The 56,874-nt window shown below is 46.6% G+C and carries 61 protein-coding genes (2 of these 61 cut by a window edge); 37 read left to right on the top strand and 24 right to left on the bottom strand.

From position 1 onward, the window contains the following. Together WOA13_RS09930 and WOA13_RS09925 are read left to right on the top strand one after the other, a co-directional pair. Positions 1-6, top strand: the 3' end of a protein-coding gene (locus tag WOA13_RS09930) for a hypothetical protein (RefSeq protein ID WP_342127734.1). 369 nt of this gene lie to the left of the window's left edge; 6 of the gene's 375 nt are visible here — the last part of the coding sequence; the start codon falls outside the window, past its left edge; it ends in the stop codon at positions 4-6. A 137-nt stretch (positions 7-143) separates the two neighbouring features. Further along, the gene (locus WOA13_RS09925; RefSeq protein ID WP_342127733.1) at positions 144-1,571 is read left to right on the top strand and encodes a dihydrolipoyl dehydrogenase; all 1,428 of its coding nucleotides are present in this window, start codon (positions 144-146) and stop codon (positions 1,569-1,571) included. A 22-nt stretch (positions 1,572-1,593) separates the two neighbouring features. Here WOA13_RS09925 and WOA13_RS09920 read toward each other — a convergent pair whose 3' ends face one another. From WOA13_RS09920 to WOA13_RS09900, 5 genes are all read right to left on the bottom strand, one after another. After that, positions 1,594-2,970, bottom strand: a complete 1,377-nt coding sequence (locus tag WOA13_RS09920) for a sodium-dependent transporter (protein WP_342127732.1) — start codon at positions 2,968-2,970, stop codon at positions 1,594-1,596. 125 nt (positions 2,971-3,095) lie between these two features. Beyond that, positions 3,096-3,446, bottom strand: coding sequence for a nascent polypeptide-associated complex protein (locus WOA13_RS09915; protein WP_342127731.1), 351 nt, complete (start codon positions 3,444-3,446; stop codon positions 3,096-3,098). Positions 3,447-3,505: 59 nt separating this feature from the next. Next, the gene (locus tag WOA13_RS09910; RefSeq protein ID WP_342127730.1) at positions 3,506-3,829 is read right to left on the bottom strand and encodes a HesB/IscA family protein; all 324 of its coding nucleotides are present in this window, start codon (positions 3,827-3,829) and stop codon (positions 3,506-3,508) included. Between the two features lie 105 nt (positions 3,830-3,934). Continuing rightward, the gene (locus tag WOA13_RS09905) at positions 3,935-5,146 is read right to left on the bottom strand and encodes a hypothetical protein (RefSeq protein ID WP_342127729.1); all 1,212 of its coding nucleotides are present in this window, start codon (positions 5,144-5,146) and stop codon (positions 3,935-3,937) included. A 54-nt stretch (positions 5,147-5,200) separates the two neighbouring features. After that, positions 5,201-5,965, bottom strand: a complete 765-nt coding sequence (locus tag WOA13_RS09900; protein ID WP_342127728.1) for an RAD55 family ATPase — start codon at positions 5,963-5,965, stop codon at positions 5,201-5,203. A gap of 124 nt (positions 5,966-6,089) precedes the next feature. Here WOA13_RS09900 and hisI point away from each other — a divergent pair, with 124 nt between their 5' ends. Together hisI and WOA13_RS09890 are read left to right on the top strand one after the other, a co-directional pair. Continuing rightward, positions 6,090-6,455 (top strand): phosphoribosyl-AMP cyclohydrolase, encoded by a 366-nt coding sequence (hisI, locus tag WOA13_RS09895; RefSeq protein ID WP_048204348.1) that lies wholly within the window; start codon positions 6,090-6,092, stop codon positions 6,453-6,455. A gap of 139 nt (positions 6,456-6,594) precedes the next feature. Next, on the top strand, positions 6,595-8,463 hold the full coding sequence (locus WOA13_RS09890; RefSeq protein WP_342127727.1) for a PINc/VapC family ATPase: 1,869 nt from the start codon (positions 6,595-6,597) through the stop codon (positions 8,461-8,463). A gap of 62 nt (positions 8,464-8,525) precedes the next feature. On the opposite strand, the gene WOA13_RS09885 is transcribed toward WOA13_RS09890, so the two are convergent. Together WOA13_RS09885 and cbiM are read right to left on the bottom strand one after the other, a co-directional pair. After that, positions 8,526-8,834, bottom strand: coding sequence for a PDGLE domain-containing protein (locus tag WOA13_RS09885; RefSeq protein ID WP_342127726.1), 309 nt, complete (start codon positions 8,832-8,834; stop codon positions 8,526-8,528). Continuing rightward, positions 8,831-9,487: a cobalt transporter CbiM gene (gene cbiM / locus WOA13_RS09880; protein ID WP_342127725.1), complete on the bottom strand. Its 657-nt coding sequence runs from the start codon at positions 9,485-9,487 to the stop codon at positions 8,831-8,833. Before cbiM ends, WOA13_RS09885 begins: the two co-directional genes overlap by 4 nt. Positions 9,488-9,772: 285 nt before the next feature. Between cbiM and WOA13_RS09875 the strand changes: the two genes are divergently transcribed. From WOA13_RS09875 to WOA13_RS09860, 4 genes are all read left to right on the top strand, one after another. After that, positions 9,773-10,639 carry an energy-coupling factor ABC transporter ATP-binding protein gene (locus WOA13_RS09875; protein WP_342127724.1) on the top strand — a complete coding sequence of 289 codons (867 nt, stop codon included), beginning with the start codon at positions 9,773-9,775 and terminating at the stop codon, positions 10,637-10,639. A gap of 5 nt (positions 10,640-10,644) precedes the next feature. Then, on the top strand, positions 10,645-11,457 hold the full coding sequence (gene cbiQ / locus WOA13_RS09870) for a cobalt ECF transporter T component CbiQ (RefSeq protein WP_342127723.1): 813 nt from the start codon (positions 10,645-10,647) through the stop codon (positions 11,455-11,457). A gap of 89 nt (positions 11,458-11,546) precedes the next feature. Beyond that, on the top strand, positions 11,547-12,842 hold the full coding sequence (locus WOA13_RS09865) for a UDP-glucose/GDP-mannose dehydrogenase family protein (protein WP_342127722.1): 1,296 nt from the start codon (positions 11,547-11,549) through the stop codon (positions 12,840-12,842). A gap of 5 nt (positions 12,843-12,847) precedes the next feature. Beyond that, entirely contained in the window at positions 12,848-13,390 is a 543-nt protein-coding gene (locus WOA13_RS09860) for a hypothetical protein (protein WP_342127721.1), read from the top strand. A gap of 30 nt (positions 13,391-13,420) precedes the next feature. Here the strand turns inward: WOA13_RS09860 and WOA13_RS09855 are convergent, their stop codons facing one another. Next, positions 13,421-13,810 (bottom strand): peptidase associated/transthyretin-like domain-containing protein, encoded by a 390-nt coding sequence (locus WOA13_RS09855; protein ID WP_342127720.1) that lies wholly within the window; start codon positions 13,808-13,810, stop codon positions 13,421-13,423. A gap of 77 nt (positions 13,811-13,887) precedes the next feature. Continuing rightward, on the bottom strand, positions 13,888-14,370 hold the full coding sequence (locus WOA13_RS09850) for a carboxypeptidase regulatory-like domain-containing protein (protein WP_342127719.1): 483 nt from the start codon (positions 14,368-14,370) through the stop codon (positions 13,888-13,890). Positions 14,371-14,524: 154 nt separating this feature from the next. Here WOA13_RS09850 and hisH point away from each other — a divergent pair, with 154 nt between their 5' ends. Then, positions 14,525-15,133: an imidazole glycerol phosphate synthase subunit HisH gene (gene hisH / locus WOA13_RS09845; protein WP_342127718.1), complete on the top strand. Its 609-nt coding sequence runs from the start codon at positions 14,525-14,527 to the stop codon at positions 15,131-15,133. 18 nt (positions 15,134-15,151) lie between these two features. After that, complete coding sequence (locus WOA13_RS09840; protein ID WP_342127717.1) at positions 15,152-16,474, top strand: AIR synthase-related protein; 1,323 nt, start codon at positions 15,152-15,154, stop codon at positions 16,472-16,474. 39 nt (positions 16,475-16,513) lie between these two features. Here WOA13_RS09840 and WOA13_RS09835 read toward each other — a convergent pair whose 3' ends face one another. Further along, positions 16,514-17,833: an NfeD family protein gene (locus WOA13_RS09835; RefSeq protein WP_419095418.1), complete on the bottom strand. Its 1,320-nt coding sequence runs from the start codon at positions 17,831-17,833 to the stop codon at positions 16,514-16,516. Between the two features lie 20 nt (positions 17,834-17,853). Continuing rightward, complete coding sequence (locus tag WOA13_RS09830) at positions 17,854-18,612, bottom strand: slipin family protein (RefSeq protein ID WP_342127715.1); 759 nt, start codon at positions 18,610-18,612, stop codon at positions 17,854-17,856. 111 nt (positions 18,613-18,723) lie between these two features. On the opposite strand from WOA13_RS09830, the gene WOA13_RS09825 reads away from it, so the two are divergent. Then, positions 18,724-20,847 carry a DHH family phosphoesterase gene (locus WOA13_RS09825; RefSeq protein ID WP_342127714.1) on the top strand — a complete coding sequence of 708 codons (2,124 nt, stop codon included), beginning with the start codon at positions 18,724-18,726 and terminating at the stop codon, positions 20,845-20,847. 78 nt (positions 20,848-20,925) lie between these two features. Here WOA13_RS09825 and WOA13_RS09820 read toward each other — a convergent pair whose 3' ends face one another. The 3 genes from WOA13_RS09820 to WOA13_RS09810 form a co-directional block, all read right to left on the bottom strand. Then, the gene (locus WOA13_RS09820) at positions 20,926-21,537 is read right to left on the bottom strand and encodes an orotate phosphoribosyltransferase-like protein (protein WP_342127713.1); all 612 of its coding nucleotides are present in this window, start codon (positions 21,535-21,537) and stop codon (positions 20,926-20,928) included. A gap of 74 nt (positions 21,538-21,611) precedes the next feature. Further along, on the bottom strand, positions 21,612-22,091 hold the full coding sequence (locus tag WOA13_RS09815) for an NOB1 family endonuclease (protein ID WP_342127712.1): 480 nt from the start codon (positions 22,089-22,091) through the stop codon (positions 21,612-21,614). A 71-nt stretch (positions 22,092-22,162) separates the two neighbouring features. Further along, positions 22,163-23,527 carry an ATPase domain-containing protein gene (locus WOA13_RS09810; RefSeq protein ID WP_342127711.1) on the bottom strand — a complete coding sequence of 455 codons (1,365 nt, stop codon included), beginning with the start codon at positions 23,525-23,527 and terminating at the stop codon, positions 22,163-22,165. Between the two features lie 147 nt (positions 23,528-23,674). Here WOA13_RS09810 and WOA13_RS09805 point away from each other — a divergent pair, with 147 nt between their 5' ends. Then, the gene (locus WOA13_RS09805) at positions 23,675-24,457 is read left to right on the top strand and encodes an NAD+ synthase (protein ID WP_342127710.1); all 783 of its coding nucleotides are present in this window, start codon (positions 23,675-23,677) and stop codon (positions 24,455-24,457) included. 27 nt (positions 24,458-24,484) lie between these two features. Here the strand turns inward: WOA13_RS09805 and WOA13_RS09800 are convergent, their stop codons facing one another. After that, the gene (locus WOA13_RS09800) at positions 24,485-25,786 is read right to left on the bottom strand and encodes a tRNA(Ile)(2)-agmatinylcytidine synthase (RefSeq protein ID WP_342127709.1); all 1,302 of its coding nucleotides are present in this window, start codon (positions 25,784-25,786) and stop codon (positions 24,485-24,487) included. Between the two features lie 73 nt (positions 25,787-25,859). On the opposite strand from WOA13_RS09800, the gene WOA13_RS09795 reads away from it, so the two are divergent. The 8 genes from WOA13_RS09795 to WOA13_RS09760 all read left to right on the top strand — a co-directional run bounded on the left by WOA13_RS09795 (position 25,860) and on the right by WOA13_RS09760 (position 33,382). Beyond that, positions 25,860-26,831, top strand: coding sequence for a transcriptional regulator (locus WOA13_RS09795; RefSeq protein WP_342127708.1), 972 nt, complete (start codon positions 25,860-25,862; stop codon positions 26,829-26,831). Between the two features lie 124 nt (positions 26,832-26,955). Continuing rightward, entirely contained in the window at positions 26,956-27,564 is a 609-nt protein-coding gene (purN, locus tag WOA13_RS09790; RefSeq protein ID WP_342127707.1) for a phosphoribosylglycinamide formyltransferase, read from the top strand. 45 nt (positions 27,565-27,609) lie between these two features. After that, positions 27,610-28,854 carry a serine hydroxymethyltransferase gene (glyA, locus tag WOA13_RS09785; RefSeq protein WP_342127706.1) on the top strand — a complete coding sequence of 415 codons (1,245 nt, stop codon included), beginning with the start codon at positions 27,610-27,612 and terminating at the stop codon, positions 28,852-28,854. Positions 28,855-28,877: 23 nt separating this feature from the next. Beyond that, positions 28,878-29,738, top strand: a complete 861-nt coding sequence (locus tag WOA13_RS09780) for a bifunctional methylenetetrahydrofolate dehydrogenase/methenyltetrahydrofolate cyclohydrolase (RefSeq protein WP_342127705.1) — start codon at positions 28,878-28,880, stop codon at positions 29,736-29,738. Between the two features lie 73 nt (positions 29,739-29,811). After that, positions 29,812-31,044, top strand: coding sequence for a dihydropteroate synthase (gene folP / locus WOA13_RS09775; RefSeq protein ID WP_342127704.1), 1,233 nt, complete (start codon positions 29,812-29,814; stop codon positions 31,042-31,044). Between the two features lie 7 nt (positions 31,045-31,051). Next, positions 31,052-31,666, top strand: coding sequence for a methylenetetrahydrofolate reductase C-terminal domain-containing protein (locus WOA13_RS09770; protein ID WP_342127703.1), 615 nt, complete (start codon positions 31,052-31,054; stop codon positions 31,664-31,666). 329 nt (positions 31,667-31,995) lie between these two features. Further along, on the top strand, positions 31,996-32,892 hold the full coding sequence (locus WOA13_RS09765; protein ID WP_342127702.1) for a glycine zipper 2TM domain-containing protein: 897 nt from the start codon (positions 31,996-31,998) through the stop codon (positions 32,890-32,892). Positions 32,893-32,917: 25 nt separating this feature from the next. Then, complete coding sequence (locus WOA13_RS09760) at positions 32,918-33,382, top strand: hypothetical protein (protein ID WP_342127701.1); 465 nt, start codon at positions 32,918-32,920, stop codon at positions 33,380-33,382. Between the two features lie 142 nt (positions 33,383-33,524). Here WOA13_RS09760 and WOA13_RS09755 read toward each other — a convergent pair whose 3' ends face one another. Both WOA13_RS09755 and WOA13_RS09750 read right to left on the bottom strand, forming a co-directional pair. Then, positions 33,525-34,259: a winged helix-turn-helix transcriptional regulator gene (locus WOA13_RS09755; protein WP_342127700.1), complete on the bottom strand. Its 735-nt coding sequence runs from the start codon at positions 34,257-34,259 to the stop codon at positions 33,525-33,527. Between the two features lie 17 nt (positions 34,260-34,276). Continuing rightward, complete coding sequence (locus WOA13_RS09750; protein ID WP_342127699.1) at positions 34,277-34,666, bottom strand: peptidase domain-containing protein; 390 nt, start codon at positions 34,664-34,666, stop codon at positions 34,277-34,279. A 382-nt stretch (positions 34,667-35,048) separates the two neighbouring features. Between WOA13_RS09750 and WOA13_RS09745 the strand changes: the two genes are divergently transcribed. From WOA13_RS09745 to WOA13_RS09690, 12 genes are all read left to right on the top strand, one after another. Continuing rightward, entirely contained in the window at positions 35,049-35,606 is a 558-nt protein-coding gene (locus WOA13_RS09745; RefSeq protein WP_342127698.1) for a hypothetical protein, read from the top strand. Between the two features lie 268 nt (positions 35,607-35,874). After that, on the top strand, positions 35,875-36,714 hold the full coding sequence (locus WOA13_RS09740; RefSeq protein ID WP_342127697.1) for a hypothetical protein: 840 nt from the start codon (positions 35,875-35,877) through the stop codon (positions 36,712-36,714). A gap of 331 nt (positions 36,715-37,045) precedes the next feature. Further along, positions 37,046-37,888, top strand: a complete 843-nt coding sequence (locus WOA13_RS09735; RefSeq protein ID WP_342127696.1) for a hypothetical protein — start codon at positions 37,046-37,048, stop codon at positions 37,886-37,888. Further along, positions 37,885-38,082 (top strand): hypothetical protein, encoded by a 198-nt coding sequence (locus tag WOA13_RS09730; protein ID WP_342127695.1) that lies wholly within the window; start codon positions 37,885-37,887, stop codon positions 38,080-38,082. Before WOA13_RS09735 ends, WOA13_RS09730 begins: the two co-directional genes overlap by 4 nt. Positions 38,083-38,159: 77 nt before the next feature. After that, a complete protein-coding gene (locus WOA13_RS09725; RefSeq protein WP_342127694.1) occupies positions 38,160-38,342 on the top strand; it encodes a hypothetical protein in 183 nt (60 codons plus the stop codon). A gap of 61 nt (positions 38,343-38,403) precedes the next feature. Further along, entirely contained in the window at positions 38,404-39,285 is an 882-nt protein-coding gene (locus tag WOA13_RS09720) for a methylenetetrahydrofolate reductase (RefSeq protein ID WP_342127693.1), read from the top strand. Positions 39,286-39,339: 54 nt separating this feature from the next. Next, positions 39,340-40,587 (top strand): phosphomethylpyrimidine synthase ThiC, encoded by a 1,248-nt coding sequence (gene thiC, locus WOA13_RS09715; protein WP_342127692.1) that lies wholly within the window; start codon positions 39,340-39,342, stop codon positions 40,585-40,587. Then, positions 40,583-41,365, top strand: coding sequence for a coenzyme F420-0:L-glutamate ligase (gene cofE / locus WOA13_RS09710; protein ID WP_342127755.1), 783 nt, complete (start codon positions 40,583-40,585; stop codon positions 41,363-41,365). The genes thiC and cofE overlap by 5 nt, the downstream gene beginning before the upstream one ends. A 151-nt stretch (positions 41,366-41,516) precedes the next feature. Then, positions 41,517-41,786, top strand: a complete 270-nt coding sequence (locus tag WOA13_RS09705; RefSeq protein ID WP_342127691.1) for a thioredoxin family protein — start codon at positions 41,517-41,519, stop codon at positions 41,784-41,786. A 127-nt stretch (positions 41,787-41,913) separates the two neighbouring features. Continuing rightward, positions 41,914-42,927 carry an MBL fold metallo-hydrolase gene (locus WOA13_RS09700; protein WP_342127690.1) on the top strand — a complete coding sequence of 338 codons (1,014 nt, stop codon included), beginning with the start codon at positions 41,914-41,916 and terminating at the stop codon, positions 42,925-42,927. 90 nt (positions 42,928-43,017) lie between these two features. Then, a complete protein-coding gene (locus WOA13_RS09695; RefSeq protein ID WP_048204388.1) occupies positions 43,018-43,407 on the top strand; it encodes an EMC6-like membrane protein in 390 nt (129 codons plus the stop codon). Positions 43,408-43,510: 103 nt separating this feature from the next. After that, positions 43,511-45,277: a ribosome biogenesis/translation initiation ATPase RLI gene (locus WOA13_RS09690; RefSeq protein ID WP_342127689.1), complete on the top strand. Its 1,767-nt coding sequence runs from the start codon at positions 43,511-43,513 to the stop codon at positions 45,275-45,277. Positions 45,278-45,362: 85 nt separating this feature from the next. On the opposite strand, the gene WOA13_RS09685 is transcribed toward WOA13_RS09690, so the two are convergent. Beyond that, positions 45,363-45,647 carry a hypothetical protein gene (locus tag WOA13_RS09685; protein ID WP_342127688.1) on the bottom strand — a complete coding sequence of 95 codons (285 nt, stop codon included), beginning with the start codon at positions 45,645-45,647 and terminating at the stop codon, positions 45,363-45,365. Positions 45,648-45,742: 95 nt separating this feature from the next. Continuing rightward, complete coding sequence (locus tag WOA13_RS09680) at positions 45,743-47,515, bottom strand: COG1361 family protein (RefSeq protein WP_342127687.1); 1,773 nt, start codon at positions 47,513-47,515, stop codon at positions 45,743-45,745. Between the two features lie 125 nt (positions 47,516-47,640). Here WOA13_RS09680 and hisF point away from each other — a divergent pair, with 125 nt between their 5' ends. The 5 genes from hisF to WOA13_RS09655 are packed head-to-tail and all read left to right on the top strand — an operon-like array spanning position 47,641 to position 51,927. Continuing rightward, positions 47,641-48,462 carry an imidazole glycerol phosphate synthase subunit HisF gene (hisF, locus tag WOA13_RS09675; protein ID WP_342127686.1) on the top strand — a complete coding sequence of 274 codons (822 nt, stop codon included), beginning with the start codon at positions 47,641-47,643 and terminating at the stop codon, positions 48,460-48,462. A gap of 33 nt (positions 48,463-48,495) precedes the next feature. Further along, positions 48,496-48,783, top strand: coding sequence for a MazG nucleotide pyrophosphohydrolase domain-containing protein (locus WOA13_RS09670; protein ID WP_048204392.1), 288 nt, complete (start codon positions 48,496-48,498; stop codon positions 48,781-48,783). Positions 48,784-48,785: 2 nt separating this feature from the next. Beyond that, on the top strand, positions 48,786-51,224 hold the full coding sequence (locus WOA13_RS09665) for a U32 family peptidase (RefSeq protein ID WP_342127685.1): 2,439 nt from the start codon (positions 48,786-48,788) through the stop codon (positions 51,222-51,224). Then, entirely contained in the window at positions 51,221-51,637 is a 417-nt protein-coding gene (locus tag WOA13_RS09660) for a nucleoside 2-deoxyribosyltransferase (RefSeq protein ID WP_342127684.1), read from the top strand. Before WOA13_RS09665 ends, WOA13_RS09660 begins: the two co-directional genes overlap by 4 nt. Before the next feature lie 44 nt (positions 51,638-51,681). Further along, complete coding sequence (locus WOA13_RS09655; RefSeq protein ID WP_048204395.1) at positions 51,682-51,927, top strand: pro-sigmaK processing inhibitor BofA family protein; 246 nt, start codon at positions 51,682-51,684, stop codon at positions 51,925-51,927. Here the strand turns inward: WOA13_RS09655 and WOA13_RS09650 are convergent. From WOA13_RS09650 to WOA13_RS09630, 5 genes are all read right to left on the bottom strand, one after another. Beyond that, entirely contained in the window at positions 51,901-52,566 is a 666-nt protein-coding gene (locus WOA13_RS09650; protein ID WP_342127683.1) for a class I SAM-dependent methyltransferase, read from the bottom strand. The genes WOA13_RS09655 and WOA13_RS09650 overlap by 27 nt on opposite strands. A gap of 4 nt (positions 52,567-52,570) precedes the next feature. Further along, on the bottom strand, positions 52,571-54,163 hold the full coding sequence (gene lysS / locus WOA13_RS09645; RefSeq protein ID WP_342127682.1) for a lysine--tRNA ligase: 1,593 nt from the start codon (positions 54,161-54,163) through the stop codon (positions 52,571-52,573). A gap of 274 nt (positions 54,164-54,437) precedes the next feature. Further along, positions 54,438-55,490, bottom strand: a complete 1,053-nt coding sequence (locus WOA13_RS09640; protein WP_342127681.1) for a decarboxylase — start codon at positions 55,488-55,490, stop codon at positions 54,438-54,440. Then, a complete protein-coding gene (locus WOA13_RS09635) occupies positions 55,487-56,464 on the bottom strand; it encodes a deoxyhypusine synthase family protein (RefSeq protein WP_342127680.1) in 978 nt (325 codons plus the stop codon). The genes WOA13_RS09640 and WOA13_RS09635 overlap by 4 nt, the downstream gene beginning before the upstream one ends. Positions 56,465-56,556: 92 nt before the next feature. Continuing rightward, positions 56,557-56,874: the 3' end of a hypothetical protein gene (locus WOA13_RS09630; protein WP_342127679.1), read on the bottom strand. The gene runs 438 nt beyond the window's last position; the window shows 318 of its 756 coding nt (coding positions 439-756); its start codon lies off the right edge, out of view; it ends in the stop codon at positions 56,557-56,559.

The following is a 56,874-nucleotide window of genomic DNA, read 5'->3' as shown; positions in this document are numbered from 1 at the left end:
AATTAATTTTGAGATATTTTCACCTGGAATCTTTAGAATAGTTTGTTCCTGCCGCTTCTAATTCAGGTCATTTTTTTCAAAGAGCACCATATATAACAAAGGAGCATCTATAATATCTTTATACTATAGCTTGGGGTGTGCAAATGAAAGAGTATGATCTAATAGTGATAGGCAGCGGTTCAGGTATGAACTATATTGGGGTGATGATGCAGGATAACCCGGAGATGAAAGTAGCGATCATCGACAAGGACAAGCCTGGGGGGATATGTCTGACAAGGGGCTGTATTCCCTCCAAGATGCTACTGTATCCTGCAGAACTTGTAAGGGAGATCGGGAGAGCAGACAAGTTCGGCATTGATGCTGAGATCAGGAGCATTGACTTCAATTTTATCATGGAAAGGATGCGATCATCCATCGGGCAGGATATTGATATGATCCACGATGGGCTCTCTTCAAGTCCTAAGATGGATTACTATGAGGATACTGTTGAGTTCGTGGAACCATATGTGCTTAAGGTCGGCGATGAGACGATCACTTCTAAGATGATCTACCTGAGCATAGGTTCAAGACCCATGATCCCACCGGTTAAAGGCCTGGAAGATGCCGGTTATATCACAAGTGATAGTGTCCTGGAACTGAGATCCTTGCCAAAGAGCCTTGCTATCATAGGTGGCGGTTACATAGCTGCCGAATACGGCCATTTCTTCTCTGCAATGGGTTCAGATGTTACCATAATCGGACGCAGTCCCAGGATCATTGCCCAGGAAGAACCGGAGATCAGTGAACTTGCAAAGAAGAAGATGCAAAAGTACATGACCATCCTTACGGACCACGAGGTCGAAGAGGTTCAGGTTTCTGGTAACCGAAAGATGGTCATGGCAAAAGACAGGCAGACCGGTGAGAAAAAAGAAATACTTGCCGATGAGATCCTTGTGGCTACCGGGCGAAGTCCGAACACCGATATCCTTCATCCTGAAAAAGGAAATGTTGAGATCGATGAGAAGGGATGGATAATAGTAAATGACCACATGGAAACGAGCTGTCCCAATGTCTGGGCCTTTGGTGATGCCAATGGTAAATATCTCTTCAAGCATGTAGGTAACTATGAGTCCACTGTTGCATACCAGAACTCGGTTCTTGATCGCGATATCAGTGTTGACTATCATGCAGTACCACATGCCATCTTCTCTTATCCGGAGATCGCAGGTGTGGGAATGGGAGAAGCAGAGACTGTGGAGCATTACGGAAAAGATAATATTTCCATCGGTTTCCATCGGTTCGAGGATACAGGAAAAGGCATGGCCATGGCCCTTGAGGATTATTTTGTCAAGGTCATAATTGATAACTCCACCAACATCTTGCTTGGTGCACACATAATCGGACCACAGGCTTCGGTTCTTGTACACCAGATGATAACTCTCATGAACACTCCGGGAGTCAATGTAGCCCCTATCGTTCATGGAATGGATATTCATCCTTCCCTGAGCGAGGTCGTCAAACGGGCATTTTACTCACGGATGCCAGTTGATGAATATCATTCAGTATTGAAGTCCCTTGAACTTGAATACTGACCTTTTTTCCTTTTATTCTTTTTTATGACAGTGTACCTATCCATCCTCTGACAAGTATGAAAACTATGATCAGTGGAAGGATGTATTTGATGTACGGTCTTGCCTGTGTTGGGAATTTAACCCCTTTACCGGAATCGGTCTCCTGGATGAAATTATTCCATCCCCATCCGAAACTATAACTGCAGAACAGAACCAGTGTAAGGGCACCTATCGGAAGGATGTTGTTAGTAAAGATGAAATCCTCCAGATCAAGGATGGATGTTCCCTCTCCAAAAGGCTGGAACCAGCTGAGTGGTCCAAACCCAAGGCAGCATGGTATTGACAAAATGAATATCGAAGCTCCTGTTAGCAGAGAGGCCTTCTTTCTGTCCCATCCCCATTCATCTATTGAAAAAGCTATTACATTTTCAGAGATCCCCATCACAGTTGACATTGAAGCAAAGGCAAGGAACAGGAAGAAGAGGGTTCCCCACAAAATACCTGCAGGCATCTGGTTGAAAACGTTAGGTAGAGTTACAAAGAGCAATCCCGGACCGGAGCCCACATCAACACCAAATGCAGAGCATGCTGGAAATATCATAAGTCCTGCCATGAGTGCTATGGAAGTATCAAGAAACGTGATTTTCAGGGATTCTCCTGTAAGGGAATGATCTTTATTGATGTAGCTTCCGAAGATGGTCATGCCACCAACTCCTACGCTCAAAGTGAAAAATGCCTGTGTCATGGCTGCATAGATGCCTTTCCAGCTAAGGCTCGAGAAATCCGGGTCTAGATAAAAGCTGATACCTTCAGCAGCACCCGGAAGGGTGACAGAACGAATTACAAGTATTATCAGGATAAAGAAAAGCCCTGACATCATCACCTTACCGGTCCGCTCAACCCCTTTTTGGAGACCAACTGAGCATATGAATGCACCAAGACCAACTACCAGTGCCATCCATGTTATCATCTCCATGGTCCTTCCCATGAACAGGTCGAAGAAAATACCTATTTCCGAGGGTTCGAGATAGATAAAACTGCCTTTGACCATGTAATAGAAATATGCAAGTCCCCAACCTGCAACCGTAGTGTAGAACATAAGCAGGACAACATTCCCTATAATAGCGATGTAGCCGAACAGGTGCCATCTTTTTCCCTTTGGTTCCAGCTTACGCATGGAACCTGCAATATTCTGCCTGCCTGCTCTTCCGGTAGCAAATTCCATTATCAGTATAGGTAATCCGAGAATGAGCAGAAATGCTAGGTAAACGACAACAAAGGCACCACCACCATATTTTCCTGCAATGAAAGGGAAACGCCAGATGTTTCCAAGCCCTATGGCACACCCTGCAGAAACAAGCAGGAACCCGATCCTTGTAGCTAATAGTTCACGGTTGTTATCTGCTGTGTCCCCTGCCATGTCTATACTTTTCCCTTTATGTCAATAAGGATAGCTATATGGGGGACTGTATAAATATAATTCTAATAATCTTCTGAATATTCCCTGTTTAGGGAGAAATAAAAAAAGAAGAACCCTTTAAGGGTTCATGCGGAAAGGGCAAGAATTGCTTCTGCCAGATCCCCGTTAGCATTTTTGAGAGCTTCAAGGGCAGCTTCATCGCTTGCACCGGTCTGCTCTGCCACAAGTCTCACATCATCTTCAGGGATTGCAAGTTCACGTGGTACTTCTTCAGGAGTACCTGTTACCTGATATGTGTCAACTCCCTGTGCATTCATTATGCTTACACTTGCGTCATTGAATACTATATCCTTGTCCGCGGTCCTTATGATGACCTGTTCCACATCTTCTATCTCGTCGATGTTGATGCCCATCTGTTTCATCATCTGTTTGACCTTTTTGGGGTTCATGCCCCTTCCGCCCATACCTGGAATCATATGATCACCTTTTAATTACTACCGCGTAGGATGGTATTACTTAATTAAATACCTTGTTCTTAGTGGCAACTGCCACCGCAGCTGCTGCATCCGCTTGCAGCCATTGGGTTATCGATGATGAATCCTTTGCCGCCATCTGTCTCGATGTAATCGATGGTTGCTTTCTCCAGCTGTTCGCTGATATCAGGGCCCATTACGATCTTAACATCCTTGCTGTCGACGGTGACATCCTCTTCCTTGATCTCGTTGTCGAGTGCCATTCCGTACTGGACGCCGCTGCATCCCATACCTGCAACAAAGATCCTCAGAGCATGGTCCTGTTTGTCCTCAGCTTCGAGCAATGCTTTCAATTCTGTTGCAGCAACATCTGTTATCTCGATCATTCTTTATCACTCCATTTTTCGTTAACTTTCTGAAATCAATTAATGCGGTGGTCTCTATATACAAGTTTCGTCTATATATATGTTCGGGTAGTTACGAACAATAATTCACATGAATTCAACATCGTCATCTACAGGATTTGTAAGTATCTCCTGTGTATATGCGTTGATCTCCATGGAGTTCCTTGAACCCTTTACTTCCCATATAGGAACATATACCAGCTCGATCTTGAACCTTATATCATCCATGGATGGCTTGAACAGCTTGTGTTCGGATATCATAGCCTCGCCGACCACATTGTTGAAACGCACATCCTTTGTGTATTCCTCGATAATGTTCGATATGAGCGTACTTTCAGCTTCCTTCTGGTCGATCATCTTGCTTTTGATCTCGTAGTTATCATCAGGAAGTGTCAGGCTGTCGGTCACCTGGTGAATTTCCAGCTGCTCCTTATTACCGTTGAGTGCATTAAGGCAACCCTGGCCCTGGCCGGAAATGTCAATGACCTTGTTCTTGAACCTGTGTTCTGCCTTGACCGCATATGCATAGTTCCAGAAAGGTACGAACTTGAGAACAACGTCCTCAGGCATTCCTATCTCGGACTTTGCCATCATCGCAGCCCTTTCTTTTTGCAACTTTATCGGTGCGGTGCGAAGGTCAAGTGTTGATGGAAGTGGCTGTGGTGTCTGCCATGAGGCAGGCTGTGGTTCAGGCACTGCTGTAACAGGCGGTTCCACAAAGGACCTCTCTTCCTGCTGATAATTTCCCGTTGTAGCTGCCTGCTGCATCTCAGGGGAAGTTCCCCATATGTTGAAACCCTGATCTTCCTGTGCAGTCGCCTGTGGAGCAGTTTGTACTGAAGGCTCTGCTGATGCAAAAATAGTAGTATTATTGTCGGCAGTTACCTCGAAGCTTCCTGAACCAGGGCCACTGATCGGACCTTCCTCAGCAGGAACAGCATTCCTGTCGATGTCGTAAGCCACAAGATGGAGATCTGCAGCGTTTCCTTCAAGGTCAGCGATTACAGCTTTTCCTATCTGGAGAGCAAGTTCGTCACGGTCCCATGTGATAAGGCCTACATGTGTTGCATATTCACGGAGTTCCGTCTCCATTTTCTCCATGGTTACATATAGTCCTGTATCACCGTGTACCTGGTCTGCAAAATTCCTTATCTGTGCAGGATCAGGCTTATTTGCAAGCAGAATCAATGTCTTGTGGTCGTTTTTCTCTACGATCAGGTCCACAGTGTCAGATTCAGTAACATTGTGGCCGGAAGTTGTAAATATGTTTGTCAGGAGTTCGGCAAGTTTTTCTTTCATTCTCATCAACCATTTTGTTATTGCAGTATCTGGAATTTCTCCACTACAAGACGATCAGAGAACTCTGGTCGTAGTTTCCAGTTCAATTCCTTTGTTAGTGATATTATATGAAATGGTCTTGTCAGGAGGGATCATTCCCCTCATCTTGCGTACCAGTATCGTTCTCTCTATCTCGCTTCCACGTTCTTTCATGCGGAATTCAAGGACGCCGTCGCAAATGCTTTTGAGCCCGTTCTCAACTTTTGGATCGTGTGTTCCACCGGTCATAAGAATAAGTTGAACGGCATTTGTCAGCTTCCCGATAGAAGATATGTATTCAATAGCTTCAGTGACCGTTTTCATGTCATAGGACCTGAGGAAATATGATATTGAATCGATGACACCCCTGTATTGTCCCTTTCTCTCTTTGGAGGTGGATGCCTTCAACTGGTTCATCGTATCAGCGTTCTGCTTAAGGAAATCCTTGGCTGAGAGGCTGCATGCAATTCCTTTTGGCAGTATATTACAGAACCTTAAGGTGTAAGCATCAATGAAATCCATTTTCCCGTTCTCTACATATTCGTCAATATCCCATCCGAAGTTCTTCATATCCTCAATTATTTCCGGAATTGGGTGTTCTGCAGAAAAATAGTAGACTTCCTCGTTGTTCAACAGTCCCCCATAAACGAACTGCTGTGCAAATAACTCTGAGCTTGCGCCGGGTTCTGCAAGTATCAATATGGTAGTTCCCGGAGGGACTCCTCCCCCAAGCTGAACGTCAAGTCCTACCAAACCCGTCGGAACCCTGTAACCCCCTGATCCATCGAAACTGTAATCCATGCTTTCACCTTGTCATGTATGCAAAAAAATGTTCTAATGAAGTTTCTACACACCAAATTTATTATCACTACATATTGATTCCTCTTAGTTTTTATAGTTATAGTATGTCTATTAATTGATCAGTATGCTAGATCTTGACAATCTCAAATATGATGACAATGGTCTTATCATAGCAATTGCGCAGGATGATAAGACCAATGAGGTCCTGATGGTCGCCTACATGAACAGGGAGTCCCTCAAGCTTACCATTGAGACCGGTATCGCTCACTACTGGAGTCGTAGCAGGCAGAAACTGTGGAAGAAAGGAGAAAGCTCCGGTCACATGCAGACAGTACACGAGATGCTGGTGGATTGCGATATGGATGCGATCGTAATGAAGATCGAACAGAAAGGCGGAGCATGCCACACCGGCCACAGGTCATGTTTCTACCGCAATATCGAAGGAGATGTTGTTGGGGAAAAGGTCTTTGATCCCGATGAGGTCTACTAATATCCCATGAGCAGTATTTCGAGGAACTATTCTTGTTCCTTTTGATCTTCTTTTTCTGAATACGTTTCTCTCCTGTACTGCTATCCTTTCTTGTTCTTCTGTCAGTTGTGTTAAATAGTTTTGAACGGTAGTTCTCTTTATGGAAGAAAAAGAGATAACAAGGGTAGTTCCGGATACAAGTGTCATTATTGATGGTCTTGTATCTGAAATGATCGCTGAAGGGGGATATGAAGGGGTTTCAATAATCATTCCTGAGGCCATGGTAGCAGAACTTGAATCACAGGCAAACCGCGGGCTTGAGATCGGCAACAAAGGGCTTGATGAGCTAAAGCAGCTGCAGGAAATGGCAAAAGAGGGACTTATAGATATATCTTTCATCGGTGAGCGTCCGACAATAGAAGAGAGAAAATATGCCCGGGAGGGCGCTGTGGATGCCATAATCCGTTCCTGTGCAGAAGAAGCAGGTGCCACTTTTGTAACAGGGGACAGGGTGCAGTATGATGTTGCTGTGGCAAAGGGAATGGACGTGGAGTACCTTCCACCTAGAAAGGCCGAGTTCATTACTCTTCATATTGAGGATTTCTTTACTGACGACACGATGTCCGTACACCTGAAGAACAAAGTTGTTCCAATGGGCAAACGCGGTTCCATCAGGAATGTGGAATTCGTGGAAATAAGGGATACACCTTGCACTTCAGGCGAATTGAAAGAGATAACACGTGAGCTTCTTGAACGTGCACGTGCCGACCCTGAATCCTTTATCGAGATGTCACTTAACGGTGCTACCGTACTGCAGATCCGGGACATGCGAATAGCTATCTCAAACCCTCCATTTTCAGATGATGTAGAGATCACGGCAGTACGCCCTGTAGCCTCGGTAAAGCTGGATGAGTACCGTCTGGGCGATAAGCTCAAGGAGAGGATACTTGGACAGCGTGGAATTCTGGTATCTGGTCCTCCGGGAGCGGGCAAGTCCACATTCGGAGCAGGAGTTGCCACTTTCCTGCATGAACACGATTACGTCGTAAAGACAATGGAGTCCCCAAGGGACCTGCAGGTTCCCAGGGAGATCACACAGTATGCACCCCTTGAGGGAAGCATGGAAAAGACCGCAGACGTTCTGTTGCTTGTAAGGCCTGACTATACTATCTACGATGAGGTCCGCAAGACCCGTGATTTCGAGATATTTGCGGACATGAGGCTTGCAGGCGTCGGTATGATCGGTGTGGTGCATGCCAATCGTGCCATCGATGCTGTCCAGAGGCTCATCGGCAGGGTGGAGTTAGGTGTTATTCCACAGGTTGTAGATACGGTTATCTTTATTGACAAAGGAGAGGTTGCCCAGGTGCAGACCCTTGAGTTTACAGTAAAGGTGCCTTCAGGGATGATGGAGGACGATCTTGCAAGACCTGTTATTGTAGTTTCCGATTTTGAGACCTCAACACCGGAGTTTGAGATATATACCTTCGGTGAGCAGGTTGTCGTCATGCCCATATCTACTTCAGGCGGGGAGAGGAAACCTGTCTGGTCCCTTGCGGAGAGCGAGATAAGGGATGTTGTCCAGCGCTATACCAGTGGTCCGGTTGAGGTCGAAATGGTCTCCGACACAAGTGCTGTTGTGAAGGTTTTCGAAAAGGAGATCTCAAAGGTGATCGGTAAGAGCGGTGCGGTGATCGATGAGATCGAGAGGATCGTAGGTGTCCATATCGATGTGCGTGAGCTCAAGGAACAGGGTCGTACGACTAAGAGCAAGAGCAAAGGAGGAGATCGTAACAGGTTCTCAGGAAGCAGCTACCGCCCTACCATCGAGCACACAAAGAAGCATGTGATACTGAACGTTCCTGAGATCGCTTCACAGGATGTTGAGATATATGCAGGCGATGATTACCTGTTCACTGCAACAGTTGGTCGTCATGGTGATGTCAAGGTCAGAAGCAATTCTGCCATTGCCCACAGCATTATGGATGCGGTGGATGACGGAGAGCCTATCCTTGTGAAAGTCTTGTAATTTAAAAAAAGATATAAAAAAGGTTAATGGAGGAGTGATCTCCTCCTTTGATCTGAACTTTTTTAGTTAGCTTTGTTTGCCTTCAGGACTTTTCCAAGTCCAAAGCTTATGAGAAGGATAGCTATCGTTCCTGCGGAAATAGCAACGATCTCACCAAGTTTTCCCTGTCCTTCTATGGAGTAATCAGGCATAGGGGATTCGATTGCAGGTTCTGCTTCTTCGAGTTCAGCGAATCTTTCTTCATCAATAACACTTTCAGCAGCACTTTCCAGACCGTCTGGGTCTGGAGATGCAAGGAATGGTGCAAGTACTGATATCAGGAGTGCGATGGCAATTCCTGCGTACAGGAGTTTCATGTTCTGGCTTGTCACAATGTTGCCTCCTTTGAACCTTCTGTGATCTTGCTGTCTACAAGGTCAGGACGTGCTTTTGCGATGGCTGCAATAGCAATTGCGGTAATTAGTCCTTCTCCAATGATGCCTATGACAAAGTGGAATGTTCCCATTGCAACGAGTCCCGGTACAAGCGGGAATGTACCTGCAATGCTCATTTCTACTGCTGTTGCAATAGCTGATACAAAGAGTCCCAGCCATGCACCGAAAAATGCTGCGATCTTGATGTCGATCTTTCTACTTCTGAGTGCGACGAATGAGTAGTAGCCTATAAAGCCTGAGATGACACCCATATTCAGGATATTGGCACCCATTACAGTAATTCCTCCGTCAGCGAACACGATTCCCTGTACCAGTAATACAAGTGTCAGTACAAGAACTCCGGCAAAAGGACTTCCAAAGATTATGGCTACAAGTGCAGCTCCGACCATGTGGCCACTGGTTCCCATTCCTATAGGGATGTTCAGTGCCTGTATTGCAAAAATTCCTGCAGATAAAGCTGCAAGAATTGGTATTTTCATATCATCCATATCTCTTCGTGCCCACCTGAAGGACATAAAAATGAATGGAAGCGCTATTGCCCAGTAAACAAGTGCCTGGGATAGCGGCATAAATGAATCTGGTATATGCATTGATTTTCCTCCTTGTTATGATTGTGACAATTTTTGTATGATTTAGTATTACATACGTTTAATTTGGTATTACTGCAGACAGTGTCAATAATATATATAAGCTTAACGGAATTCAAAAAGAACATTTCTCCATTAATCAGTTTGAAGCTCTTTAATTTTTGAATATTTTTAGATTATATACAAAAAACAGAGTGTGAAGATTATGGCATAATTTATTAATAATAATATATCTTCTTCCTGTCACTTAGCACTGTTAACACTTGATAAGTGGAAGATGAGATCAACATGGCTCCTGAAAACTCTATTATTGAACTTAGGAATCTTTCTTATAAATATTCCAGCAGTGATGCAAAAGCACTCGATAACATTGATCTGTCTATTACTTCAGGTGAGAAGATCGCTATCCTTGGAGCCAATGGTGCAGGCAAGTCAACCCTTTTCAAGCATCTTAATGGCATCCTTTCCCCCTCTTCAGGTGAGGTCATGATCAATGGGGAAACGATATCAAAGAAGACGATCCGCAAAGCTCGCCAGACGGTGGGTATTGTTTTCCAGAACCCCGATGACCAGATATTCTCCCCAACTGTGGAGGAAGACATTGCCTTTGGTCCTATGAACATGGGGCTGTCGGAAGATGAGGTTAAAGAGAGGATCGAAACTGCACTTGAGCTTGTGAATCTGAAAGGATTTGAGAGTCGCGCTCCTCATCATCTGAGTGGGGGACAGAAAAAGCTTGTTGCTATTGCCGGTGTGCTTGCAATGCGTCCTGAGGTAGTGGTCCTTGATGAACCCACGGCAGGACTTGATCCGCTCAATGCCGGTCAGGTGATGGATATCATTGACAGGATGAACCGGGAACTTAACATGACGGTCGTTCTCTCAACACATGATGTTGATATTATTCCGACATTTGCTGACAGGATATGCATCATTGATCATGGCAAGATACTGGCAACAGGCACTCCAAAAGAAATATTCCGGGATCATGACCTGATACAGAAAGCCCATCTGCGTATGCCCAGGATCGCTGAGGTCTTTGAACTTTTACAGGATGAGGGCATAGATGCCCGGATACAGATCGCTCCTGCAGATGCAAGGGATGAGATCATCCGTGTAATCGATCAGAGCGGAAAACAGGGCATAACGGAGTAACTTCCATGGGAATAGGACTAACTGATATCGAAAGGGAATCCTATAAGGACAGCCCTGTTCACAGGCTGGATGGCCGTATCAAGATAATAGCCTTTATCAGTATTGTGTTCTATGTGGCATCTCTCCCAAGAATGGATGATGCGAACTTTGCTAAGCTTCTTGTCCTTGAAAGCTACCTGCTTTTATTGATGGTGATCGGTAATTTGAATCTTCTTTACGTTCTGGCAAGGATCATTGCAGTAATTCCATTTGGATTGGGCCTTGCGATATTCCAGCCGTTTATCAGGCAGCCTTTCATCGAAACGTTCACAGTTTATCCAATGTCACTTCCCTTTGGTCTGACCATCACCTATGAAGGGCTGGATTTTGGCCTGATGCTTATGGCAAGGTTCATTGTGTGTGTGACATCTGTTATTGTTTTGTCTTCCACAATGAGGATGAATGACCTAGTAGTTTCTGCAAGGAGGCTTGGTATTCCCAGGGAGTTTACTCTTCTCCTGACAATGATGGTAAGGTATCTCTTCGTTTTCTGGAGTGTTCTCAAAAGAATACGCGTGGCGCAGAAGTCCCGTCTGTTCGATATGTGGAACAAGGATGTTCCCCGAAGATGGATACTGGAGCAGGTTGGCAATACCATAAGCTCACTTTTCGTGCAGTCCTATGAGCAGGGTGAAAGGACATACGTTGGAATGCTTTGCAGAGGATACGGTAATGACCACAGTAATCTATATTTCCGCAAGTCGAAGATGCAGGGAAAGGATACATTTTTTGGTATTTTTACCATAGGTTTAATTTTGTTTGTTCATATATTCCTATGAAAGAAGGATTATGAGAAAGGTCTGCATGGATGCAAGACCATTATCATAATATACCTCCTTCACAACTTTATTACTTAGGGATGATTTTTATGAAGGTATCAATTATTGGATCAGGTTATGTTGGTTCAGTTTCTGCGGCTTGTTTTGCAGAGCTAGGGCATGAAGTGATATGTATCGATATTGATGAAAGAAAAGTGCAGATGATCAATGACGGAATTCCTCCTATCTGGGAGGAGGGCCTTGGCGACCTGATGAAAAAGCATGCTGAAAAGAATCTCATAGCAACATCTGACTATGATTATGCTGTGCAGAACTCGGATGTTTCCTTCATTTGTGTTGGAACTCCATCCAACGAGCATGGCAATATCGATCTGTCCATCGTAGGCCATGCCTGCAAGAGCCTTGGTATGGCAATGGCAAAGAAGGACGGATTCCACATTGTAGTAGTGAAAAGCACAGTGGTTCCGGAAACCACCGAGGAGATAGTCCTTCCTTTACTTGAGGAGCACTCAGGCAAGGTCGCTGGTAAGGACTTCGGCGTTGCAATGAACCCTGAGTTCCTGAGAGAAGGCAAGGCCGTCTATGATTTCATGAACCCTGACAAGATCGTTGTTGGAAGCATTGACGAAAGAACAGGTGCCCTTGTTGCGGAGCTGTACCGGGACCTGGACTGTGAGGTTACAAGGACAACACCGCGTACTGCTGAGATGATCAAGTACGTGAACAATTCTTTCCTTGCAACAAAGATATCGTTCTCCAATGAGATCGGCAATATCTGCAAGCGCCTGGGTATCGACACCTATGAGGTAATGAAAGCCGTGGGCGCGGATTTTCGTATCTCCGAATATTTCCTGAACTCAGGCGCAGGTTTTGGTGGCTCCTGCTTCCCCAAGGATGTCAGGGCTCTTATCGGGAAGGCAAAGGAGATCGATTATTATCCTTCTCTCCTTGAATCCGTGATCGAGGTGAATGAGCTCCAGCCATTGCAGATGGTGGAACTTCTTGAAAAGCACGCAGTGGATGTCAAGGGTAAAAGAGTGGCTGTACTGGGACTTGCTTTCAAGAACCAGACGGATGATATCCGCGAGTCACGTTCCATTCCTGTCATAAGGAAACTTCTTGAGCTCGGTGCCGATGTTGCTGCATACGACCCAATGGCAACAGACAACATGAAGGGCCTGATCGAGAACATAAAGTACTGCGATAGTGCTGCAGAGGCACTGAAGGGTGCGGTTGCATGTCTGGTCATGACCGAATGGGATGAGTTCAGGGAACTGGGTCCTGAATTTGAAGCTATGAAGAACAAGGTAGTGATCGATGGCAGGAAGATGATCGATCCTGAAAATCTCAAAGAGGATATTGTTTACGAAGGTCTTTGCTGGTGAGTTATATGAGTGGGGGTACGACAAAAGAGGACGTCCTGGGGAGGGTCGAGTCCTTTGACCAGAGTGTCAGGAGCCTTGAGAAAAGGCTTCGTGCAGTGGAAAGACGATTGTCCGTGGAAGTGCCTGCTGAGGATGTTGCAGGTACTGTATTTGAGCCACAGCAACCGCAGGTTTCAGGAGATGTCCGATCTGCGATCGAGGGCATTGACAGGCTGAAAGCAGAAGTTGAAGAGCTGAGATCTCTGATAGAAGTTTCAATTCGTGAGGACATCGATAAGCTGTCCGACAGGCTGGAAACAGCACTTGCGGAGCAGGATGAGAAGCTCATGCGTATCGAGGACCGCAATAGGATAACCATCGGCTCTATTAAGATGCCTGTGGAACTTTCAGGAATCATAGGGGCCGTCCTCCTGTTTATCACAGGAGGCCTGATCTTTGCAGGCAGGTGGGATATTCTCAGGTCCCCTTATTTTTCCCTGGGGCTGGGAGCAGTGCTCGCTCTAGCGGTCCTGTTTAAGTTCTATCTGGCAAACAGGAAATCTGTCTGATGTTCCTTTGATCTGGCTATCGGCTATTCTTCATTGACGGATGATCTTCACAAAGTGATCGTCATCGTGGTCGAGATAGCCGTCAGCCATTGCTTTGATGGTTACGTATCCCTCATGCTTTCCCACAGGTAGCGAGATGTTGTTAAGCTGCATCAGCACCTGCCCTGAGCTATCGGTTAGTCCTCCGGAAGCAACGTTGCCGGAAGGGTCTCTCAGCACGACATTGCACCCACCCACAGGCTCCCCGTCAAAGTTGGAGACGGTGATCCCGATAGGCCCGGTACTTGAGTTATTGCCTGATAATGTTATGCTCGTCACGTCAGGAGTGGCATACATCGGCCTTGGTGCAGTGGGTGCATTGACGATTGCCGACACGATCACCGCAAAGCCGATCATCCCTATTATTGTCAGGACGACCATGCGAATAGGCAGTCCTATGGCTGCCTTTTCGTCCAGAACAATGCTCTATTTTGGCATATTAAAAAAGGAAAGTGAGATCACTTTGTCTTGATGACCATCACTGCATCTTTCTTCTCGTAATCGTAGAAACCATCGGCTGCGATCGTAAGGTCCATTGTACCTTCGTTCTGGTTGGCACCCATTTCCACCTGTGCAGCGGTGGTGATCAGCGTGGTTTCACCGTTGATGTCAGTGGTATTGCTTGCCACTCCACCAAGACCTCGCAGAACAGCGTTCGCGTTACGGACAGGATTTCCGTCAGGGTCGGTTGCAGTGATCCTGACCACGACTGTCAGCGGGTTCTGTGCGGTTACCGCATCCACCACAATAGTGTTTCCTGCACTCAGGGCAGTTCCCTGAAGGCCTGCTTCATCGATATTAACGGCCATGTTCTTTGTGGGTGGCGGGATTATCGCGATGAGTGCTGCCAGTGCGACCATTCCGACAACCAGCATCACCACGATGTTGATGGGTAGCTCTATCGCCCTTTCATCATTAAAGATTCTTCTCGCGTTTTTCATTCATATCACCTATTGTACCTTTGCCTTTTCAGGCGGGGATTCAAAGGTAAAAATGAGATATAAATATCGCGATTTTTTATAATTATATTAATAATTATTTGCGGTATTTAATCATCGCGTTAGATTGATGTACCAAAACCGTACTGTACTTCCCATGAAAAAGATAGTGATAATTGACTATGGGCTTGGCAACCTCCGTAGTGTCCAGAAGGGGCTGGAACACGCAGGTGCAGAAGTGACCATTTCAAAGGACCCTGCTGACCTTGAAAGTGCGGATGGTGTTATCCTTCCGGGCGTGGGTGCCTTTTCCGATGCAATGAAGAACATTGTTCCTTTCCTTGATTCAATACACAGTTACGTGGAGTCCGGAAAACCTGTACTTGGAATTTGCCTTGGGCAGCAGATGCTCATGAGCCATTCAGTAGAAGGCGGGTTCACAGACGGACTTGACCTGGTTCCCGGTAAAGTTGAACGCTTCCCGCACAGCGATCTGAAGGTTCCGCACATGGGATGGAACAGGCTTACCATCGAGCAGGACCATCCGTTCTATAAGGACATAGAAGATGGTGCGTTCGTTTATTTCGTACATTCATATTATGTGGATACTGACGATTCACACACCCTTGCTTCATGTGACTATGGTGTGAAGTTCGCAGCATCGGTTGTCAACTCACAGGGCAACGTCATCGGAACACAGTTCCATCCTGAAAAAAGTGGTGATATCGGCCTGAAGATGCTCAGGAACTTTGTCGATATGTGCTGATACCCCGGAGTGATCTTAATGGATATAGAAGGCTATGCAAGAAAAGGAATTCAGAGGAATGATCCTGAACTTGAGGACAAACTGACAGAACGCATACTTGAGATAAAGAACACAACACCCAAACATGCCCGTTCCCTTGCAAAAGCAGCTATTGTGGAGGCAAAGGCAACACTGAATGTCGAGGGTGACGTTCTCAAGTCCACTGTCTCCGGTGTGAGCATGGGCGAGTTCGGTGTGGGTTCCCGCGGACTGGGCGACTTCTATGCTCATGAGAAGATCGCAGAGGTCATCGGCAAGACAACAGCAGCTGTCGACACATCCCATCTTGACGATTCAGGTGCTATACTGAACGAGAGCGGGGACGGCTACATAATTATCACAATTGATGGGATTCATTCCCGTCTTAGCGATTTTCCTTTCCTTGCAGGTTTCCACGTGGCCCGTGCATCCCTGCGTGATGTGTACGTGATGGGCTCCCGTCCTGTGGCATTGCTTTCAGATATCCATGTTGCCGATGACGGAGATGTCGCAAAGATCTTCGACCACATTGCAGGAATTACTACAGTCTCAGAGCTTACCGGAATCCCTCTTGTCACTGGCAGCACCCTGCGTATCGGTGGCGATATGGACATCGGAGAACGCATGACCGGTGGTGTCGGTGCGGTAGGTACAGCCACAGACCTCACTGCCCGTGTGCAGACGCAGGTTGGCGATGTAATCCTCATGAGCGAGGGTGCAGGTGGCGGTACTGTTTCCACTGCAGCTCTCTACTACGAGATGCACGATGTGGTGGATGAGACCATAAACATCAAGTTCCTGGAAGCGTGCGAGGCCCTGATCGCATCCGGCCTGACAAAGCATGTGCATGCCATGACCGATGTGACCAATGGAGGTATTCGCGGCGATGCAAAGGAGATCTCAAGGACTGCAGGTGTCAAGCTCGTCTTCGATGAGGAAAAGATGCGTCCGCTTGTCAATCCGAAAGTTCTCGATATGCTGGAAAAGCTGGAGATCGACTATCTTGGTGTATCACTTGATGCATTGCTCGTCATCGCTCCAAGGGAATATGCAGACGACATTATGAAGACCGTCAGGGATGCAGGTGTTGAGATCGATATAATCGGAGAGGTTGTGGAAGGCACCGGTGCAGAGATCATGATCGACGGTGAGATGTGTGATTTCACCCCCCGCTTCAGGGAATCGGCTTACACTCCTATCAAGAAGATGATCGGGGATGAGGAGCCAAGGGATTTCGATGAGATGAAGAACGCCATCGATAACGCTGCAAATGAAGCGATCGATAAGAAAAGAAAAGTTATAGAAATGATAAAAGGGAAGTGATCTCTCACTTCCTCGACCAGATATCTTTTTTCCTTTTGCTCATTCTTCTTCTTTTTCTTCTTCCTCTTTTTTCACAAAGAGGAGTGGCCCTTTTTTGTCGGTGATCAATACACTGTCACCTTCTTCAAGGTCGTCTTCTGATCTTGCTTTCCAGTATTCTCCTCTGTATCTTACAAATCCTTCCGAACCGGCATCGATCTTATCGATAGCCTCCGCAAGGTCACCTGTGGGCTCTTCGCCGATGGTCGGTTTGCGATGCCTGACCTCAAGCACTTTGTAAAACACAAATACGAACAGCAGTCCCATGACTATTGTAGGTGTAACTATGGCAATGATCATTGTCTGCTGGACGTCTGCAGGAGTGTACCAGCGCGGGAAGTCCATTGGCACCAGGAAGATGCTTCCTACTATCAGGCATACAAATCCGGCTATTCCGAATATGCCAACTCCCGGCGCCTGCAGTTCGAGAACGAACAGCACCACCCCCAGCAGTATCAGGAATATTGCCGCGATATTTACATCAAAGCCCATTCCAACAAGTCCCAGAGAGATAGATACCACACCAAAGATCTCAGCACCTGCTCCTGGGTTCGAGATGCCTATGACGATGCCGTATATTCCCAGCATTATCAACAGTGAAGAGATAATGGGATCTGAGATTATATCCATAAAGCTCAGTCTGAGGTTTGGAGCATATGTATCAATGGTAGCGCCGCTGGTGTTCAGTTGCTTTTCCTTTATGGTCTGCCCGTCCACCTGCTCGAGGAGGTCTTCAACATCGGTAGCCACGTATTCGATCACTTCTGCTTCCAGTGCTTCCTCGGCATTGAGATTGAGGTTCTCCGTGATGAATTTCTCAGCAGCGGTCTCATTACGCCCGTGCTGGTTCGCCTTCTCCTTTGCAAGTGCCACAAGGGCATTCACTATTTTGTCATCCTCAACAGGCTCGACACCTCCTGTGGAAACTGTGACCGGCTGGGCAGAACCAATAACTGTAAAGGGTGCCATTGCAGCAACATCGGTCCCAAGGAGGATCAGTGTTCCTGCTGACCACGCTTTTGTCCCGCCGGGGTAGACGTATCCGATAACCGGGACCTCTGACTGATCTATGGCTTCAATGATCCTGAGGGTTTCATCGACACCGCCTCCAGGGGTGTTGAGGGTTATGACAAGGGCTTCATATTCTTCCTGCTGTGCTATCAAAAGTGCATCGACCACAATGTCATCGGAAACCGGCGTTATCGCATCATCCAGTTCCAGTACCAGGACCTTGTCTTCCGCAGAAGCACAGGCAGGGCTCAGGAGTAATGCCAATGCCAAAAAAAGAAAAGGGATAAGAGGTGATGTTCTTTTCAACATTTGATCACCTTCTTAAGGTTTTATTTCTTAGCGAATGCGGTGCTAAGTGCAGCAATCTCTCCGATATCCGATGAACTTGTTACTACTATGAGGTTCTTTTCACGCGCAACTTCGGCAATGGTCTGCAGTTCCCTCAGTTTGAGAGCTACAGGTATGTCCTGGTAGAGCTGTGCAGCATCTTTCATTTTTTGTGCAGCCATGAATTCACCTTCTGCAAGAATTATGCGTGAACGCTTTTCCCTTTCTGCCTCTGCCTGCTTTGCAATTGCACGAAGCATGGTCTCATCAATGCTTACATCCCGAAGGGTGACACCTGTGACCTTGATACCCCATGGATCTGTGGAAACATCAAGCAATTCCTGGATATCCTTGTTGATGGTCTCACGTTCGGAAAGGAGCTCATCAAGTTCGATCTGTCCGATGACATCCCTGAGGGTTGTCTGGGAAAGCATAGCAGTTGCATACTTGAAGTTCTCGACTTCTGTAATTGCATCAGCAGGTTTGAGCACCTTATAATAAATAACAGCATCTACCGCAACAGTAACATTGTCTCTTGTTATAACTGCCTGTTTCGGGACATCGATAGTTATAACTCGCAGATCTACTTTCATCACTGTATCGATAATAGGGATTATAAGGAAAAGTCCTGGTCCTTTTACTCCACTAAGTCGACCCAATCTGAAAATAACAACTCTTTCGTATTCTTTTACCATCTTGAGTGCCTGAGACAAGATGATAACTCCGATTACAACTATAGGTATTATATATTGTTCTATCATGAAACCTCCCCCATTTTATATGGAAGAAGTTCTAATAAAAAACTATTGCTTGTGGCAATCTTCGTACAAGCAAAGACATAAATCTAACATAAACAATTAAGACTTGATACAATGAGAGAAGAGTGCAATGAATGTGGAGGCAAGGGATATGAAGTCATCTCCACGGAAAAATGTTCTGAATGCAAAGGTACAGGAAAATCAAAGTCTGTCAACCTTATGAGCCTTTCACAAAAGGATGTGGGAAGCTTTTTGAAAGATGGTTCCGTTTGTCCGAAATGCGGCGGAAGCGGGGAAGTTGAAGTAAGAAGATCATGTGAGAAGTGCAACGGTACCGGTGCCTTCTATAAATGTGATGTATGCGGCAAGCCCATCGACGGCCCGATCAACGGCAAAGAGGCCTGCAGTACATGTGGTAAGGTGGATATCGTTCATGTGCTGGATGATTCCTGCAACCAGGATGAGCTTGAGGTCGGTAAGCTGTACCAGGCCAAAGTTAACAACATTGCGAATTTTGGTGTTTTCGTAGATATGAACTCCAACCTTCGCGGACTCATACATTCAAGCAATATCAGCACTCCCCTTGAACCGGGAGATCCTGTAATCGTCGAGGTTAAGGAAGTACGACGCGATGGAAAGATGGACCTGATCCCAAGGCATGTAAAGGAGTTCAACATCGTTGAAGTGGAAAAGTCCATTCCTATCAGGAAATCTATAGAGCTCGACAAGTTCATTGGTAAACTTATCAAGGTCGAGGGAGAGGTCATACAGGTCAAGCAGACCGGTGGTCCTACCATATTTACAATATCAGATGAGGAGGGCCTCATCTCATGTGCTGCATTTGAGCGTGCAGGAGAACGTGCCTATCCGGAGATCGATGCTGACATGATAGTAACCGCCACAGGCGAAGTGACAGCACGTGCTGACAGGCTTCAGGTAGAGGTCAAGAGCATGAAACGTCTCTCTGGTGAAAAAGAAGCGGCTGTCAAAAAGAGGATCGATGAGATCCTTGACAAAAGGGCTGAACCTGCAGAGATCGAATTCCTGGTAGAGAGCGAGATCCTTGAAAAGCTCAGGCCTGCAATGCGTCAGGTGGCCAGGGAGATCAGAAAGGCCATCATGAAATCAAAGCCGATCCTGCTTCGTCATCATGCCGATGCGGACGGAATGACCGCAGCAGTTGCCATTGAGAGGGCGATCCTCCCGATGATAACAGAGATAAACGGCGCTGATGCAGAATATCATTATTACAAGCGTGCACCATCCAAAGCACCATTCTATGAGATGCCAGATGTCACCAAGGACATTTCCTATGCACTTGAGGATGCTGCCAGGCACGGACAGAAACTGCCACTGGTCGTCATGGTGGACAATGGTTCCACAGAAGAGGATGTTCCGTCCATGAGACAGGCCCAGGTCTATGGTATAGACATGGTAGTTGTGGACCACCATCATCCGGATGAGATCGTTGACCAGTACCTGCTTGGGCATGTGAACCCTGCACACGTTGGCGGGGATTTCGGAATGACTGCGGGAATGCTTGCAACCGAGGTTGCACGTATGATCAATCCTGATGTGACAGAAGAGATCAAACACCTGCCAGCAATTGCTGCAGTGGGTGACCGCTCCGAGGCAGAAGAGGCAGAGGTCTACAAACAGATGGTCTCTGACAAATATTCACTTCAGGATCTCAAGGACATTGCCCTTGCTCTTGACTTTGAAGCATACTGGCTTAAGTTCAGCAGTGGCAAAGGAATTGTTGATGACATCATGGACCTTGGCGATAAGACCAGGCATAAGAATATCGTGAAACTGCTGTGCGAGCAGGCAAATTCCATGATCGATGAGCAGCTGACCGCATGCATGCCTAATGTAAAATCCCAGGACCTGCCAAACGGCGCTGTCCTGAACGTGCTGGATGTTGAGAACTTTGCACACAAGTTCACATTCCCTGCACCTGGCAAGACCTCAGGTGAAGTACATGATCGCATGTGCCAGAAGCTTGAAGGCAAACCGGTGGTAACCATCGGCTACGGACCCGACTTCGCTGTTATCCGCTCAAAGGGCGTTCTTATGAACATCCCGCAGATGGTTCGCGAACTTCATGAGGAGATCGTAGGTGGCGGTGTGAACGGTGGCGGACACCTTGTGGTGGGAAGCATCAAGTTCGTAGAAGGAAAACGTACTGACGTCCTCTCCAAACTGGTGGAGAAGGTCGGTTCTGTGGGAGTGGAGTAAGTCCTCTCCCGATCAGCTATTTTTAAAATAACTCAAAATAGAAAAGTGATCTTAAGACTTAAAAGGGGATTTCCCCTTTCAGTCCACACGTGTGATGCGCACCAGTGAGCTCATTGGCACATTGGCGATGGAATCCGTGTTCATCTTGTCAAGAATTACAGCTATTGCAACAGGGTTTGCATCCACATCACGGAGCTGTTCGACCACATCTGTGATAGTGGCACCTGATGAGACCACATCATCCACTATGATGCAGTTCTTTCCCCTTACATCAGCGAAGTTCCTGCTGAAGATACCTCTCTGGCGGCTTTTCTCTTTCTTGTCATCATAGTCGTGGAAAATAGAAAAATCAAGATCAAGCTCCTCTGCCATTATTGTGGCTATCGGTATTCCGCTAAGCCCGATACCTATGACTACCTCTGCTGTCTCATCTGTAGTTTCCAGTGATTCTGCAACCATGTCACAGAGTGCCTGTGATACGCACTTGAGCCTGAAAGAATTCTGTCCGATACTGCTCCAGTTAACTGATATGTCCTTTGGTGCAGGTGGAACGACGTCCTTCTTTGAACGTGTCAAAAGCCATGTTACGGTTTCCCGGGATACGTTGAGCTCGTTTGCTATCTGACCTGTGACAAGACCGTTAGCCTGTAGTTCAACTGCTTTCTGGATCATTTCTTCTATATTGTTCATATTATCCCAGCTTAAATATCAATTAAAAATATTCTTTACTCTTTCTTTCAAGTTGTTATAGGTCATATCTACGGTTATAGTTTTCTTCTCCTGACCTTCTTCAGTGGTGATCCGCAAACAGGGCATTCGTCTCCTTTATCGAACTTACGCCGGCATGCAGTGCACTTCTTTCCCCATACGAGAACGTCCTTTATCTTCTTCTGGGCAATGGGCTGAAACTTAATACCAAGGACCGAAGCAACGTTCTGGACGGCATAATCATCGGTGAGCAGGATCGATTCATCCTTGTATTCGTATGCCTTTGCCAGGATATCGATATCCGTATCCGAAAGCTCTTCAACATCCCGCGTCTCTTTGGAAAGGGAAACTACCTTTTTCCTGATGTCAGGATCGGGTTGTTCTACCCGTGTTCCCGTCTCGCAGGCGATCTCAAAGCGCATGACGGCTTCCTGGCTCTTCATCTCGTTCCTGACAGTTGGTACTGTTATAAATCGAGATGGATCGCCGTCATAGCCATAAATAAAAACTGCGGAGTCTGTAATATAGAATGTCATATTTTCTTAGTCCGGGCCTGTGTTCATATTTTGATATTTCTCATCAGGCTTATAGCTATCCATCCTCCCTGTCAGCGGGAGGAAGGCAATATGATGTCAACACCGGAATCCCTTATTTCGAACTGCCTTATTCCTGTGTCGTGTGCGCTTCCACGGATCTTGAGCACGGAGATCGTCTTTTCTGTCTGGTCTTCCCTTTCTCTCAGGGAAAGCAGGACAGATGCATCCATTCCGTAGTCATTGACATCCTGCATTGCTCCCCTGGAATCTGCTCCCTGTGCGAACATTGAGGTTATGCCGTTGGACTTGAAGATCTCTGCAAGGAGTTTGACATGGTCCTTTGCATCATAAGGTGTCATCAGTTCATTGAACACATGGACGTCGTCCACAAAAACACGCTTGATATCCATTTCCTTGATCATGTTGCGAAGTTTGATGGCATGTTCTCCAGCTTCCAGGTATGACGGGTTAGTGTAGATTACATTGACAAGTCCTGCTGAGATATGCTCGCTGATATCATGTCCGATGGACTTTGAATTGTTGACCGTCTGATCATCGGATTCCACAAAGGAAACGATGAGTCCTTTTTCACCGGAGTTTGCTCCTTCTGCTATGAACTGGGTTCCGATGGTAGTCTTGCCGGTACCACTACTGCCGGAGATGAGCGTTGTTGAACCTTCGAATACTCCTCCCTCTGTCATGGTGTCAAGCCCGGAAACACCTGTTGGAACACGATTGGTGGAATATGGTATGTCCGGTTCAGGCAGTTCCTGCCTGTGGAGGATCATACCCTCGTCTGTTATTGTAAATGGATGCTTGCCGGTACTGTATCCCTGACCTCTCAGTTTAAGGATCTCAAGGTGGCGTACCCGGCGTTTGTTGACCTCGTCATCGGAAAGGTAGATGACGCCGTCAGAAACATGGCTCAGGTCACTTGTCAGGAGCTCCTCTTTTGTGAACTCCCCGGTTGCGATCACAAGTGCATCCCATTTTTTCATGCGAAGGAACAGGTCGTAGTAGAACCTGCGTTTTGCTTCCTTGTCAAGAGTACTGCCAATAGCAGTTATCGGGTCAATGACGATCCTGTCCGGCTTTATCTTCTCGATGGATTCCTCCAGGTTCCACATGAACGAATAGATGCCTTTGTCAAGTGTTTCGGTGCCGATAGGTATGTAGTTCATGTTGCCTGTGGACAGCAGGGAGATATTGTAAAAACTGAGCTTTGACATGAAGTTGTTGACCATTGCAATAGGCTCGTTAAGGGATGTGACATACATGCACACTTCCTTCTTTTCGGAAGCGGTGAAGATCGACTGCATTGCAATTGTGGTCTTTCCGGTACCCGCAGGACCCGCTATCAATATGGCAGAAGGTCGAGGGAATCCACCTTTAAGGATCTTGTCAAGTCCCAATATCTCGGATCGCATCAGATTCATTATAGCACCTACAATATATATTTGGAATTATTTCTCTGACCACTGTATTAAAGGTTATGTCATATGCGATGTATCTGAACATGAAATCTAAATATGGAGCTGTTCATAATAGTACTCCTATCACATCATCAAACGGAACTTGATATCATGGACATGGAAAAAGCGAAGGACATTATTGTGGATTTTATCAGTATAAAGCTTGGCGAGGCAGGGATCCCGGGAGCCGTTGTGGGGATCAGCGGCGGGATCGATTCAGCACTTGTGGCATACCTTACAGTTGAAGCACTGGGTGCTGAGAATGTAATGGGTATCCACATGCCCGAAGATGCAACCCCTGAATCTGAGATAAATGATGCAAAGGAGGTTGCAAAGAGCTTGGGTATCGACTTCAAGATCGTTAATATCTCAGACATCCTTGGTACTTACAAGGATACGATGCCTGACATCGAAGAGACCACAGCTCCTGTAGACGGGAACCTGAAAGCAAGGATAAGGATGTCCGTTCTTTATTACTATGCCAATATGCTTGGCAGGGTTGTGATGGGAACCGGCAACAAGACGGAGATCCTTCTTGGTTACTTCACAAAATACGGCGATGGTGGTGTTGACCTTGAGCCTATCGGTGACCTTTACAAGACCGAGGTGAGGGAAATGTCACAGATGCTTGGGCTTCCTGAAAGTATCCTCAACAAGGCACCTTCTGCAGGACTGTGGGAAGGCCAGACTGATGAGGCAGACCTTGGTGTCACATACGAGAACATCGACAAGGTGCTTGAACCCATACTTGCAGGTGAAGGGCATGAGCGTGTCAGTGCAAGGACCGGTGTTCCCATGGAGGACATCACTTCACTGCTGAGACGCCTTCGAGCTAACATGCACAAAAGGACAACTCCTCCCATAGCTGATCTTGATGAGCTTCGGGAAGACTGAAAATTGCAATAATGAAATAACGAAAGATCATCTTGACGGGAATATCTTCCCGTCTCCTTCTTTGTCTTCTTTCTTATCCAGACAGCGCACAAGGGGCATTGCAAGATGCCTGCGTGCACAGGGTGGGACCTCGTAGGTTCCCGTCTTAAGATCCCTCTCAACCTCCACAAGTTCAGCTGAAGCAGCGGAGGTCCCACATTTCTTGCAGCGATAACCCTGCCCCTTGCCTGCGGACTTCATCCTTTTGCCACATTCCTGGCATGTGGGATTAACGGATTCATATTTTTCCTCAAGGGATATTATCTTCATTTTTTCGATGTTCAGCGTACTGTTCTTCACACTGCCTGAAAATACGACCCTGTCACCGGGGATGAACTTGCGGACAATCTCCCTGAAGTTCTTGGTCGGCTCATAGGCAGCACAGTCCATCTCATCTCCGTGATCGTCCCTGATGGAGAATATGGTATGCCCTCCCCTGATGGTCTCCGGTTCGGTTGCAACTGTCACTTCGATGGTGTAGGAGTGCATGTCCCTGATATCCGCGATCTTTTCTGCAGGTATCAGGTGAAGGTCGGTTCCCTGGTCTGTTCGGTAGACCATGTAGCGTTCCACAGGTTCGGATTCGATCATCTGTGAGGTTTCGGTGACCACATCAACGCTGTTCCCGCGGATGCCGAATAGCACAGGGTCCCCTGCATGTGGGACGCAGACAACGAGGTCGTTGGCACAATCCACGGTATCCCATGTGTCCGGATAGGTTTCAAGATCTGCTTTCCTTACACTTTCCTCATCGACTTCCCTGGGACTTCCCCAGGCGTTCCTTTCCCTGTATGCGAGGTACTCGTAAGTGTGGTCCCAGCCAGGGTTGAGCATGGCTCCACATGCAGCCAGTGCGCCGATAAGACCTCTCCCATTCTTCAGTCCCTTCGATGGCAGGTCTAGTTCTGCGATAAGGTTCTTAGCATCCTCAATTTCCAGTACTTCACGTACGGCTTTCAGGAAGAAGTTCAGGAGGGTTTCCTTTACCCTTTCCTGATCATTGTCAGGGATGAACACGATACCCGGGTTTGTCATCTCGCTCTGGAGCTCTGCAAGTTCCTCAACCCTTGATATCACATGTTCCATGACCTTTTTCGGTTCGTCGGTTTTGATCTCAAAGGCCGTAGATGCATTTCCCCGGGTCTTGAAGGGTATTGTAGGATTGAGGCGTATGAGTATGGGGCTGCCTATGACGGTCCCGTACTCTTTCAGCTCATCCATCAATGCTGCACAAAGGTATGTTGTGCACATTCCTTCCCTGGAATCTGTATCATCTATGGCTATGATCATGTTCTTCTGGCCCGTGTTCGTTTATATACTAACAAATAGGTTTATATAGATGTGCAATCAATCATTTATCGTCATGACTAAGGATATTCTGATACATCAGATCATTGACGTATTGGAGCTTGCCGGTTTCACTGTGTCGAACCGATGTAATATCAGACCTCGGAGTTTCGATATCGCTGCACGTCAGGATAATACGCTCCTATTCTGTAAGGTCTTATACAACATTGACGGTCTGAACGAAGAAACTGCCCGGGAGATGATAGCCCTGGCGGAGTATCTTGGTGGTTATCCGATACTGGTTGGTGCAAAGACACGTGACCAGATGCTTGAGGACAGCGTAGTGTATATGAGGTATGATATACCTGCGGTCAACGTCCAGACACTTTTTGATTATTTTGTAGAGAATGTCCCTCCGCTTGTGTCAGCAGCACCCGGAGGACTCTATGTATCCATAGATGGTGACGTACTGAAGGATGCAAGAACGGAGATATCTATGTCACTGGGAGCTCTTGCTTCCGAGCTTGGTGTGTCCCGGCGTACCATCAGTAAATATGAAGAAGGGCAGATGGATGCTTCCATCGACATCGTGTTGCATCTTGAGGAGATCCTGGATGTCGCTCTGGCAAAATCCATTGATATCCTGCGAACCTTCGAGAAAGAGATGGATGGCAAGAACGCCAAAGAGGAAGAGCCGGACAGGACAACTCCTCCCAACGATAATATCCTGAACCTGATCTATACGCTTGGCTATGATGTCCTTTCAACGAACCAGGCCCCATTCAAAGCGGTATCCAAGGATTATTCCAGCACTTTCCTTACAGGGGTTAGTGAATACAGCAGTGCAATGCTCAAGCGTGCCCACCTGATGAGCAGTATCTCCGATGTCATCAGAACGCAGTCTATCTTCATTATCGAAGGTAAGAGCAGGTATGAATCTGTGGAGAACACTGTACTTATAGAGCGGGAAGAGTTGAACACATTGTCCGATGCGGACGATCTTGAGACACTTATCAATGAAAGGGCAAGGCATAGAAGGGAAAACTGATAGTTTGACCTTTTGTTTTTCAGGCTTTGTCTTTGAATAATTATTTTTGATTATTCGTTATCCCGGATTTTTTGGCTATATAAGTCCAAAACTCTAATATATAGCAATCTCGTATGGGTGAGCAATGACTCTCAATATTGCAGTTCTTGTCTCTGGACGCGGTTCGAACCTGCAGTCCATCATTGATAACATCGAAAATGGCTATATTCCGGATGCTGCCATCAAAGTGGTTGTCAGTGACAAGGGAGATGCATACGCACTTGAGAGAGCTAACGATCACGGTATCGATGGTGTGTTCATAGACCCTTCAGCCTTTGGCGGTAAGAAGGGGTATGAGAAAGAGGTCCTTAAGACGCTTGAAAAATATGATACGGAACTTGTTGTCCTTGCAGGATACATGCGTATCATTGGCAGTGACTTAATTGAGGCTTACAGGAACCGAATAATGAACATCCATCCCGCACTTCTGCCATCCTTCATGGGACTTCATGCACAGAAGCAGGCATTTGATTACGGTGTCAAGGTCGCCGGCTGCACAGTGCATTTTGTCGATGAGGGCATGGATACCGGACCTATTATCCTCCAGAGATCTGTTCCCGTCCTCGAAGAAGATACCGAGGACACGCTTGCAGACCGCATTCTGGAGCAGGAACACAAGATCTATCCTGAGGCCGTGAAGCTGTTCGTTGAGGACAGGTTGAAGGTCGACGGAAGGAAAGTATCTATTTCATAATCAATTGATCAATTAAAACGATAGCTATCAAAGGAACGATAAATCATGTCTTACATTTCAGATATCGACCCAGAAATTGCCAATGCATTGGAATTGGAAGCAGAGCGTCAGGATTTCAAGCTGAACCTTATTGCTTCAGAGAACTTCACCAGCCGTGCTGTCATGGAAGCACAGGGCTCCATCATGACCAACAAGTACGCAGAAGGTTACTCCGGAAAGCGCTACTATGGCGGCTGTGAATTCGTTGATATTGCAGAGAACCTTGCCATCGAGAGGGCAAAGGAGATCTTCGGTGCAGAACACGTTAACGTCCAGCCACACTCCGGTTCAGGCGCAAACATGTCCGTCTACTTCTCCGTGCTCAAGCCAGGCGACAAGATCATGTCAATGGACCTTTCCCACGGTGGTCACCTCTCCCACGGAAGTCCTGTAAGTTTCTCCGGCCAGCTCTACGACATCGTCCCATACGGTGTTTCAAAAGAGACCGAGGCGCTTGACTACGAGGCACTTATGGAGATGGCAAAGGAAGAGAAGCCACAGATGATCGTTGTGGGTGCTTCCGCATACTCCAGGATCATCGATTTCAAGGCATTCAGGGATATTGCAGACGAGGTCGGAGCATACCTGCTTGCAGATATTGCACACATCGCAGGTCTCGTAGCTGCCGGTGTTCATCCAAACCCATTCCCATACGCTGACTTCGTGACCACAACCACACACAAGACCCTCCGCGGTCCAAGGGGTGGAATGGTAATGTGCAAGGAAGAGTACGCAAAGGGAATCGACAAGTCCGTCTTCCCGGGAATCCAGGGCGGTCCACTCATGCACATCATCGCTGCAAAGGCAGTTGCATTCAAGGAAGCACAGGGCGAGGCTTTCAAGCAGGATCAGGAACAGACCGTAAAGAACGCAAAGGCACTCTGTGCAGCACTCCAGGAGAGAGGCTTTGATATCGTCTCCGAAGGAACCGACAACCACCTGATGCTCCTCAACCTCAACAAGTACGACATTACCGGAAAGGATGCAGAGGTCGTTATGAGCAAGGCAGGTATTGTCATCAACAAGAATACAATTCCATTCGAGACCAGAGGTCCATTCATCACCAGCGGACTGAGGGCAGGAACCCCTGCTTCAACAACCCGTGGAATGAAGGAAGCTGAGATGATCGAGATCGCTGATTTCTTCGAGACCATCCTCAACAACAAGGATGACGACAAGGTCCTTGAAGCAGTCAATGCAGATGTACAGGAACTCTGCAGCCGCTTCCCGATATACGAGCACTTGAAATAAACGTAATAAGAAGGTGAACTGCAATGTCTGACGAGGACCAGAACAAGATCATTGATGGAAGAGCTGTTGCAAAGAAAGTGGAAGCTGAGGTTAAGGCCGGAGTCGAAGAGCTCAAAAGTGAAAAAGGCATAACTCCCGGACTGGCTACCATTCTTGTAGGCGATGACCCTGCATCAAAGATGTACGTGAGGTTAAAACACAAAGCTTGTGACCGTGTAGGCATTTATGCAGAGGACCACCCCCTTCCTGAGTCCACGACCCAGGAAGAACTCCTTGACCTTATCAGCACATTGAATGCAAGAGAGGATATCCATGGTATTCTCCTGCAGCTGCCACTTCCAGCCCAACTCAATGAGCAGGAAGCAATGAACGCCATCGATCCTGCAAAGGATGCGGATGGTTTCCACCCATTCAACATGGGACAGCTTCTCATTGGTATCGAGGAACTTGTGCCATGCACTCCAAAGGGTGTCATCCGTGCACTTGAGGAATACGACATTGACATACAGGGCAAACATGCGGTTATCGTGGGTCACAGCAATGTGGTCGGAAAGCCAATGGCTGCAATGCTTGTGAACAGGAATGCCACCGTTTCGGTCTGCCATGTGTTCACCGAGGACACCTCAAAGTTCACTAAAGAAGCAGATATCCTTGTGGTTGCCACAGGTGTGAAGCATCTCATCAAGGAAGACATGGTGAAAGAAGGCGCTGTGATCTTTGATGTTGGTATCTCCGAAGAGAACGGTAAGGTCTACGGGGACGTTGACTTTGAGAACGTCATCAAGAAAGCTGCTCTGGTAACCCCGGTTCCGGGCGGAGTTGGTCCTATGACCATTTCCATACTCATGCAGCATGTCCTGATGGCAGCACAGAAGACTGCTTAAAGGCAGTCTGCACTTTTTTCTTTTCAGTCGTATTATATATAATCGATAAAAACTCATAATCACTGGTTATACAATGGTTGTTGACGTTGACATATGTGGCTTGAAAATAGGTGACGATCACCCCGTGCGATTAATGGGTGTTATAAACCTGAGCCGTGAGTCTTTTTACAAAGGATCCGTGGTGGACACGGATTCCGTTCTTGATGTTGCACAGAGAATGATCGACGATGGAGCCACCATCATCGACCTTGGTGCAAGGTCCACCTGGCCGCTGGCCGACCCCATCACTAAACAGGAAGAATGCGACCGCCTCTTGCCTGCACTTGAACTTTTGAAGGACAACCTGGATGCTGTGATCTCAGTGGACACGGTGTTCTCGGACATTGCAGAGAAGGCACTGGAAAAAGGTGCTGACGTTGTCAATGATGTGGCAGGCTTTGCCGAGGATGGCGGTATGCTGGATGTGGTTGCAGACCACGGCTGTCCGGCAGTTGTGATGGCTGCGGGAAAACTTCCAGGCGACCCCATAGGCATGGATGCCATCATGCGTTCCCTTGACGACATCCTTGTGCGTTCCGAAGAACGTGGAATCGATACAGACCAATTAATTCTGGACCCTGCCATCGGTAAATGGGTGCCGGAAAAACTTCCTATTTACGACCTTGAGACCATCGACCAGTTCGAGCGCCTGAAAGTGTTCGAAAAACCGCTCCTTGCAGCCATCTCCCGCAAATCGTTCATCGGAGACCTGCTCAACAAACCCGCAACCAAGCGCCTGTACGGCAGTCTGGCAGCAGCAGCCATCGTTGTTCAGAAGGGTGCACATATCATCCGTACCCATGACGTGGCAGAGACTCTCGATGTGGTACAGATCGCAGGCGCCATACGCAGCAGGCAGCCTGTGGTGGAGGAGAACGGCTTCGAGGTCAGCGTGCTTGACATCACAAATCCTGATGATGCAGCTCTTGCAATGCGAAATATCGGTGTTACGGGTACTGGTTCCGTCATCATGAAGGATAAGACCGCGAACCGTGTACTGAAGATCAGCAATATCACAACCACCGAGGCCCTGATCATCAAGCAGGAGATCCTAGCACGCGGCGGGGATGCAGCGCTTGAACGTGATGCTGTCTCCCATGAGACCGAGAAGACCGATGTCATTGTAATGGGCACATTGCTCCAGGTCAGGAAACTTGCCGATAAGCTGGGATGCCAGGCAAGAAACCTCCCGCTGATATCAAAGATGATCAAAGAAGCACTGAAACAGGAATCTGATATTGAATACAGCTATCTGAGCAAGATCTGAGGAAATCATGATAATCTCATCTTCCAAACCCTTTAGCGAGATCCTTGACATGCTTTCGGACAAGGAGTCCATTTTTATCGTAGGCTGCAGCGTATGCGCTGCCAAGCAGCATGTAGGTGGAGAACCTGAGGTCGACGAGATGAAATCCAACCTTAAGGATGCCGGAATAAACGTGATCGGTGGAGTTGTTGCAAAGGCAGCATGCAGTGTTCGCTCATGTGAAGCCCTTGAGGAGCTTGCACCTGAGATAAAGGATGCCGATGCAGTGCTTGTCATGGCGTGCGGAAGCGGCACTTCCAACATTGCACGCTTTGTGGACGTGGATGTCTATCCTGCCAACAACACCGAATCTCTGGGTGCCATGGCAGGAGACAGGATTATCCATCATCTGTGTGCCATGTGCGGCCAGTGCACCATCGCCGAGTTCGGTGGCGTCTGTCCCACAGCCCAGTGTCCCAAGGAACTGCTCAACGGTCCCTGCGGTGGTTCCATGGATGGCAAATGCGAGGTTGATCCTGAGAAGGATTGCGCCTGGGAGTTGATCTACGAGCGACTTGAGAGGATCGGACGGCTGGATCTGCTGGATGAGGTCCGGGATGCGAAGGATCGGCTGGTGAAGTAAGTTTTGTTTTTGTTATTCGATATGGCTTATTGTTCTCGGCTTCAAGTCAGATGTTGGGGATATCTACTGATTTCTACCTTATTTTTCTGAAAAATATAGATTCCTGTGTATCCAAATGTTCACTTTCAGTTCGATGATATGGTCAGATTATATTTATAATGTAACTTAGTTAGAACATAATGCAACATCGTAAAAATGTTAGTAGGGGGTTCAGCCAGTCTTGACGGAATAACTGAAGCCCCGTGCCAGAAGGCAGGGTTATACTTCGCTGTTTGTACTATATAAGCGTAGCTTTACTTCTGGAGTAAATGAATCTAAGAGGTATATTCGTGAAAACCAAAGGGATAAGAGTAACAACAATTTTCATGACGTTACTGATATTGGGCTCAATTTGTTTACCCACTGTAAGCGCAAAAGAAAACACTGCATTTTCTTCCATAGATGCTGAAAATGAAGTTATTATTGAAAACAGGCCGGATATTCAGATAATAGAAATGACAGATACATCAAGTATTGTTCAAGTTGGAGATATTGTTATATCTCTCAATACAGATGAGGATTTCACAGAAGGTATAATGGAAGTAGAGGATGTAACCACTAACGAAAAAGAGGTCCTCGAATTTTATGTGACAAAATTATCTGATAACTTCAAAGTTGATGTAACGCTCAACGAAGAAAACACTGAAAGTTATTTCACAACATATAATCCTCTGGACCCCGGGGAAACTAAAGAATTATTGTCTCAGAAAACAACTCCATCTTTATTTCAGGATGAACAGGTTGTGACAAGATCAACTTCTTATGTATGGGACGATGTCAATTTTGTGAAAGGTACCGGGGTGAAGTACCCACATCCAAGTTATACTGCGTATAATGGTGAGGTATGGCAGGATTATTACATTAATGGAGATGAACTTAAACACAACCATATCAGGCAGTCAAGGTCTAATACAATATCACAACTGGCACCTGCAGTTGCAGGAGCTACAATTGGGGCATATCTTGGAAATGTTCCTGGTGCGGCCATAGGTGCAGCTCTTGGACTTGTACTTGGAGGTACTTCCAGTGATGCTCTTCTGGATGAAGAAGGATGTATCTGGTATTGGGAGTCTCATATATCGAGTTATGTCAGTCTCCCTCCTACAAATTTGCCCATATTTGTGCCTTTATATTATAGAATCGCTTCGTACACTCTTTGGGATACAATGAGTGTTGGAAATCCATAAGTCTTGATTTTTCAGGAGTACACTTATGAAGACAACAAAACAATTGCGAGCAAAAATCCTTGTATTTGCAGGGGCTTTGCTTGGACTTTTTTTTTATTATGTATATGGTCTTTTCCTCTCAAAAATAAAATTCCTGCTATTTTCACAGGCAGATACAGGTAACCCCAATTTAATAGTTGCTCAAAATTTGGGTCCTGTGGACTATTGGCTGGATGCAGGCTTGTTAGCATTTTTTATTGTAACAGGAATCTATATTCTTAACAAAGATAATTTGGATGCATCCGAAAAGCTCCGTGACATCGCGTTCATGAAAAGTTCATTGATAGGTTTTATCCTTTATATGCCAGTGACTATAATCGCGTATGTGTCAGGTTTTGAGCTTTCCTATAGAACTACTCTGGCAGTGGGTTATGCATTGATTGTAATTGTCTATTTCATTATTAGAAATAGAAATGGAAGTTCAAATGCTGTGAAACACAGTCACATTTGATGTTAAATATTATTTAAAGGGCAAATCAAATAAACGACGGTAAAATCTAATATTGGATTCTTTGTAGTTCTTGTATTTAGAAGACACGATCAGAATCAAAGATGATGCTAATGAAAATGAACATAAAATCAAGAACTGCTGATTAAATAGCTGAAATGGCAGGTTCGGATTCCGATATGGCGTTTTTCAGATCTGCCTCTATCGCCGGATTAATAAAGCACCTTTTGTATTTCCCATCGCTTTTGAAATGTACAAGTCCTTCATTGTGCAGCTCATCAATATGCCAATGCACGGTGCTTTTAGCCAGTCCGAATGTCTGTGTGAGATTCTGGTTTGTTATTCCTGGCTCATGAAGAATGGAGATTAGAATTGATTTTCCTGTGTCATTTCGCAGGAAGAAGATGATTTTCTTTTCTGTATCCGTATATTTGTATGAATTCTTAAAAAGCAGCACTAACTTCCCTTTTTCCAATCGGGTTATTTTGTTTTTAAATTGAAGCACTTTTAAATGATATCTTACGGTGCTTCTTTCCATCTCTAGAGTCTTTTCAATATCAGATATTGTGCTTCCGGGATTCTCGGTTATGTAGTGAAGAATTCGATTCCTGTGAGGGTTCTCGCATTTTTGCCTTATCCTTCCTAAAAGGAGGGGTATGAATTTGTAAAGGGCTAATGGGGCTCCCAACAATCCTGAGATGTAGATGATTTGAAGAGATAATGGAAGCTCAAAAAAAGAGAAGGTGATATCATGGCCACCACCTTCATACATACCTCTTTCAGGACCCGTGTATGGAGCTACTTCATACTCGTTTGCACTGGCCAGAGCTGGATTGCAAATGAGTATGAAAAGCAAAAATGGAATCCATAAATATCTCATAACAATGGAAACAATTTTCAGATATAATAATCTTCTGTACCCTTGACACTATATCCATAAACCTGACTATTCCAGGTTCCGAGTTCAAATCCATTTGAATTTGTTATTACAATGTTAATTCTTCCATCGATGACACCGTCTGCATTGTCATAGAATGTCCCGATTATTTCATTGCTCGGGCTGTACACTATAAGCCTAAGTGAATCGCTTGTGTCACCCCAGTTCAGGTCTATGTGACGTGAAGTTGTGTATGAACTGATTATTTCACCATGCCAGTTTGTTTCTCCCTGTGTGATGGTGTCAGAAACCCATCTTGGTGTGATTGTAGGATCTGACTTGACAGGAACGATGGTATATCCGTTGTCCTGACTGGCGGTAGCTGCGGCAAAAGATACCGATATAAGCATTACTATTAGTAATAATCCAATTTTTCTTATCATATTTTTCCTCCTAAATTTTACAAAACATCTTGCAAAAAAACAGGATATAAGTTTTGTGACCATATCGTCGAACTGAAAAAACAGTTCGATGATGTGGTTAGAAAATATTTATACAATCTCTTATCTAGGATTTATTGCAACATCGCAAAAATGTTCGATGAAGTGGGGGTCAGCTTTGTTTTATGGCAATGAATGACTTCCGTTTTCTGGAGCAGAGCTAGGTTTGAAGTTGATATTATAGATGTATCAGGATTGTCCTTAAAAAGCAAACCTAGACGTGTTTTATGGTACTTGAAAGACAAGGAATTGATAGAAAATGAATAAGCTAATTGGAGTGCTAATTGCTATCATGTTGGTAATGTGTCTTACATCATCTGCAAGCGCAGCAGTTAGTGAGAATGAGACTTTTGTTGAGGATGCTGCCCAACTAAGACTTGAAGAAACCAGGGAGAAATTGGGGGAAGATGCTGTCCAGGAAATGGAAGATTATCTTGAGTTGCAAAAGAACTTGCCTGCTGTGGTAAGAGCTATGCCGGGAGGTGGTAGTGCCTTAGCTTATGCTGGAACGAATAATGATAGCAGGGTTGTCTATCTAAACTATATTGATGGCATGGATCTTTCTGATGAGGAGAAGGTAGAGTATAAGAACAAACTTATTGATGTCTGGGATCGATATCCAGATGATATAAAGGTTACTGATTATGCTTTCATGGCAAAGATGGCTGGTTTGATGGAAGAGGAAGCTAAGAACGTTAGGGATGAAGCCCATTTCGACGAAGATGGAAATCTTGTGATCATAGTCAATGAAACAACACAGGAAGAACCCGGGACAAACAAGCAAACGCCGGGCTTTACCTCAATAATGCTTATCATCGGGCTGTTGTTATCGGCAAGGAGTAGGAAGTGATAGTTTTGTGGTCATATCTCCAAAAACTAAAAAGGAATATTGCGATAATGTGAGGGATATTCATTCTGGCTTTCTTCGTTACGTTGTCCATGTTTCATTCATGGTCTGGTACAGGAGAAAGGAAGGTCTGGCATTCTCTAATATTACGTTGATACTGGACCATCTATTAAGTTCAAGGTCAAACGATAAGTGAATTAAAATTCGATTTAAGGTCAATTTGATCTTGCTTTGGGAAAGAATGTTTGGATAAGATGCAGGTTCTGATCAAATGTATGAGCTATCGTCTAAAAAATTAATATTCATAACAATAAGCCTGATCCTGTTCATCAGTCTAATATCAGCTTTAGTCACTTTGCCTGCAGAACCTTATCACTCAAGCAATGAGTTCAAGTTTTCAGAATTATTTAATACATCTTTTCATAAATATCCGGTTCCTTTGAGTAGCTACTCTGCTTCAAGTGGCTATATCGATTCAGTCATTGATTCCACATCCCTTCGTATTGATCCTCAAAATGTGATTGGTTTAAGCGAGTTTGGAGCAGCAAATATTATACTTATCGAATCTGAGGGGAATATTACTGAAATAATCGCTGATGACAGAGCCAATGTTCTGGAAATAAATGCCCTTGAGATGAAACCAGTTGGCTCAAGAGAATTTTCGGCTACCGGAAAGCTAATGGAGAGCACAGTAATAGAATTATATGAACTTGAAATTCTCTTGCCCGATCCAGATAATTTCTCCTCTTTCACTGTAAGTGTCCTTGAGATATCCCATGAAAGCTGGGAAGACCAGATTGGTTGCAAGGGGGACAAGAACAAAGATGTTCACATTGAAGGACTGTTTTTCATTGATAGTTCCGACAATGTGCTTGTTGTGGGAAATTCAGAGGTACTTACAAATTGCACCATGTTGTCGGTTACTGAAAATAAAGAGCACTCACAAAGTGGCAAGATTTTTGGAGAATTTTATAATTCAGTTAAGTGGAAAAGTAAAGGTCTGTTCATAAGTTCTGAATCCGAACGAGAACCACATATTGTAGTTGATAAATTTATCACCATCACAACCTGGGTTGCAGAAGACTCATGGCTCAGCCTGGGTCGATTTTGAATTGCACGTCTTATGGGCATGTTAATTCTGTTCTTAGGATGCTCCATCCTTATTTGAGCATGCTTTTTTGGCTAACTAAAGTTGAAAATAATGTAAAAAATGTTGATTGTGCAACACAAAGTTGTCAAAAAGAACAATTTGATGAAATGGATATAAAATATTTATACTGCTTGGCACTTAGAACAGAATAAGACATTGTAAAGACGTTGTGATATTTGGGAATTCTTGACAGAACAGCCAATCCGCATATCAGGGTATAATCTCAGGTTTTACTGTTTACTCCTATGGCTACGTCTTTGTTTCCGGATCAATGGGTTCAAGAGGATATTGCATGAAACTAAAGCTATTTCTGGGATTACTGTTAGTGATCGGCATGATCGGGTCCGGATTGGCAATTGAAGAAAATGCAGAACAAAGCAATGAGTCTGTTGAAGGGCAGTTGCCAGGAAGGGTTTTGACACCTGAAGAAGTAATGGAAGTTTTTGGCAATGCTACGTGGGATTATCAACTACCCGATGAAGCACCGGATGATGGGATTGTGCGTTCACATGAAGGCACAGAATATGTGTATCTGGTACGTAATTTTTCAGACCCGATTTTGCTAACAGAACTAAATGAAGCAAGGAACGATGTGATCAATAGCTATTATGCGAATACGTCGGAGAATGGAGCTTCATATGGTTCTATAATGTATTCAGTACCTCAGGTTCCGGAAGGAGGGCGCATTGTAGCGTACTGTTTTAGAATTGATGATGAAGGGATAACAAGTCACTATGTGGGAATTGCGGGTGATGAAAGGTCCGTATCAAGGATCCACGAAAAGGCAGAAATATGGTACAACAATGAAGTTCTGGAGCTGGAAAATGCAGAAGCAAATACAATTGCTGACGATGAACTCATTTCCAATAGCTCAGTCCAGTTTTCATCTGAAAGTTATACAATGGATGAGGATAGGCTCGAGATTGCAAATAAGTTGTATGGTACTGACATTACATATGGAGAATACATAAAGCAGGTCTTCCCTGAAGCATACAAGGAATTTCCATCAACTTCTGAAGAAAAAGTCTATAATATGGATATGCTATGGCCGAGATCTCCCCGGGGAATCAAATTAGTTATTTTTGTTCTTGTTTTGGCATTTTTCATGGAGAAAATACTGGAGAAAATACAATGAGTACAGAACATCTTGATATTTTCTTCAATTTGTTCATTATAATAGCTCTGGCGACTGCATTTTACAATGCCTATCAGGGATGGTATTACGACAATTCCAGTCAGTTGCTGTTGTCTATTTCCTTGCTATTTTCATTGTTGGCGGCTTCGATCAAAGAGGTCATTAAAAGAAATATGGTTGAAAGAGGCAACTGATGGGCATTTAATTGATCGGGTATATCCTCAAAGATAATTTATGTAATGTTGTCTGTTAATTTATATGGTGTCCTGCTATGAACCTGAAAACAATGAACATTCTCTTCCGCATTCTTTCCACAACAGCACTGGTGGCAGCATTATATCTCGGTTATCTCTGGTGGGGAAAAGGAGAATATAACCAGCCGTTGCTCTGGATCACATTCATCTGCGGTGTTCTTTCCATAGTGTTCATGCAATTTATTGATAAGAAAAGTTAAACCCTTACCTTCCTCAAGGTCGCGATGCATTTAAAAACCAGACCTACATATTTACCCCACGATGCTATCAACTTTCAACGATGCGCTCAATTCAGACCGCTTCATTGTGACCGCAGAGGTGGCACCCCCGAAGGGTACCGATATCTCGGCGGTACTTGAGGATGCAGAAATTATCAGGGGATGGGTGGATGCTATCAATATCACGGACAACCAGCGTGCGGTAATGCGCATGAGCCCGGTAGCCGTGGGTAAGTTACTGATGGATGCCGGTCATGAGGTGATAGTGCAGTTCACCTGCCGTGATCGCAATCGTCTGGCATTGCAATCCGACATCCTGGCGGCATCAGCCCTTGGGATCAGGAATCTCTGCGTGATGACAGGGGACTATCCCACCAAAGGCGATCATGCGGGTACAAAGCCGGTGTATGATCTTGATTCTGTACAGCTTCTCTCAGTTATCACTAAAATGATGGCTGGACACGATATGGCATGCAATGAGCTTGCAGGTGCTCCGTCATTCACCGTTGGTGCGGTCTCCAACACCGATGCAGCACGCAGGATGCAGATGATCAAGCTCAAAAAGAAGATTGATGCTGGTGCACGGTTCATACAGACCCAGGCGGTCTATGATGTGGAAGGTTTTGGCGAGTTCATGGACTCGTTCCCGGACCCCGATGTGCCGGTGCTGGCAGGGATCATTCCGCTTCGTTCGGCAGGGATGGCACGTTTCATGAATGGCAATGTTCCGGGAATAAGGGTGGGGGATGAGATGATATCCCGCATGGAGGATGCCGAAGACCCTGTTCAGGAAGGGCTTGAGATCGCTGCGGAGAGCATCCGGGAGTTACGTAAGATGTGCAGCGGAATCCACCTGATGCCTATCGGGGGCAATTCCAATACTCAGAAACTGCTTGAAATGGCAGGAATTTCCGCTTTACAATAATTTATAATAAATTTCTAATTAATTTACAAAAACGACATTCAAGAGTAGAATAACATGAGATCCACACAGGTAGAATACGCAAAGAACGGCACTTTGACTCCGGAAATGGAACATGTGGCAAAGGTTGAGTCCCTCGATGAGGAAACTGTACTTGAACGGGTTGCTGACGGAAGTCTTGTTGTGATGGTTCGTGAAGGCTGCCCGCCTGTTGCGATCGGCAAAGGTGCCACCACCAAGATCAACGTTAACCTCGGGACATCTTCTGCAAGCATTGATCCCGAAGCAGAGCTGGAAAAGGTAAAGATCGCAGAGAAATATGGTGCGGATACCATCACAGACCTTTCAATGGGTGGAGATATCTCTGCCATCAGGAAGATGGTCTTTGACAACACTACCCTCCCGATCACCACAGTTCCTGTCTACCAGGCAGTGGTGGAATGCGGTATGAAGGAAGCTACCGGCGATGACATGATGTCCTATCTGAAAAAGCAGGTGGATGAAGGAGTAAGTTCTGTTGTGCTTCACTCTGTGGAAAAGCAGATGCTTGAGAAATTGAAAGGCACAGGGCGTATAATGGGAATGGTCTCAAAGGGTGGTTCCTTTACCAGCGTGCTGATGCTCAAGGAAAACTGTGAGAACCCTTATCTTGAGAACTTCGAAGAGGTCCTTTCAATACTGAAGAAGAACGATGTTGTCCTCTCTCTTGGAAACACAATGCGAAGCGGTTGTGTTCATGACCTCTGCGACAGCCCGCAGATGATGGAGATCGAGAGGAACGCAGCTCTTGCAAAGCAGGCAAATGAGGCAGGTGTGCAGGTAATTATCGAGGGCATGGGCGGCCATGTACAGGCAAATGATATTCCTGAGCACATCGCAGCACACCGTTCCCGTTCTAACTTCCCGCTCTTTGTAGCAGGGCCACTGCCAACTGATGTGGGTATGGGCTATGATCATATCTCCGGTGCCGTGGGTGCAAGTATCGCCAGCGGCAATGGTGCTGATTATCTTTGCTACATAACTCCTGCAGAACATCTTTCCCTTCCAACACCTGAACAGGTCAGGGAAGGGCTTATTGCTTTCAGGATCGCGGCACATATTGGCGATTCAATGAAATACGGCCTCAACGAGAGGGACAAGCTTCTTGCTGACAGGCGTGCGAAGTTTGACTGGGACGGGCAGATGGAGCTTGCACTTGATCCTGACAAGCCCAAGGGAATGTGCCCGCAGACAGGCCCGTGTTCCATGTGCGGTGAATACTGCGCTATCAAGATAATGTCCGATTATTTATCCGGTGGTAATTAAATTGACTTCTGAACTTCCCTGCATGCAGGTCATTGGTATACGTACTCCCCTGATCAAACCGGGAGATGATATCGTAGAAGTGCTAGCCTCTTCCCTCAATGAAAATGAGATCTTCCTACAGGATGGGGATGTGCTGGTGCTGGCTGAGTCTGCGGTGGCCACAGCAGAAGGAAGGATGGTGGAACTTTCCACAGTGGTTCCCAGCAAAGAAGCAGAGGAACTTTCTGAAAAGTACTGTGTGGATTCCCGTGAAATGGAGCTTGTCCTTTGTGAATGTGATGATATCATCGGCGGTGTGCCGGGGGCAGCCCTTACCATCACGAAGGGAACCCTTTCCCCGAATGCAGGTATTGATGGCTCCAACGCACCTGAGGGACATGTTGTCCTCCTGCCTGAGAACGCACAGAAGAGTGCAGCCAGGATACGTGCCGGAATGGAGGAGTTCTGCTGCTGCCATCTCGGAGTGATCGTCGGGGACAGCCGAACACAGCCCCTGCGCCTTGGGTGCGTGGGTGTGGCACTGGGGACCTCAGGTATCGTTCCTGTGGAGGATGCGAGAGGCTCAAAGGACCTGTTCGGGAAGACACTTCACATCACACGCAAGGCGGTCGCGGATAATCTGGTCTCTGCTGCCCAGGTCATCATGGGTGAAGCAGATGAATGTATTCCGTGCGTTCTGATGCGTGGAGCACCTGTGAAGATGGTGAAGGGTTCGGAAGAGATGCCGCTTTTCACTCCTGAGGAGTGTATGTATTATAGCAATATCAAGCAGAAATGAGTGGTAGACTAACGATTTATCTATCCGGGCATTGATTGTCTTTCTTTTCTTCATGTTGCCGAATACCAAAATTATTTATAGAATAACAGCATGGTTTTGTATGAAACGTACAATACCCATTTACTTTTTATAAAACCAAAGGTGATTAGCAATGAGCAATGTAGTAGTATTAGACTTTACCGCAACATGGTGCGGACCCTGCCAGATGCAGAAACCGATCCTTGAGGAGCTCGAAGGTGAGATGGGCGACAAGGTTGAGTTCAAGATGGTGGATGTTGACCAGAACAATGCCCTTGCAGGCAAGTATGGTATCCACGCTGTCCCAACACTTATCATCGAGAAGGACGGAGCTGAGGTCAAGCGTTACACCGGCGTAACAAGTGCCGATGTGCTTCGCTCAGAGCTTAGCCAGCTCATCTGAGCTTTTCCTTTTTCCTCCACATATCCATTCCCTCTTTTTCCCTTTTTCCTTCATTTTATTCTTTTCAAGTTCTTCATTCTGATAACATGTAAATAGCTTGATACCATTCCCTGAGCTGAGGTGTCATTTGAACAGGCTGATCGACATGGGTGTGCTGGCATGCCGCCAGAAGAACTCGCGAGGGACTTTCAAGCCCCACCTTGCCGTAAGGTTCAGGTCAGGGGAAGGGAAGATCTGTACTTTTTCTATTGATTCAACCCGTGTCCCAAAGAAACAGCCTCAACCGGATGCGTATCTTGTTACTCATGCTCATTCTGACCATAACGGCAAGTCTGCAATGCTTTCTGACCTCTCGGTCTGTACTGACAGGACCGCAGTGGCGCTTGAGATAAGGCATGACCGCGAATTCAAAGGAAGGACCGTCGACATGTGCGGTTCCATTGAGATCAATGGTGTTGATGTCAGGACATATCCCACAGGACATACCGCAGGAGCGGTTGCATTCTATTGGGAGAACGATGTCGGTACACGCATAATGGTTACAGGGGATGTGAAGGATCCTTCCTCATTGCCCAAATGTGACCTGTTGATAACCGAGGCGAACTACGGGGACCATGGGGACCCTTCATGTCACTTTGTGGATGACATCGAGGGCTTTAGGGATGCATTTTGGTCTGCTCCTCAGGTCGCCTTTGGTGCGTATGCTTTTGGCAAGGCACAGAGGGCGGTGGAACTTCTTCGTGAGGTCGGTCATGACGGGCCCATTGCAATGGAGGAGAAATCGCTGATACTCTCCAACAGGCTTCTGGACGAACCCGGTGAACTTATAGGGCTGGGCGAGTTCGATGAGGAAGCGGTCTGCATCGTTCCTCCGTGGGACTTGGGGAAGTTGCCCCATTCCATGTCCAAATATGTGATGACCGGAAGGCAGGACTATCGCTATCCTTCCCTGCAGATCAGTGACCATCTGGATGCCAACGGGCTTGTAGACATGGTGGAAAAAGTGGATCCTGAGATGACATTGGTGTACCATCCCGGCGGTGATCGCCCCGGAAAGTTCGCTTCTTACCTGAACAGTATCGGAAGAGGTGCTGTCTGCCTGGACGATGTTGACAATGTCCTGAGCAATGAATTCCTGTAAACATCTGAAATTTTGTTACAGGAATAAACGTTTATATAGGTTCTGCTGTTTATAACATCCAATCATATTTATCTCAGGAGAAGAAGCCAATTGAAAAAAGAAAGCAAAAAGAAGTCAGGTGGCACAAAGGATAATGCGGACAAGTCTGACGCTCCTGCTGTCTCAAAACCTGTAGTCATAAAGGAAAAGACACCTGAGGAACGTAAGCAGGCTCATGTAGAGGGTATAATAAAGACCGCTGTAGCTGCATTCCTTGGTATGATCGCAGGATTTGGTGCCTTCTATAGGTTCGAAGATGGTACTGGAACTCCCTGGTATGCCGCAATTGTCATCATTGCTGTGCTTGCATACTATGCCCAGCGTGTGATCTTCCCTGCCATCAAGATCAATACAAAGGAATTCGGTCCCAAGGATTGGTTCTACGTCGAGTTCATTGTAATTGACTTCTGTCTTGTGACATGGACGCTGTTGTTGAACTGACACAGCCCATTGCACTTCTTTTTTTATATTCTTACGATTAACCTGGTTTAGTTTGACCTGAATATTCCATTAAATAACCTTAAAATAACTTCAGTGATCCCCCATGCGAATTGCAATATTGAATAAGGATAGATGCCAGCCAAGGCGATGCAGCCACGAATGTGAAAAATACTGCCCCAGGGTCAGGACCGGCGATGAGACCATCGTCTTTGGAGACGACGGCAAGGCTATCATTTCCGAAGAACTCTGTGTAGGCTGCGGTATCTGTGTCAACAAATGTCCTTTTGATGCTATAATGATCATCGGTCTGCCGGAAGCACTGACCGAACCGACCCACAGGTATGGCCCCAACGGCTTCGCACTGTACGGACTCCCCACCCCGCAGGTTGGCAGGGTGACAGGTATCCTCGGTCCTAACGGTATCGGTAAAAGTACGTCCGTCCAGATCCTCTCAGGAGCGCTTGTTCCTAACTTCGGCGGGGAGAACGGCGACTGGGAAAAGGTCCTGGAGCACTATTCTGGAACCGCCATGCATGATTATTTCAAGGATGTTATCGACGGCAAGATCAAGGTGTCCCAGAAGCCGCAGTACGTGGACATGATCCCAAAGGCCTTCAACGGAAAGACAATTGATCTCCTGGAAGGTACCGACGAGCGCGGTGCACTGGACAACCTTATCGAAAGGCTCGACCTGGCACCTATAATCGACCGTAATATCGGTGATCTCAGTGGTGGTGAACTGCAGAGGGTTGCAATTGCAGCCTGTGCTGCAAGGGATGCTGATTTCTACTTCTTTGATGAGATCAGTCCGTACCTTGATATCTACCAGCGTATCAATTCCTCACAGATCATACAGGAGCTTTCAGCCGATAAGGCAGTCCTTGTGGTGGAGCACGACCTCGCCATACTGGATATGCTCTCAGATGTGGTACAGGTGGCCTATGGTGTGCCTGCCGGGTATGGTGTTGTGACCCATCCCAAAGGCGTGCGTGTTGCCATCAACCAGTACCTCAAAGGATATCTCCCTGAGGAGAATGTCCGTATCAGGCCTGATGCCATCACTTTCGAAGTGCATCCTCCACGTGTGGAATCAGATATAGCGACACTTGTGGACTATAACGCGTTCTCCAAGAAATACGGTGACACCTTCTCACTGGAGACCGATTCCGGCTCCCTGAAGGAAGGAGAGGTCATAGGTATCGTGGGTCCTAACGGTATCGGTAAATCCACCTTCGTGAAGATCCTTGCAGGAGAGATCGAACCCGATGAGGGTGAGCTGGACATTGACGTTTCCATATCCTACAAGCCCCAGTACATCAAGGGCGATAATCCGATGCAGGTGCAGATGTTCCTGAGAAGCATTACCCGCAGGTTCGATACAAGCTACTATCAGGCAGAGGTCATCAAACCTTTGAATCTTGAGCCTCTCTTTGAGAAGATGCTCAGCGAGCTCAGTGGTGGTGAGTTGCAGAGGGTAGCAATTGCTGCATGTCTCTCAAGAGATGCCGACCTGTACATTCTTGACGAACCTAGTGCTCACCTTGATGTTGAACAGCGTTCCCTTGCCACAAAGGCGATCAAGAGATTCGCTGAGAACAACGGTAAGACCGCTATGGTCGTTGACCACGATATTTACATGATCGACATGCTCAGTGAAAGGCTAATCGTTTTCGAAGGTAAGCCTGCTATGTATGGTAAGGCACACCCTCCATCGAGTATGCAGGACGGCATGAACAAGTTCCTTTCAGACCTTGATATCACATTCAGAAGGGATGAGGACACATCACGTCCAAGGGTTAACAAACCGGGTTCCCGCCTTGACAGGGAACAGAAAGCACAGGGTGAATATTACTACAGGCTGGATGAGTGAAAGCTCATCTCGCTTATTTTAATTCATTTAACCAGCCACCGGCCGACGATCTGTCGTTGGCCTGTGATCTTATTTTTATTGTTTCTTAGTTTTGCGGTCTCTTGTTCCTTGAAAGGTACCACGTGAGGAACTCAGTATACAGTATTATTCCCATTATGGTGGACCAGATGAACAGCAAAAGATGATAGTTGTTGATAGGCACAAGACCTCCTGCAAGCCTTGCATGTTCGTATGCGAGGAAAGTGGTTGCTGTTTCAGGTATAGCAACAATTAATGTCAAAGGGACCACCAGCAGCACAATGGTTGCCATTAAAGAAGAGTAGTTGACAAGCAGGTAAAGTACAATGGCAGTGAACGTGGCGAAGATCAAAAATGCTGTTCCTGTTCCTACAATGTCCGTACTGAATCCTCCTTTAGTTTAATAGCTTTTAATGATATGCGCTTGCTGCATCCTTTTCTATTTATTTAATGCGACCTGCGTATATAATAATATGCAATAAGCGGGATGATGGAAAGCACACCTGCTATGGTAGCAAAAGAGGATAGCAGGAATGTTGCGTGTTCAGCTCTTGAGACCGGCTCACTGTTCGTATCAATATCCTCACTTTCGATGGTCGTGTCAGGGGTTCCAAGTGAATACACATAGAGTTTCACAACATTGGATTCAAATTCTCCCTCAAGACCATCCTCATCAATGTAGGAAACAATTGCAGGTGGCAGGTCTATAATGACTTCCTCCTGTGCAAGCATTGTATAGGAGAGTTGCTTTTTATCTCCCACTTCAAGTGTCCCTTCCCATGTATTTTCTCCGCTGACGAGCCTGAAACCTTCAGGTATCTTCTCTGCCATGGAAGCTTCCACATCAACGGTACCGCTGTTCGTTATCGTTACGGTCATGTCAACTTCTTCTCCGGTGAGGATGTCACTGAGGCTTACCTCCTTCTCGATCTCCAGCAATGCTCCTTCCACATCGATGGTTACTGCCGGTCCATCCGATAGGACGCTGTATGTCTCACCCTGCGAATACCAGCTTGCAACTGCCGGTCCAAGATCATAGGTCCCGGCTACCATGGGAATTGCTTTGTATTGAATGGTCTCTGATCTTCCTGCACCGATGAATATTGTCCAGTCCGTGGAGTCTATTACAAGAGGTTTGAATGCCGAAGGCAGGGGGTCGTGAATTGTCACTTCATGTCCAATGCTTGCATTGTTGTAGACCACCATCTCTACGATGATCCTTCTTCTGGTCCTGTCTTCCTCTTCCATAAGATGAGTGTCGATGGTCTTTCCAATGGAGATGTACGGTTGTACTGTTGTATATGCTGTTGTGATATTCCGGTAATTGTTCCCGCGGTAGTCATATCCATCAACGCTCACATCGATCCTTATGTTCTCCTCGACCGGAGTTTCAGGTAATGTGAGGCTGATCGGTACCCGGTGTATCTTGAGCGTGTCAAGCATTGCAAGCTCATAACTCTCCGGTTCGATCTGGCCATTACTTGCAGATGTGGTGATGGTAATTCCCCTTGCAGGTATCGTTCCGATGTTCTTCAGGTATATCTCGAAAGAGGCGGGACGGTTGGGGGAATACTCTTCTTCAAGGTCGTTGACCTGCACTTTGAATTCCGGCTTTCCGGGATGGTACAGCTGCAGATTTATCTCCTGATCGACCATGTCGATGTATGTGACCCTTGCCATTATTTCATTGGAATACTTTTTGTAATCGTTTATTTCGTATTCGTCAACCCTGGTCTTATCATTGGTCGTGACCTCCAGTGTCGCAACGCCGTCACTTATATTGAGCAGCTTGATGACGGCATTGTCCGTCTCCACCGTTTCTTCCACTGCAAGCCTCTGACTTTCTGATGGTATCCAGACAAGTTCGTACTCGTGGAGGTACAGTTCAAGAGTTACCGTCGCAGGCTTAATTGAGAGTGTTTTGACCTCGAGGTCCTTTTCATGGAAGTACTCATTGTTCAACGAATCATCAGCAAAGAAGCTCTTCCGAAACTCACCGTCAATGTACAGGAGCAGTGTGGCGGAATATCCTTCATCTTCCTTATTGATCTCATGGACCTTCACAGTGTATTTCTCAGCGGATGCCCGGTCCCCGTCTGCAAGATCGAAGACTCCCTGATGGACCCAGATCTCCTCGTACTGGAATTCATCTGCAGCGGAGGATATGCCGGTAAAAATAAGAAGCATCAGGACTGCAAGAGCAATACGCTTTAAATACATTAGCCATTTTTATGTGCCTCATAGCGTTTAAATATACCGTTCTGAGCGGTCATGGCTGCATTTCTTTTTGTATATATCCTCATCCTTCAACAACATTTAATTAGAGAACATTCATTACGTAAACTATGCTTACAAAGAGGATTATCCCGTGTCTTGATGTCACCCTTGATTCAGAAGGTGGCACTGTTGTCAAAGGTGTCGAGTTCGTAGATCTCAAAAAGGCAGGTGACCCTGTTGACCTCGCAAAACGCTACAACGAACAGGGAGCGGATGAACTTGTTTTCCTGGACATTACAGCTTCCCACGAAGGCCGCTCAACAATGATCGATGTGATCGAGCGTACTGCTAATGAGGTCTTTATCCCTCTCACCGTGGGTGGTGGAATAAACTCTGTTGAGGATGTCAGGCAGATCCTGAGGGCAGGTGCTGACAAGGTATCCATCAACACTGCTGCTGTGAAGAACCCACAGCTGATCAAGGAAGCTTCCGATATTTTTGGTTCCCAGTGTATTGTTACAGCAATCGATTGCAAGCGCAATCCGGACGTTGAGAACAATCCAGACAAGACCATAATTGAGCTTGAGGACGGTACTCCTGCATGGTATGAGGTTGTGATTTACGGTGGGCGCAAACCCACAGGCCTGGATGCTGTCCAGTGGGCGAAGAAGGTCGAGGAACTTGGATCAGGCGAGATATTGCTGACAAGTATGGACCGCGACGGTACCTACGATGGCTTCGACATTCCTATCACAAGGAAGCTCTCAGAAGAGCTGGAGATACCTATCATCGCTTCCGGCGGTGTGGGAAAACCCGAGCACATGTATGGCGGCTTTGTTGATGGAAAGGCCGATGCAGGGCTTGCAGCCAGTATCTTCCACTTCGGTGAGTTCACTGTGCGTGATGTGAAGGAAGAACTGCAGAAAAAGAACATTCCTGTCAGGCTCTAATTTAATCCTGATCAAATTCAAGGAGCTTACAACATGGAAATCACAGAATTCCAGAAACTTATGTACGATCTGTACGCACATAATGACAAGCGCAGGGGTGCAGCTGCAACCACCCTCTGGCTGGTCGAGGAGATCGGCGAGCTGGCAGAGGCGGTCCGCAGGGAGGACATGGAGAACCTGAGGGAAGAGCTTGCAGATTGCTTTGCCTGGATCGGTGCGCTGGCTAACCTTTTTGATATTGACCTTGAGGAAGCTTTCCTGGAAAAGTATCCGCTTGTGTGTCCCACATGCGGGAAGAACCCGTGCATTTGCACTGACTGAACATGAACAAAAAACCTGAACTTCTGGCTCCTGCAGGTAACTGGGAATCCTTCGTCGCTGCTGTGGAGAACGGTGCAGATGCTGTTTATCTTGGTGCTAAGACTCTGGGTGCCAGGGCCTATGCAGGCAATTTTACCCTTGAGGAGATACGTGAGGCTATAGACTACGCTCACCTTCGTGGGGTAAAGGTCTTTGTTACGGTAAATACGCTGGTCAAGGACCAGCAGATAAAAAACGCTGCGAAACTGCTGTGTTCCCTGAACGAGTATGGAGCTGACGCTGTCATCGTACAGGACATCGGCCTTCTTCGCATGGCAAAGGAACTGGTTCCTGAACTTCCGATACATGCAAGCACCCAGATGACCATCCACAATACCGAAGGTGTGCATTTTCTCGAAGACCTGGGTGTCAAAAGGGTCGTGCTTGCAAGAGAGATGTCCCTTGAGGAGATCAGGGCGATAAAACAGGCTACTAATGTTGAGATCGAGACCTTCATCCACGGAGCACTCTGCATATCCTACTCCGGGCAATGTCTCCTGAGCAGCATGATAGGTGGCAGAAGCGGTAACCGTGGACATTGTGCACAGCCATGCAGGAAGATGTATGAGCTTGAGATGGACGGTCAGGTCGTAGAGACCGAGGGTCCTTACTTATTGAGCCCGAAAGACCTTAACACAACAGAAATGCTGCCCCAGCTCATCGAGGCAGGTGTTGAGTCCTTCAAGATAGAGGGCAGGATGAAAAGGCCGGAATATGTGGCAGGTGTTGTGAGCACATACAGGAATCTGATCGATCGATACATGGAAGATCCTGGTTCATACTTCGTATCCCCTGAAGAATCACTTTTACTTGAACAACTTTTCAACAGGGATTTTACTGATGTTTATCTTAAAGGCGACTCAACAAGAGGCATGATGAGCCGTGAACAGCCATACAATCGTGGTGTGGTTGCCGGTTCTGTTGTGGGCTATAACGAGGAAGAAAGGAGGATCATCGTAGAGCTCACAATTGAGCTGGAATTAGGCGATGGTATCGGTGCCGAGGGGCTGGAGGATGCAGGTGAGAACATCACACGTATTGTTCTGAACGGAAAGGAAGTCGATTCCGCCACAGCAGGCGATGTTGTTGAGGTCCCGTTCTTTGAAGAGGTCCCTTCCGGCAGTTTGATCTACAGAACTATGGACAGGTCACTGATGGATTTGCTGAAAAAGACCTTCACATCTCCAAAACCTATTCGTAAAGTGGCTGTGAAGCTCAGTTCTGATGTCATTGCAGGCTCATCACTTAAGCTGAAAATGGAGGACACTGATGGCAATTCGGTGTCTGTAAAATCAGATTACGTTGTCGAGCCTGCCCAGAAGAAGCCGACCGCTGAAGAGCAGATCCAGCAGCAGTTCTCAAAACTTGGTAATTCTGTCTTTGAGCCGGTAGGTATGGATGTGAACGTTACAGGTGATGTGTTCATTCCCATCAAGGTCCTTAACGACATAAGGAACCTGGCGGTTTCACGACTGGAAGCTGCAAGGATAGAAAAATTGCATCGTTCCCCGAAAGGCAAATGCAAGGTTCCAAAGGTAACCTGCGAAGAAGTGAATGTTGATAAGCCCCTGCTCGTGGTAAGTGTCGATGATCCACAGAGGCTTGAAGCTGCCATTGAAGGCGGTGCAGATGTGATCTATGCCGGAGGAGAAGTTTTCAGGGGAAGGGAAGCCCTGGACCTGAAGGAAGCCTTTGAAAGGTGCAGAAGTGAGGGTCGAAAGATCTACGTGAACACACCGAAGATCGTTTCTGACGATTCCATGGGCCGGGTGCAGGAGACACTGGAACTTGCAAAGGAGCTTGGGGTTGATGGTGCAGTGGTTTCAAACTACGGTACGTTCAGGCTTGCAAAGGAAGCAGGCATGGCCGTGATCGCAGACAGTCCTATGAACGTTTTCAATCTTCATTCCTATGCAGCCATGAAGGAGCTTGGTGCAGATTCTGTTGTATTGTCCCCGGAGATGTCGCTTGAGCAGGTAGAGGATGTCGCACAATGCGGTCCTGTGGAATGTATTATCCACGGCCGGCTGGAGGTCATGGAATCACGCTACTGCATGGTCGGAGACCTGTTCGGCTCAGGCAGCGGATGTCCCCGTTTTTGTGAGGATGGGGAGTTCGAGCTCTATGATGAGAAAGAGTATTGTTTCCCCCTGCTCATGGACAATGATTGCAGGATGCATGTGCTGAACTCGAAAGAGCTATGCATGGTCGAGAATCTTGGCAAGCTTGTCAGGTCTGGTGTGTCAGCGGTGAGGATCGAGGCAAGGACAATGGATGCTTCCATGGTGAAAAAGGTCACACGCCGTTATCGCAATGTACTGGACGGGAAGAAAAAGGCCGGCAAATGCAAGGACATCACCGATGGATACACTGCAGGGCATTACATGAGGGGTGTGCTATGAAGATATTCCTGTCAGGTTCTATCCGCGGAGGCAGGCAGATGCTTCCGGTATACCAGTTCATCTGCGGTTATCTTCGCAGGAACGGCCATGAAGTGCTGAGCTGGCATGTGGCTCACGATGGTGTGGAGGAAACGGAATCTCTCATGAGTGAGAGCCAGATCTACGAACGTGACATGGGTTTCCTGAAGGAAAGTGAGTGCATGATCGCAGAGGTCAGCCTTGCCTCCACAGGCGTGGGTTATGAGGTCTGCTCAGCGATACACAAGGGCATTCCGATTCTCTGTGTTCATAAACCGGATGCGAATGTCTCTGCTATGATACTGGGAAATACCAATGGCAATGTCAGTGTGGAAGAGTATTCTGATACCGAAGATCTTGAAGTGATTCTTCGTGAGTTCCTTGCATCTTTTTGAAGTAACTGTTAAATATCGTTGACATCTATTTTCAATAGATAAACATGGTAATAGAAATTGTAGTAGTACTGGTGGCTATCATCATAGCTCTTCTTCTGTACAAGGTGCTGAAGACTGTCAAGAACATGGTAGTGAACACCGTATTGGGTGTGGTCCTTCTTCTGATCGCCAACTTCGCACTGGGCCTGGAAATTGCCTTCACGTGGGTCACGATATTGGTCTGTGCAATTGCAGGAGTTGTCGGAGCGGTATTGATAGTGCTTTTAGCATATCTCGGCATCTATTTCTGATGCCAGTTGAATAGTTCCGTTTATCATGTGGCGGGTGTGTTTCTCGCCTTTGAACTTTTTTTCTGTGATCACGTCTTTGATGTCCAGTATCCCGAAGTCCCGGAAAAGATTCTCTATTTCTTCTTTCGTGAAATAGTGGTAGATGATGCCGCTCTGTCGGAAGAATGTGTGGGGTTCAACGGCATCCCCTCCGTATCGCATGTCCTGTATCCCGAAAACTTCCAGGAAGATAGTACCTCCGGGTCTCAGTACCCGCCTGAACTCGGCCACAGCCCTTTCACGTTCGTCTTCCATGAGGTGCTGCAATACCCCGAAGCAAACGATTCCCTCAAAGCTGTTGTCCGCAAAGGGAAGATGGGTGATCGAGGATACGGCATGGTGTGCCTCACGTTCTCGTTTTGCAAGGTATTCCCCTGAGGCTTTCAGTGCTGTGGGGGATACATCGATGCCGGTGCAATCGTAAAAATTAGATAAGGGGAGAAGGTGACGCCCTTTCCCCGAGCCTGCATCAAGGATACGGCATCCTTCAGGGATGCGGGAGCGGATCGGTTCGATCGGTGCTGCACCGCCCCACCTGACATGGGAATATTCCTTGTCCCATGCCGAGAAATGAGTGTAGGATGGCGTTTCCTGTGTCATGCTCTTAAGGTCTGTATGTTGATGCTTCACTGAAGCGTTTTGCAAGGAAGTCCTGGTCAATGGATGACAGGAACCATCCTGCTTTTGGTCCGGACTGCTGGCCCAGAACTGAGGTGTAGATCGCCTTGAACATTTCCTTTGGATTGATCTCCAGCTCCTCCTCGCTTGCGCCAAGTTTCTCTACGATCTTGGTGTGGAGATCGGAACCTGCTTCCTTTGAGGAGTAAACAAGGTTGTGGTAATCCTCACCTGTAAGTTCTCCGCTGGCTTCAATGATCTCTGCGAATGCTCCGAGGAATGCCTTCTGCACGTCATTGAGTGTTGCGGTCTGCTCTGGAAGCTCGTCCTTTACACTGAACTTTGCAAATGGTGGTGCATACATCTCAAGCCAGTTGGAAACGTTGGCTGAGAGTTCCCTGATGCACTTCTCGTTGCTGGTGTCGTATCCTGCACGCTCCACGATCTTCATGATCTTGTCGAAGTCGCCGTGTGCCACCTGGAAGATTGTTGTCATGTGTTTGAACGGGATATCCGTGTGGCAGATACCCTTTGCATGTGAGAGCTCCAGCACACGCTTGTCGAGACCTTCCAGATCTTCCTTCGCATTGAGACGCTCGTACTCGTCCACAAGGGTGAGCAGTGGCTGTGCGGGGTCGAATTTGATGTGTTTTTCAGGCTTTGTGCGCATGATAAGGTAGCGCAGTACCTCGGGTGGCACGACCTTGAGCATGTCGGAAATTGATACCACGACACCGGTGGATGATGACATTGCTCCCTTCTTTCCGAGCATGATCCACTCATAGACGATAGGCTGTGGTGGTTCGTGTCCGAATATCTCGCGTACGATCCTCTTTCCTGTGTCATAGGAACCGCCTCTTGATGCATGGTCTTTTCCGAATGGTTCGACTGTAACATTCATCATCTTCCATTTTGCAGGCCAGTCCACACGCCAGGTAAGCTTTCCGCCTCCTGCCATTGGTACTGTTCCCTTGTGACCGCAGGAACAATCATAGTCCACTGTCTCAGCATCTGCATCGAATCCTGTGACAACGGCGGTGTTGATCTTGCCGCATTCCTGGCAGATCGGGTTGAAAGGACTCCATTCAGGTGCAACATCCTTTCCTGAGACCTCTTTGAGGATCTTAGCGATATCGTCCCTTTTGATAAGTGCTGTCTTGATGGCCTCAACGAACTTTCCGCTCTTGTAAAGCTGGTCTGCACGGTAGACCTCCGGGTGGATCCCGAGCTTCTCAAGTCCCTCAAGGAAAGGCTTGAGGAAGTGCTCTGCATAGTTGTCACATTCGCCACAGGGGCATGGGATCTCGGAAATTGGTTTTCCGACGTGTTCTGCATAGCTTTCCGGAAGGAATGGGTAGACCTTACGGAGTGGGTCGAAGTTGTCGGCCATGTAGATGAATTCGGTCTCAGCACCTTTTTCCACAAGCATCCTGTATGCTGCATCTGCGGTCACGACCTCCCTCATATTTCCGATATGGATGTGTCCGGAGGGTGTAATTCCTGTGGATATCTTTTGTTTTGTCCCATTTGCCAGGGCTTCGTCAGCAACGACCTCTGCCCAGTGTTTGATCTCTGCCATTGATTATCTCCATGTGTATTATGATAGTTATTTGTGAGATCGGTTTATGATCTCTATTAATGATCGGTATAAACTTTGATATCTTCAAAGCTGTTTTTGGACCTGTGGAATATCTGCATGTTCTCTTTTATATATAACATGTTTCCTTTTAGCGTAGCTCTTCATGCAACTACGAAAAAACTGAGGCAAAAAAGATAGTGGACCACTGCTTGTGGTCGCAATGTTATTTTGTGATGGATCGGCCTGATAATTTATGTGGCTGGAACATTTGGCATCATTCTATTATCTCTGTGGGTATCTCTTCCAGGTCACAGAAGTTAGAAGTGAAATTGTAAGCTCCCGCATTGATGAACGTGATCTCATCACCGATCTTCGGCTCTTCCCTGAGGTACACACGGTACCTGAACAGGTCCATTGAGCATGGTGTACATCCCTTGATAACGTAAGGTTCGCCTGCATTGTTGCCGACCTCACCTTCAACTCTCAGTTTCACAGGGACAAGGATCGCATCCATGTCACTGTTATAGACTGAAGCGTTCACGATGATGTTGTTGTCATAGACGCCTGTGATGTAGGTGATGAGCTTCCCGGCAGGAGCCGAGATGAACCTTCCCGGCTCTATCATGAGCTGTATGTCCTTCTCGTGCAGCCATTCCCGAAGCTCCCTGAGACGCCTGAAGATGCTGCCTATGACATCGACATTGGTGTTGGCATATTCAGAAGGCAGTCCACCTCCTATGTTGAGGATATTGATAGCCTCAAGTGTTTCTTCTGAGAGCACATCCTCGATGTCCTGCTGTATCTTCCACTCATTGACGTTCTGGGTCTTCCTGTGGAAATGCACTCCGAGCTGTTCGATGTGTGTATCGTCCTTAAGCTGAGCTACTCTTTCATTGATGACATCGGAGGTCATTCCGAATACGAAGTATCTCTCGGTCCTCAGGGAATGTTCCTTGAGCTTCAGGCGGATCAGTAGTGTGATCTTCCAGTCGGTGGGCTCCATGGTAGAGAGCAGGATGTCCAGATCGAACTCGTTGTCAACTGCAAAACAGCGAATACCTTTGTTGTAGAGGTCTTCCACGATCTCCTGAGTCCAGCCCTGTGCCAGGAAAAGGACCCTTGACATGTCCTTTATGTGCTTGAGCTCATTGGTCGTATGCACGCTCAGGAAGCCGTCGGTGTTCTCCTCGATGATCGGGGTGACCCGTGGGTTCGTCTTGGAGCTGAAGGCAGGGATGTCCACGACCTCCCTGACCTTGTTGTACTGCTCAAGGACCACTTTTTTTGATAATGTGAATTTTGGTGAAGGGACGTTCGAGTTGCTCATTCAACCACTCCTCTGTCCTCATTTGTCTTTTTCAGGCTTTCCAGTATCCCGTCCTCTGCCAGCTCATCAAGTGCATGTATCATGGCAAGTGGGAATGTGATACTTACATCTCCGATGACAGTGGCAACATCGCTCTCGTCCTTGACCTTCCCCCATGACTTTGCCTCGTTGGTATTGGCACCGGACATGCTTCCCGAGGTGCGGTGGGCGGTTGTCATATATACTGCGTATTCGGCACCTCCGTTGAGGAGTGTGCTCAGGATGGCATGGTGTTTTGATATGGATCCGCCAAGTGCGATGACACCCTTGCGATCATCGAAGCTGCTTGCGAACAGGATGTTTCCGAAGTCCTTGACAACATCTACCATGAAATCAGGGTGGTCCTGCTGGAACAGGTACAAGTGGAAACCGAATGCACCGTCGGTGATGGCCGGACAGAATATCGGGACGTTGTTTTTTGCTGCCTGGCATAGGATGGAATTTTCGTCATCTAGCATCAGTCCGATTTCGCGAAGCATCTCGGAAACGGCCCAGTGTTTTTGTTTTTCGTAAAGTTGTTTGAGTATCCTCTCGATGAGGCTCTCAAAGTTCATGTAACTCTCGTTCTTGATGAACAGGTTTCCCACACGGTTGATGCCTTTTTCGTGGAGTTCCACATCATCCGTCTGGAACGAGCCGATCTGGAAATCCTCTCCTGTGGCTTTCATGATGTCCTCTTCAAGGCCACCCACGGTGGTGACGATCACATCTGCAATTCCCAGCTCGATAAGTTGGGCAAAGAACCCTCTCAGACCTGAGGTGACCATGTTGGATGTAAATGTCAGGAATACCTTTGCAGAATCTTTTTTCATCTTCACTATTACTTCGGATGCCCGCTGGAGCTCAACGCTCTGGAATCCGATGTGTTCGTAGGAATCGACAAGCTCAGACACTCGCATGTCCTGCTTCCATTTTAGGTCCTTGACTTTTACCATTAAATATCACCGTAGAGTATGGGTGATGGAATCCCGAAATCATATATAAATGTTGGTCTGTTTCAAGGAGGTTTTGTATGAAGAATCAAGCATCACATGGAGTCAACAAGTTCTTCAATTGCTACCAGATCAATGTGTGGATCAATAACATCATAGTAAACCCCATCAATTCGCATCTCGAAAGAGTCTATAATAGCTATACTTGAAATTTTATTGGAATCACTATAGATCTCTATGAGATAAATTTGCCCAACTATAGGCTCTTGATTCTCCTTTATTCTCAATGAATATTTATCAAGATGTTCGATCAAATCTTCTATTTTGATGCTGTCATTTGTAGTGGTCAGTTCTCCACTCAATCCGTTCCTGATGTAGACATTTGTGATTGTATGTTGGTCGATGTCTGTCAA

Origin of the sequence: Methanococcoides sp. LMO-2 (assembly GCF_038432375.1) — an archaeon.
Classification (GTDB): domain Archaea; phylum Halobacteriota; class Methanosarcinia; order Methanosarcinales; family Methanosarcinaceae; genus Methanococcoides; species Methanococcoides cohabitans.
This window is presented reverse-complemented; position numbering and strand designations above follow the sequence as displayed.

Coding starts and splice junctions, on each gene's coding strand:
- WOA13_RS09925 (WP_342127733.1), top strand. CDS start 144: ATGAAAGAGTATGATCTAATAGTGATAGGCAGCGGTTCAGGTATGAAC.
- WOA13_RS09920 (WP_342127732.1), bottom strand. CDS start 2,970: ATGGCAGGGGACACAGCAGATAACAACCGTGAACTATTAGCTACAAGG.
- WOA13_RS09915 (WP_342127731.1), bottom strand. CDS start 3,446: ATGATTCCAGGTATGGGCGGAAGGGGCATGAACCCCAAAAAGGTCAAA.
- WOA13_RS09910 (WP_342127730.1), bottom strand. CDS start 3,829: ATGATCGAGATAACAGATGTTGCTGCAACAGAATTGAAAGCATTGCTC.
- WOA13_RS09905 (WP_342127729.1), bottom strand. CDS start 5,146: ATGAAAGAAAAACTTGCCGAACTCCTGACAAACATATTTACAACTTCC.
- WOA13_RS09900 (WP_342127728.1), bottom strand. CDS start 5,965: ATGGATTACAGTTTCGATGGATCAGGGGGTTACAGGGTTCCGACGGGT.
- hisI (WP_048204348.1), top strand. CDS start 6,090: ATGCTAGATCTTGACAATCTCAAATATGATGACAATGGTCTTATCATA.
- WOA13_RS09890 (WP_342127727.1), top strand. CDS start 6,595: ATGGAAGAAAAAGAGATAACAAGGGTAGTTCCGGATACAAGTGTCATT.
- cbiM (WP_342127725.1), bottom strand. CDS start 9,487: ATGCATATACCAGATTCATTTATGCCGCTATCCCAGGCACTTGTTTAC.
- WOA13_RS09875 (WP_342127724.1), top strand. CDS start 9,773: ATGGCTCCTGAAAACTCTATTATTGAACTTAGGAATCTTTCTTATAAA.
- cbiQ (WP_342127723.1), top strand. CDS start 10,645: ATGGGAATAGGACTAACTGATATCGAAAGGGAATCCTATAAGGACAGC.
- WOA13_RS09865 (WP_342127722.1), top strand. CDS start 11,547: ATGAAGGTATCAATTATTGGATCAGGTTATGTTGGTTCAGTTTCTGCG.
- WOA13_RS09860 (WP_342127721.1), top strand. CDS start 12,848: ATGAGTGGGGGTACGACAAAAGAGGACGTCCTGGGGAGGGTCGAGTCC.
- WOA13_RS09855 (WP_342127720.1), bottom strand. CDS start 13,810: ATGGTCGTCCTGACAATAATAGGGATGATCGGCTTTGCGGTGATCGTG.
- WOA13_RS09850 (WP_342127719.1), bottom strand. CDS start 14,370: ATGAAAAACGCGAGAAGAATCTTTAATGATGAAAGGGCGATAGAGCTA.
- hisH (WP_342127718.1), top strand. CDS start 14,525: ATGAAAAAGATAGTGATAATTGACTATGGGCTTGGCAACCTCCGTAGT.
- WOA13_RS09840 (WP_342127717.1), top strand. CDS start 15,152: ATGGATATAGAAGGCTATGCAAGAAAAGGAATTCAGAGGAATGATCCT.
- WOA13_RS09835 (WP_419095418.1), bottom strand. CDS start 17,833: ATGTTGAAAAGAACATCACCTCTTATCCCTTTTCTTTTTTTGGCATTG.
- WOA13_RS09830 (WP_342127715.1), bottom strand. CDS start 18,612: ATGATAGAACAATATATAATACCTATAGTTGTAATCGGAGTTATCATC.
- WOA13_RS09825 (WP_342127714.1), top strand. CDS start 18,724: ATGAGAGAAGAGTGCAATGAATGTGGAGGCAAGGGATATGAAGTCATC.
- WOA13_RS09820 (WP_342127713.1), bottom strand. CDS start 21,537: ATGAACAATATAGAAGAAATGATCCAGAAAGCAGTTGAACTACAGGCT.
- WOA13_RS09815 (WP_342127712.1), bottom strand. CDS start 22,091: ATGACATTCTATATTACAGACTCCGCAGTTTTTATTTATGGCTATGAC.
- WOA13_RS09810 (WP_342127711.1), bottom strand. CDS start 23,527: ATGAATCTGATGCGATCCGAGATATTGGGACTTGACAAGATCCTTAAA.
- WOA13_RS09805 (WP_342127710.1), top strand. CDS start 23,675: ATGGACATGGAAAAAGCGAAGGACATTATTGTGGATTTTATCAGTATA.
- WOA13_RS09800 (WP_342127709.1), bottom strand. CDS start 25,786: ATGATCATAGCCATAGATGATACAGATTCCAGGGAAGGAATGTGCACA.
- WOA13_RS09795 (WP_342127708.1), top strand. CDS start 25,860: ATGACTAAGGATATTCTGATACATCAGATCATTGACGTATTGGAGCTT.
- purN (WP_342127707.1), top strand. CDS start 26,956: ATGACTCTCAATATTGCAGTTCTTGTCTCTGGACGCGGTTCGAACCTG.
- glyA (WP_342127706.1), top strand. CDS start 27,610: ATGTCTTACATTTCAGATATCGACCCAGAAATTGCCAATGCATTGGAA.
- WOA13_RS09780 (WP_342127705.1), top strand. CDS start 28,878: ATGTCTGACGAGGACCAGAACAAGATCATTGATGGAAGAGCTGTTGCA.
- folP (WP_342127704.1), top strand. CDS start 29,812: ATGGTTGTTGACGTTGACATATGTGGCTTGAAAATAGGTGACGATCAC.
- WOA13_RS09770 (WP_342127703.1), top strand. CDS start 31,052: ATGATAATCTCATCTTCCAAACCCTTTAGCGAGATCCTTGACATGCTT.
- WOA13_RS09760 (WP_342127701.1), top strand. CDS start 32,918: ATGAAGACAACAAAACAATTGCGAGCAAAAATCCTTGTATTTGCAGGG.
- WOA13_RS09755 (WP_342127700.1), bottom strand. CDS start 34,259: ATGAGATATTTATGGATTCCATTTTTGCTTTTCATACTCATTTGCAAT.
- WOA13_RS09750 (WP_342127699.1), bottom strand. CDS start 34,666: ATGCTTATATCGGTATCTTTTGCCGCAGCTACCGCCAGTCAGGACAAC.
- WOA13_RS09745 (WP_342127698.1), top strand. CDS start 35,049: ATGTTGGTAATGTGTCTTACATCATCTGCAAGCGCAGCAGTTAGTGAG.
- WOA13_RS09740 (WP_342127697.1), top strand. CDS start 35,875: ATGTATGAGCTATCGTCTAAAAAATTAATATTCATAACAATAAGCCTG.
- WOA13_RS09735 (WP_342127696.1), top strand. CDS start 37,046: ATGAAACTAAAGCTATTTCTGGGATTACTGTTAGTGATCGGCATGATC.
- WOA13_RS09730 (WP_342127695.1), top strand. CDS start 37,885: ATGAGTACAGAACATCTTGATATTTTCTTCAATTTGTTCATTATAATA.
- WOA13_RS09725 (WP_342127694.1), top strand. CDS start 38,160: ATGAACCTGAAAACAATGAACATTCTCTTCCGCATTCTTTCCACAACA.
- WOA13_RS09720 (WP_342127693.1), top strand. CDS start 38,404: ATGCTATCAACTTTCAACGATGCGCTCAATTCAGACCGCTTCATTGTG.
- thiC (WP_342127692.1), top strand. CDS start 39,340: ATGAGATCCACACAGGTAGAATACGCAAAGAACGGCACTTTGACTCCG.
- WOA13_RS09705 (WP_342127691.1), top strand. CDS start 41,517: ATGAGCAATGTAGTAGTATTAGACTTTACCGCAACATGGTGCGGACCC.
- WOA13_RS09690 (WP_342127689.1), top strand. CDS start 43,511: ATGCGAATTGCAATATTGAATAAGGATAGATGCCAGCCAAGGCGATGC.
- WOA13_RS09680 (WP_342127687.1), bottom strand. CDS start 47,515: ATGTATTTAAAGCGTATTGCTCTTGCAGTCCTGATGCTTCTTATTTTT.
- hisF (WP_342127686.1), top strand. CDS start 47,641: ATGCTTACAAAGAGGATTATCCCGTGTCTTGATGTCACCCTTGATTCA.
- WOA13_RS09670 (WP_048204392.1), top strand. CDS start 48,496: ATGGAAATCACAGAATTCCAGAAACTTATGTACGATCTGTACGCACAT.
- WOA13_RS09665 (WP_342127685.1), top strand. CDS start 48,786: ATGAACAAAAAACCTGAACTTCTGGCTCCTGCAGGTAACTGGGAATCC.
- WOA13_RS09660 (WP_342127684.1), top strand. CDS start 51,221: ATGAAGATATTCCTGTCAGGTTCTATCCGCGGAGGCAGGCAGATGCTT.
- WOA13_RS09655 (WP_048204395.1), top strand. CDS start 51,682: ATGGTAATAGAAATTGTAGTAGTACTGGTGGCTATCATCATAGCTCTT.
- WOA13_RS09650 (WP_342127683.1), bottom strand. CDS start 52,566: ATGACACAGGAAACGCCATCCTACACTCATTTCTCGGCATGGGACAAG.
- lysS (WP_342127682.1), bottom strand. CDS start 54,163: ATGGCAGAGATCAAACACTGGGCAGAGGTCGTTGCTGACGAAGCCCTG.
- WOA13_RS09640 (WP_342127681.1), bottom strand. CDS start 55,490: ATGAGCAACTCGAACGTCCCTTCACCAAAATTCACATTATCAAAAAAA.
- WOA13_RS09635 (WP_342127680.1), bottom strand. CDS start 56,464: ATGGTAAAAGTCAAGGACCTAAAATGGAAGCAGGACATGCGAGTGTCT.